Origin of the sequence: Glutamicibacter nicotianae (assembly GCF_002797775.1) — a bacterium.
Taxonomy (GTDB): domain Bacteria; phylum Actinomycetota; class Actinomycetes; order Actinomycetales; family Micrococcaceae; genus Glutamicibacter; species Glutamicibacter nicotianae.
The window spans coordinates 1-57,671 of record NZ_PGEY01000001.1 but is presented as its reverse complement, the minus strand read 5'-3'; the positions used below and the strand labels follow the sequence as shown (position 1 = coordinate 57,671).

Here is a 57,671-nt window from a genome sequence, read left to right as displayed (position 1 = left end):
GATGGTGCGGGCTTCACGGCAGATCGCGATGGCTTCGCGGCAGTTGTTCAGCTTGCCGACCGAGATCATGTGCAAATCCAGGTTCCCGGCGTCCTTCAACCGGCCGATGTGCAGGGCGAGCAGGAAGCCCTTGTTGATTTCCAAGGCCATGTCCACCAGCTTCTGCTGGGTCATCTGGTATCCGGCCAGCGGCTTGTCGAACTGCAGGCGCTCCTGCGAGTAGGCCAAGGCCGCCTCGAAAGCGTCGCGGGCGGCGCCCATGGAACCCCACAGGATGCCGTAGCGGGCTTCGTTCAGGCAGGAGAAAGGCCCCTTCAGTCCCTTGACCTCGGGCAATACCGCAGTTCCTGGCAGGCGCACATCCACCATTTCGATGTCGCACTGGATCGAGGCGCGCATGGACAGCTTCTGCTCGATTGGCGTGGCGGTGAAGCCAGGGGTGCTGGTGGGCACGACGAATCCGCGGATGCCCTCATCGGTCTGCGCCCAGATCACTGCCACCTGCGCGACGTTGGCCAGGCCGATCCAGCGCTTGGAGCCGTTGATCACCCAGTCATCGCCGTCGCGGCGGGCGAAGGTCTTCATGCTCGATGGGTCCGAGCCTGCGGTGGGTTCGGTCAGCCCGAAGCAGCCAATCGCTTCGCCGGCGGCCATCTTCGGCAGCCATTCTTGCTTCTGCTCCTCGGAGCCGTGCTTGTAGATGGCGCTCATGGCCAGCGAGCCCTGGACCGAAACGAAGGTGCGCAGCCCCGAGTCGCCGGCTTCCAGCTCGGCCCCGGCGATGCCGTATTCCACGGCCGAGCGGCCCGCGCAGCCGTAGCCTTGAAGGTGCATGCCCAGCAGGCCCAGCTTGGCCATCTCCGGAACGATTTCCAGCGGGAAGACCGCGTCGTTGTACCACTTGGCGATATTCGGCTTGATGTTCTCGTTGACGAAACCGCGCACGGTGTCTCGCAGCGCCAATTCCTCGGACGAGAGCAGGGAGTCGAAGTTGATCAGGTCCGCTGGGTCCAGCAGGCGTTCGATGGTGGTCATGGTGTATCTCCTTGAAAGTTCTTGCGATTAGCTGTTGGCGAAGGTGCCAAGAAGTTCCTGGTGCTCCCCGTGGGCCGGCGGGATGCTGCGGTATCGGGCTCCGGTGCGCGAGAGCCCGATGGGGCTGGCGATCTGCTCGGTCACCTCTCCGGTGGCCGGATCGGTGATCAGCGCGACCGGATCCAGGCCGAGTTCCTTGGCGAAGTCGATGGCCTCGGCGATGGAGTTGACCTTGCCGGCGGGGACTCCCACGGACATCAGCGCTTTGGCCCAGTGCGCGGCCGTGGCCGACACGGTGGCCGCTTCGATGATGTCCTTCAGTTCGGTCCGGTGGGCCACGCGTGCGCTGTTGCTGCCAAAGCGCGGATCGTGGATCAGTTCCGGCTGGCCCAGGTGCTGGGCCAGGGCGGCGAACTGGCGGTCGTTGCCTACCGCGATCGCCACGACGCCATCGCTGGCTGCGAAGGTTTCATAGGGGGCGATGCTCGGGTGCGCGTTGCCCATGCGTGCCGGGGATTTTCCGGTGGCCAGCGTGCTGCTGGACTGGTTGGTCAGCCCGGCCAGCAGCGAGCCGAGCAGGTTGATGCTCACCCGCTGGCCGATGCCGCTGGAATCGCGTTCGCGCAAGGCCAGCAGGATCCCGGCCACCGCATTCTGCGCGGCCAGAACATCCACCAGGGCCACGCCCACCTTGCTCGGCGGCCCCGACGGTTCGCCGGTGATGCTCATCAGCCCGCCCACTGCCTGCACCAGCAGGTCGAAGCCGGGCAGTGCCGCACCCTGCTTTTCGCCGAATCCCGAGATGGAGCAATAGACCAGTGCCGGATTCAGTTCGCGCAAGCTCTCGTAGTCCAAGCCGAATTTTGCCAAGACACCGGGACGGAAATTCTCCACCAGCACGTCTGCCTCGCGGATCAATTCGCGCAGGGCGTGCAGCTGTGCCGTGTCCGCAAAGTCGGCGACTACTGCCTGCTTATTGCGGTTCACCGACCAGTAGTAGGTGCTGATGCCCTGGGCGTTGACCGGCGGCTTCCAGCTGCGGGTCTCATCCCCGGCAGCGCTTTCCACCTTGAGGACATCGGCTCCGAAGTCCGCCAGGGTCATGGAGCACAGCGGTCCGGCCAGGATGCGCGAGAGGTCGATGACCTTGATCCCTTCGAGCGGTTGGCTCATTCGCTTCCACACCTTCAATCCACAAAAATTATAAGTTACATGTTGCATGCAACTCTATGTCGCGCAGATCACCTTGGCAAGGTGTTCGGATAATTCATTGCCCTCTAGCGGCCCATTGGGCTCAGGCTTGATGCTAGGAAATCAAAGCGTCCAACCGCTCCAAGAACGGTTGCGCGTCCAGTCCCTCGGTCCGCGAGCAGACGGACTTAATCAGCATCTGCGCGGTGCGCTTGACGTGATCGCGAACCGCCGTTGCGGCGGCATCCGGATCCTTGGCAAGAATCGCTGCCATGATTTCCTCGCGGTCCCCGGCCAGATCCTGGCTGGACCGGGCGAAAGGCACCGTGGTCTGCCCGTGGGCCAGGACCAGGTTGCGCAACTCCCCCACCACGTTGTCGAGCTTCGCGTTGCCGGCCAGCCCCAGCAGGTAGAGGTGGAATTCCTTGTCCGCTTCCAGCGTTGCCCGGCCATCACCGGTTTCACCGATCTCGAGCATGCGTTGGTGCAGCGACTTCAGCTGCTTGATGTCATCCTCCGTCGCATTCCGCACGCCACGTGAGGCAGCAGCAGGCTCAATGGCCAGCCGCAGCTGGAAGACTTCGACAATCTCGTCCAGGGAAATCTGGTTGACGCGCACCCCGCGGTTTTTCGCCACGGTCACGATGCCCTCTTTTTCCAGCAGCTGCAGGGCCTCGCGCACCGGAGTCCGCGAGACGCCCAGCTTTTCCGAGATGCCGATGGCTGAGTAGTGCTCCCCCGGAGCCATCTCGCCGGCAACGATGGCAGCGCGGATCATCGTGGACACCTGCTCGGTCAGGGACGCCTTCTGCTGGATCGGTTGCATGCTACTCATGGTTTGAAGCTTATCCTGATTCGCCTCCGCGACAACGCCACGCCCGCTAGACCGTCTTGCGCAGCGGCACTTCCTTGATGAGCACGATGCATACGAAGGCGATAACTGCCACGGCTGCCGAAACGGTGAAGACGATTCCTGTCGCCTCGCCATAGGCGGCTTCGACCACCAGCCGCAACGCATCGGGCATCCCCGAAAGATTCAGCGAATCCTCGGTGGCCGGTGCCGCGGAAAGCTGCCCCTTGGCCGCCAAGGATTCGGTGATGAGGTCAGCCACATTGCGGGACAGCAGCGCGCCGAGCACCGCGACGCCTGCCGAGCCGCCAACTGAACGGAAGAACGCCACCGAAGAGCTCGCCGCACCGATGTCGGTGACTTTCACCGTGTTCTGCACCGAGAGCACCAGGTTCTGCAGCATGAACCCCATGCCCACGCCGTTCAGGAACATGCCGCAGGCCAAGATCCAGTATTCGGTATCGTGGTGCATCGTTCCCAGCAGGCCAAGGCCGGCGATATTGAGGATTGAACCGATCAGCAGGTAGATTTTCCACCGGCCGAAGCGGGTGATCATCTGTCCCGAGAAGACCGATCCGAAGTAGTTGCCGGCGATCATCGGCAGGGTCATCAGCCCGGCCATGGTGGGCGTGGCTTCGCGGGCGATCTGGAAGTACTGGCCGATGAAGGCGCCGGTGCCGAACATTCCCACGCCGATCGAGATCGAGGCGAGGATCGCCAGCGACGTAGTCCGGGTGCAAATGATCTTCAATGGAATGATCGGTTCGGGAACCCGCGATTCCACGAGCAGCAGTGCGAGGGCCAGCAAGATGACCGTCGAGACCATGGTGTAGGTCTGCCACGAATTCCAGCCGAAGTAATCATCCTTGCCCACATAGGACACCCAGATCAGCAGGATGGAGACGGAGGTGGTCAGCAGGATGGCACCCACCCAGTCGATGTGCACCGGGCGCTTCACGTGCTTCAGGTGCAGGGTCCGGTGGATCAGGATCATCGAGAGCAAACTGATCGGAATGCCGAAGAAGAAGCACCAGCGCCAGCCAAGTGGCGAGTCCACGATGAATCCACCCAGCAGCGGGCCTGCCGCGGTGGAGACAGCCATGACCGCGCCGAAATATCCCGAATAGCGTCCGCGCTCGCGTGGCGGAATGACCGTGCCGATGACCGCCATGCCCATGGCCGTCAGCCCGCCCATGCCGATGCCCTGGATGACCCTGGCGAACAGCAGCACTGGGATCGACCAGGCAAGCCCGGCCAGCAGCGAGCCGAGCACGAACACCAGGATGCCCGCTTGCAGCAGCTTCTTCTTGTCGAAGAGATCTGCCATCTTGCCCCAAATGGGAGTGGTGGCGGCATTGGCCAGCAGCGTGGTGCTCAAGACCCAGTTGAAGTCGGTTTGCGAACCGCCCAGGACATCCATGATGGTCGGCAGGGCAATGGACACGATGGTCGCCGCGAGCATCGCGGCGAAGAAGGATGCCAAGACTCCAGCGATGGACTTGAGCACCTCGCGCTGGTCCATCTGCGGCTGGTCCGCGGCCACCTCGGTGAGGTCGGTAGGACGGTCTTTTTCCGGCATGCTCTTATCCAAGGTCGGTATTTTCTGCGTTGTTTCCGGTGGTGCTTTGCTCGGTGCCGAACTGATCGGTGCGCTGGGATTGGATACCGCGGATCATCGTATCGTTCAACTCGCCCAAAGAGTGGGCAACACTGGCCATGCGGGAGCTGTCCCAGTCGGGAAGGACCTGGCGCATGCGCTCCAGGCGCAATCGGTCGCGGAATTCAAGCCGCTCGCACCCCGCCTCGGTCACCCAAAGCACATGGCGGCGGACATCGATTTGGCTGGGCCGCCTGTCAACCAGGCCCGACTGCTCCAGTTCCGCCAGGTGCCGGCTCATTGCCGCAGTGCCGATGCCGAGGACCTGGGCAAGGTCGGCAGCATGCGTGGGTTCACGGGATTTCAGCGTCTTGAGCACATGATGGGAGGCGTTGGAAACCTCGGGATCCGTCTGGTCCATATGCGAGAACACGCGTAGGATCCTGGAACTGCGCGCCAGCTCGTCGAGCAGGCTCTTGAGCTCTGAATCCGAATGGCTGTCTGGAGACTTGACCACGATCTATTGGCTGCCTATCTATTGTCTTTCCACCACAGTAAGTTTGAATAGTTGCTTTAGTCAACGTTTTGGCGTTCCGTGCCAGCGGTAAGCTGGACTTCGTGAATGATCAGCGAGTCCAAGCCCGCACCAACAACGCTGAAGAACTGCGCCTTGCAGCGCTTGAAGCAGCTCGCCAGTCCGCCGAACTGCTGCGCGCTTCTTTCCGCGGCACCGTGCACGCCGAACACAAAACCAGCACGCATGATCTGGTCACCGACATCGACCGGCGCAGCCAGCGGATCATCACCGACGCGCTGCTCTCGGCCTGCCCCGGTTCCTGGGTGCTCGGCGAAGAGCGGATCTCCGGCGAGCACGGCCAGCAGGCTCCCGGCAAGGTCCAGTGGATCGTTGATCCGATTGACGGCACCAGCAATTTCGTCCACGGCGTGGCATTCTTCTGCATCTCGATCGCCGCCGCCATCGATGGCCAACTGGTTGCTGCCGCAATCCTCGATCCGATCTCCGGCGATGAATTCAGTGCCAATTCGGATACCGCATTCCTCAATGGACAAGTCCTTGAGCCCGGTGCCCGTCCCGAGCAGTCCCGCGCCAACCTGATGACCGATTACCCGGGAGCGGAATCCATGCTCACCGACGGAGATCTGTCGCTGAAGCTTCTGGGCCAGTGGATCCAGGACTTCGCCACGGTGCGGCGCAAGGTCTGCGCCGCGTTGTCCCTGGCCCATGTGGCCGCAGGCTGGTGCGATGCCGTGATCGGTTTCGATACCAAGGTGTGGGATGTGGCCGCCGGCGCGCATCTGGTTCGCATGGCCAAGGGCACGTTCCGCGGCCTGTCCTACGGGCAACCGGGGCTGGCCGACCACCACTGCCCCGGATTCATCGCCCAGGGGCCAGGTGCCGACTATCCCTCACTGGCCTCCGCTGCCGAGCAAATCCACCAGCTGCGCACCGGCCGCTGAGCCGACAAAGCAGACAATATCGAAGTTATTGGCCCCACCCCTCGGCTTTGGCCGGTTTCGGACGTACCATGGCGGCATGGCACCACTAATTAACCGGACCGCACACTCCGCCGTGCGGCACCATGGTGGCGGAGGGGTGATCCTGGGAGGCATCGGAGCAATTCTGCTATTCGCTACCTTCGCAGTGATGTTGGCAGCCCAGTCCCTGGACTGGGAGCCACTGCTCATCGGCATTTGCCTGGGCGTCTCGACAGTGCTTTTCGGCGTGGTATTCCACTTCACCCACTGACCTGCACCGTTTCACCATCCAGTAATCACCACGGCCCCGGACCCACCGCTCTTGCGAGCAGCGGATCCGAGGCCGTCGACGTGTCCGGATGCCTTTACAGGTGCGTGGGCGCGAACATCTTCAGCAGGGTGCGGACCACAATGACGTTCGGCCCGTCCGCCTCCAGCGCCTCGGCGAGCGCGGCACCGATGCCTTCCGGTTCCACCGCCCGGGCGGGGATGCCAAAGGACTGGGCCAGCGCGACGAAGTCGGGCCGCGCCAGCTCGGTGGCTGTGGCCTTGCCGAAGGCTCCCTCCATGTACTCGCGCAGGATGCCATAGCCGCCATCATCGACGATCAGCCAGGTGACTGGTGCATGGTGCTGCTTGGCGGTGGCCAGCTCGGCGATAGAGTACATCGATGAGCCGTCTCCGCTGACCGCCAGCACGCGCTGCTTCGAGCCGATGGCTCCGCCGATCGCGGCGGGGAAACCGAAGCCGAGGCCGCCGGCGCCCTGCGCGGAATGGAATTCGCCGTCCTTGGCGTCCCAGCAGCTCCACCCCCAGTAGGCGGCAATGGTCATGTCCCAGAAGGTCTGCATCCCTGCCGGGACGGCGGCCCGGATATCGGCCATGAACTTCCGCTCCTTGCCCAGGTCCTGGGCATCCAGGCGGGCCTGCACCTTCTCCAGGGTCTCGGCCACCACCTGCTGCGGGGTGTTCCCATGCCACGAGGCCTGGGCGGTGAAGCCGGTCTTGCGCATTTCCCCATCGAGGAATTTCAGGGCCTCGCGGGCATCGGCGCGGATGCCCAGGGCGGGGGTGTTGGATTCGAGCACGCGCGGCTCGGCGTCGATCTGGATCATCTTGCCGCGCGGTTCCAGGGTGAAGTAGTTGCTGGTGACCTCACCCAGGGATGACCCGATGACCACCAGCACGTCGGCATCTTCCATGACTTCCGAGACGTAGCGGTCCTCGACCCACGACTGCAAGGAGAGCTCGTGCTCCCAGGGGAAGGCGCCGTTGCCGCCGGGGCTGCACAGCACCGGGGCCTGCAGCTTCTCCGCCACGGCCAGCAGCTCGGCCTTAGCCCCGGCCCGGCGCACGCCGCCGCCGGCGATGATGGCCGGGCGCTTCGCCTCGGCCAGCCAGCGCATGGCTTCGCCAATCAGCTCTTCGCGCGGCGGATGCTCGTAGGCTTCGGCCAGGGCGTCCTGCACCGGCGGCACCATCACCGGCGCGAGCAGCACGTCCTGCGGCACTTCGACCCAGACCGGCCCCATGGGCACGGTGATGGCCCGGGCCCAGGCGTCCTGGATGGCCGAGGGGATGCCGGAGGCATGGTGCACGGTCTGCTGGAACTTGGTGACATTGGCGGCCGAGGCCTTCTGGTCATCGAGCTGGTGCAGCATGCCCTTGCGGCGGGCGCCCAAGCCGTCCAGCGGGATCTGGCTGGCGACCACGACCATCGGCACACCGGTGGCGTAGGCTTCCTGCAGCCCGGCCAAGGAAGTCAGCGCCCCGGGGCCGGTGGAGAGGAACAGCACGCCCACTTCCCCGGTGGCACGGGAGTAGCCGTCGGCGGCGAAGGCGGAGTTGTTCTCGACGCGCGAGGAGATGAATTCCAGGCTGGAGCGCGAGAGCGCGTCGAACAGTCCCAGGGCGTGCTGCCCGGGGATCCCGAACACGGTCTTGGCGCCGAGTGCGGTGAGGGTCTCGATGACCAGGTCGCCGCCGTTGCGTTGCGGTTGCTCGCTCATGAGGCATTCATTCCCTTGCTGGCGCGGAAGTCGCTGATCAGGCTGATCAGGTCGTAGGTGACGTGGCTGGCGGCCACGCCGGTCAGTTCCGCATGGTCGTAGGCGGGGGCCACTTCCACGATGTCGGCGCCGACGATGTTCAGCCCGCGCAGCCCGCGCAGGATTTCAAGCAGCTCGCGGCTGGTGATGCCGCCGGCTTCCGGGGTGCCGGTGCCCGGGGCGTGCGCCGGGTCCAGCACGTCGATGTCCACCGAGATGTACAGCGGGCGGTTGCCGATGCGGTCCCGCAACTTGTCCACGATTTCGCGCACGCCCTGGTAGTAGACATCCGAGCTGGTCACGATGCCGAAGCCGAAGCGCTTGTCGTCTTCCAGGTCCTTCTTGCCGTACAGCGGGCCGCGGGTGCCCACGTGGCAGATCGCCTCGGTATCCAGGATGCCTTCCTCGACGGCACGGCGGAACGGGGTGCCGTGGGTGTATTCGGCGCCGAAATAGGTGTCCCAGGTATCCAGGTGCGCGTCGAAGTGCAGCATCGCCACCGGTGCTCCGGCGCGCTGGGAGGCGGCGCGCAGCAGCGGCAGCGCGATGGTATGGTCGCCGCCCACGGTGACCAGGGTAGAGCCGTCGCTGGTCAGCTCCAGCGCGTTGTGCTCGATGGTCTCGATGGCCTCGTTGATGTTGAACGGGTTGACCGCCATGTCCCCGGCGTCTGCCACCTGGCTCTGCGCAAAGGGCGAGGTGTCGGTGGCCGGGTTGTAGGGGCGGATCAGGCGCGAGGATTCGCGCACGTGGTTGGCGCCGAAGCGGGCGCCGGGACGGTAGGACACACCGGTATCGAAAGGCACGCCAACGATCTTGATGTCGGCCTGCTCCACCTGGTCCAGGCGCGGCAGCCGGGCGTAGGTGCCGCCCCCTGCATAGCGGGGAATCTCCGCGGCATTGATCGGTCCCAGCCGGCCATTTTCCTCGATGCGGATTTCCTTCATCGCAACTTCCTCCCCAGACGCACGAGGACCACAGCCCAAGTTGTCTAATATGAAACTTCAGTTTTCCATTATGCTATTTTGTCTGCTGGGTCACGTCAAGATCCAACGACAGGGCCAGGCAGAATGCGGGCATAAAAGGGCGCAAGCCGCAGTCCGGGAAAGGACTGCGGCTTGCGCTGGGATTCCAGGGAGGAAAAGTGAGGAGATCAGCTGGCAGCGCTGCGGATCTGCTGGGCAAGCACCCCCAATCCATCGCGCAGCAGTTCTTCGCCGATCACCAGCGGCGGCAGCAGGCGCAGCACGTTGCCGTGCGTGCCGCAGGTCAAGGTCAGCACCCCGGCGCCATGGCAGGCCTTGGAGACCGCGGCGGCCACATCAGGGCGCGGCGCCAAGCTGCCAGCGTCGGCGAACTCGATAGCCAGCATGGCTCCGCGGCCGCGCACTTCGGCCACCACCGAGGTCTGCCGCACCAGCGGTTCAAGGATTTCGCGTGCTACCCGCTCAATGAGCTGGGCATTTTCCAGCAGCGCCCCGTCCTCGAACTGCTCGAAGACTGCCAGCGCCGCTTCGCAGGCCAGCGGGTTTCCGGCATAGGTGCCGCCCAGGCCTCCGGCGTGCGGGGCATTCATCAGCTCCTTGCGGCCGGTCACCGCAGACAGCGGCACTCCGTTGGCCAGCGCCTTGGCCGTGAGGATCAGATCGCCTGCCACGCCCTCGTGCTCCGAAGCAAAGAGCTTTCCGGTGCGCCCCATGCCGGTCTGGATCTCGTCGATGACCAGCACGATGCCGTGCTTGTCAGCCAGCTTGCGCAGGCCCGGGATGAATCCGGCCATCGGAACCACGAAGCCTCCTTCGCCCTGGATCGGCTCGATCACCATCGCTGCGAAGGACTGCGGGCCGTGCTCCACCAGGGTCTGCTCGACCGAGGCCAAGACCGCCTCGACGGTAGCCGCGCCGGCGGCGGGACGCAACGGGTTCGCCGAAGCTGCGCGCACAATATGCTCGGGCATCGGGCCGAAGTTCAGCTTGTACGGATTGACCTTGGCGGTCATGCCCATGGTCAGCAGCGAACGGCCATGGTAGGCCTCGTCGAAGACCAGCACGTTGGCCCGCCCGGTGGCGGCGCGAGCAATCTTGACCGCGTTCTCCACGGCCTCGGCCCCGGTGGAGAACAGCGCCGTGCGCTTCTCGAAGTCGCCGGGGGTGTGCTGGTTCAACCAGCCGCACACCTGGGTCAAGGATTCGTATTCGGTGACCATGAAGCAGGTATGGGTGAAGTCTTCAAGCTGCTTGGCCACGCGTTCGGCCACGCGGCGGTTGGCAGCACCCAGTGACGTCACGGCAATCCCCGAAGCGAAGTCGATCAGGCGATTGCCATCGACGTCTTCGATGATCCCGCCATCGGCCCGGTTGACGAAGACCGGCAGGGTCATGCCAAACCCGCTGCTGACCTGCTGCACCCGCTGCTCGTGGAGCGCAGCTGAGCGGGGGCCGGGAATGCTGGTGGCAAGATGGCGGGTCTGGGGCAGGGTTGGCGCGTCGATGGCGGCAAGGGTTTCAGTCATGGCTCAAGCCTAGAAATCCGCGTGACACGCGTCATTGGCCATTGCATCCAAACTCGGCATCCTTCTTGGATAATTTACCCAATGATTACTCTTTTGCAGCTCGGCACGGAATTGGGTGCCGAATTCCTCCCCGCTACTGCCGGAACCTTCCGGGCCCTGCCGGTCAGCGGGGTGCATGTCTCCGAGCTGGAGGATCCCACCGCCTACTTGGATGGCGGCGAGCTGCTGCTGACCACCGGCATGCCCTTCGCCGCCAGCGCTGAAGCTTCCCGCGCCTACATGCGCCGGCTGCAGGCCAAGAAGGTATTCGCTTTGGGACTGGGGCTCGGTCCGTGGCTGCGCGCCGTGCCCGAGCATGTCGTCGAGGCCTGCGACCAGGCCGGCATTGAGCTGGGCATCGTCCCCGACCAAATCCCATTCCAGAATATTTCACGGGCTTACTGGCGCCTGGCCTCACGCGACCAGGAGTCGAACCTGATGGGCTCGTTGGGCACCCAGACTGCGCTGGCGCGGGCCGCGGTCCGTCCGGATGCCATCAATGCCGTAGTGCGCGGCTTGGCCGAAGCCCTGAAAGGCTGGGCCGCCTACCTCTCGGTCGATGCCCGCCCGGCGACCTGCTACCCGGCGTCAGCCGAAGCATTCCTGGACGAGCTCCGCCGTGAATCCATGCGTTTCCGGCGCAACGGCATGCCCGCGGCGTCCACGTTCGAGGTCCAGGGCCACGAAGTGGTGCTCTACCCTATCCTTTCCGGGACCAGGATCCAGGGATATCTCGGCGTATCCGCAGGCCGCAAGCCGACCAAGGCCGACCGGCAGATCATCATGACCGCGTGCACGCTGCTGTCCCTGCGCGCCAGGCAGCGGGAATTGGCCGCCAGCACGCATCAGGCGCTCAGCGCGGCCACCGCCAAATTGCTGCTGCATGGCCAACCCGAGGCGGCGCGCCTGGTCGGGGAAGACGCCGGGTTGGACAGTTTGCCTTCCCGCGTGCGGATCCTGGTGTACCGGGCAGGAGCCAATACCGATGCCGCGACCGCGCTGCATGCGTTGCCTTCGCTCCAGCGTCCAGCGGCGTTGCCCGATATCTCCGCCGCGGTCGAAGAATGCCAGCTCCACTACCAGGGTGGCTCCGAAAATTATCTGGTCCTCCCCGAACCAGCGGAACATCCCGGCACAGACGCGCCGCTGGCGCCGCCGGCCGGCAGCACCACGGAACCGATGGCGCGCGAACCATTCGATTCCCCGGCACCCGAGGTCCGGGCGGTGCTCTCCCACCCGCTGAACCTGGCCGAGATCCCCGCCAATCTCCCTGCCCTGCGCCACGCGCTGGATGCTGTCCCGGTGGGGACCATGGCCCCCAGCTCCCCGGGCTTCGATGCCAGCGCGGAAACCTGGGTCACAGCTCTCGCCGAATACCCGCGCGCCGATCTGCTTTCGGCGGCCACCTCCTATCTGCGCCATCGCGGGCATTGGGAGGAAGCCTCCCGCGAACTGGGCATCCACCGCAATTCCCTGCGCCACCGCATCAGCGTGGCGCAGGATGTGCTTGGCATCGACCTTGATGACCCGGATGCCGCCGCCTCGCTATGGCTGGCACTTCGCCGGACGCAGAAATAAGCATGCCGCGGGATCTGGCAGTACCAGATCCCGCGGCGTGCTTCGGGTGCAGCGGACCTCAGCCCTTGAGCCGCGTTGAGCTTGGGTTCGGCGCAACGGTGCGGCGCCCCGCCACTGCATCCGGCCCGGTGGCACCGAGCTTGGCCTGCTGGCGGATGCTCAGCTTCTGCAGCAGCTCCTCTTCGGCGAATTCGCCCGGGGCGACCCCGCGGGGAACCCGTAGCAGGAAGCCCGTGCCCAGCACCCACCATGCAGCGAAGAGCAGCCACGGCTGCCAGGCGATGGCCGCCGGCATTCCCGGAAGGTACAGCGAGATCAGCCCGGCGCAGAACACCACCGACAGCACGCCGATTACCTTGCCGCCGTTGCCCGCGCCGCCCACGCGCAGCGGGCGCGGCATCTGCGGTTCGCGCTGGCGCAGGATCAGGAAGGCCACGCCCACCAGCAGGTAGGCAATCACGATCGATGGCGAGCCGGAATCCACCAGCCAGCCGAGCATGGCGGAGCCGAAGAATGGAGCCAGCACCGACAGCCCGCCAATGAAGAGCAGCGCGTGGCTCGGGGTGCGGTGCTTCGGATGCAGGTAGGCGAACCAGCGCGGCAGCATTCCCGAACTGGCCATCGCGTACATCAGCCGCGACGCACCCATCAGCAGGGAATTCCACGACGTGAGGATCCCGGCGATGCCGCCGGCGATCAGCACCTTGGCCATGATCCCGGAATTGAACAGCGCCCCCATCGCGTCAGCCGTGGCCAGCTCGGATCCGGCGAGTGCGGAAGCGCCCATTCCCGAGGAGGTGGCCAGGATGATCCCCACGTACCAGGCGGTGGCGATGAGCACCGAAACCACCACGTACTTGCCGATTTTCCGCGGGGCGATGTCGCATTCCTCGGCGGATTGCGGGATCACGTCGAAGCCGACGAACATGAACGGCACCACGATCATCACGCCGAAGAACCCGGCAACCCCGTTCTTGAAGAACGGTTCCATGTTCGTGCTCTGGCCGCCGCTGAATGCACCGGCAAGCAGCATGGCGCCGATGACAAAGAGGAAGATCACCACGAAGGTCTGCACCACACCGGCGGTCTTGATGCCGCGGATGTTGATCCAGGTGATCGCCACCGCCCCGGCTACACCGACCAGAGCCCAGGTCAGGTAGACCTCGGAACCGGCGATTTCCCATAATTTGATGTGCGAAAGATCCGGGAAGAGGTAGAGCACGGATTTGGGCAGGGCCACTGCTTCGAAAGCCACGATCGTGATATAGCCACCGACGATCGCCCACGAACCGGCAAAGGACCAGCGGGCGCCCATGGCGCGCAGCAGATAGTTGTGCTCGCCTCCAGCTTTCGGCATGGCGGCAACCAATTCGGCGTAGGTCAGGCCCACGACCGCCATGATCGCGCCGCCGACCAGCATGGCCAGCGCGGCTCCTATCGGACCGGCGGTGGTGATCCAGTCGCCGGTAAGCACGACCCAGCCAAAGCCGATCATCGCGCCAACACCTATGGCCAAGGCGTCCCAGCGGCCCAGGACCTTCTTGAGTCCTGGTTCTGCGGAGTGGTTCTTTGCGGTGTTTCCTGCCATGGCATTCCCTCCTGGAAAGATGATCAGGATCACACTATGCGCAAACACGCCACAACGTATTGGGTGTTTTGACTATATTTCAGGCCATTTCATCCAAACCGGGAGCTCAGGCCGCCGCGGAGCCCTTCTTGCTGGCATTCACCAGCGCCCGATCGACCTCATGGATGCCCAGGGCGAAGCCCGCGGACATCACCAATGACTTGATGGTCAACTCGGAAAGGTCATCGGCCACGTATACCAGCTGGATCGGGCCGGCCAGGATGAGCAGGATGGCGGTCCACAACGCATAGATCCAGGAGGTGCGCGCCTGCGCCATCTGCGGGAAACGGGCACGCCGGCGAATTGTCCGCACGCCGATGGTCACGATGACAACAGCGAGAATCACGGCGCCGAGGAAGAAGAAATTGCGCTGGGTGCGGATCCAGGTCAAGGTGGTGCCGACAAGAACGCCGAAAAGCACCGAAGCCCACCAGCTGATGCTGCGCAGCTGGTCCTGCGTCGCGGTTGGTTCGCCTGTCTTCACGCCTCTCCCATCGCCAATTGTTCCGAGCGCCCGGAACAACGCATCGTTCCTAGAATACGCGGTTGCCCACCCCGCCAGCGAACGCGCAGCCGCATCGCGCCGAGCGTGCCGTGGCAGCGGGCGCAGGGGCTGGGCTCAGGAGAGGATCAGCGTCCAGGTCACCACGGCCGGCTCATCGGAAGGGTTCTCCCAGCTATGCGGCTCGCGCCCCGGGAAGGTTACGGTGTCGCCCGCTTGAAGCTCCAGCCGCTGGTAGGGCAGGATCAGGATGAATTCTCCGGCGATCACGTGCAGCACTTCCAGCTCGCAATCCATCGAATACAGTTCCGCTTCGCCAGTGCCCCTCGGCGAAATCTCGGCGCGGATCATCTGCAGCCGCTTTTCGCTGCGTGGCGTCACCAGCTGCTCGGTGATCCCATCGCCGCCCAGTGAAACCCGGGGTGCCTGGTCCAGGCGCACCAGCTTCGTTTCCGGAACCTCGAAAAGCGTGCCGACCTCGATGCCCAGCACCTCGCACAAGCGCAGCAGCGTCGCCACCGATGGGCTGGTCAGGTCGCGCTCCACACGCGAGAGGAAGCCCTTGGTCAACCCGGAGAGCTCGGCGACCTGGTCAATGGTCATGCGCTGGGTCTGCCGCACCCCGCGCAGCCGCGCACCGATGTTGATCGCAGCACCGGTTGGTTCAACGGGAAGGGTTTTCATCGTTTGGCTCCATCGACGTCGTGGGCGGCAGCTGCAGCCGCAAGCACTGGGTTTTCACGGCCTGCGGGCAAGTTTACCAATGGTAAACACGCGATGCCCTAGCACGGGCTCACCACGGCCACTAGACTCTGTCCATGGACAGCACCAAGGACAGGCTCTGCGGGTACCTGGGCGAGGCACGCGAGAATGCGATCTTCAAGGCCGAGGGCCTGGCCGAGCAGCTGGCCCGCACCCCGCTCACCCCTACCGGCACCCATATCCTGGGCGTGCTGCACCATCTGGTGATCAACGAATACGAGTATTTCGGCACCTGCCTGCAGCGCGAGGCCAACGACGCCTATGTCCGCGAGTTCATCTCGCCTCATGATCCCGACGCTGATTTCCTTCCGCCTGCGGACATGGACGGGCAGCAGCTGATCGGCCTGTACCGCAAGGCCATCGCCTTCGCGGACGAAGGCATCGCCGCTTTGGCCCTGGATTCTGCAGTGCACGTCCCGTGGTGGGGGCCGGCCAGACATACCACCTTGGATCATCTGCTCATCCATGCCTTGGCCGAGACCTCCCGGCATGCAGGGCAGCTGGATATCATCCGCGAGCAGCTCGACGGCCGTGCCGGCTGGACCGCGACGCTGGATTTGCTGCCCGGCTACACCACGGCGCAGTGGGCTGAACACCGCCAGAAGCTGCAGCAGCTGGCCGATTCCCTGGCCCCGGAGAACTGACTGGAAGTCATATTACGCAGTACGGCTTCATCTGGCGCCGCATGCGGCGGTACGCTCGGAATTGTTGCTTCACGAGACGCGGCGCCAAGCTCCGACTGGCCGCGCACCAACCCCAAGTTCATGGGTGGTTCGGATGAAGAAGCGGTCCGCGCATCAACTGGTGCACGGGCAAGAGCTCGCCAGAGAGTTGATATCCATGGCTATCCCGATTCTTCCCATCATCGACCGCCAGACCGGCCAGGTGCAGTTCACCGCCGAGGGGCGCTGGTGCACCCGCTACGTTGCGCACCCGCTCCAGCTCGAACGCCTCATCGCGCGCTGCTCCCGCCGTCCGGCCTTCGACCCGGACACCTCAGAATTGCTGCTGGTGGTGCCGGCGGCCGGGAATCCGGCCGGCAGGCGCTATGCATTTAGCCTTGCCAAATTCCCAAGTCCAGGGGCGCTGGCTAAAGTGGAAAGCTGAGCCGATCCACGGGTTTCCATGGGAAACCCCACGTTCCAGGAGAGCCTTTTCGAGATGCCACAGCACCCAGTCGCCGAACCGACCAAAGCGCAGATCCAGCGATGGCGCAAGTATCTCGCCGATGAAGTCGCCGAGGGCGCCATCTACCGCGCCCTGGCGGAAAAGAAGACCGGGCAGGAACGGCAAATCCTGCTGGGCCTGGCCGAAGCCGAAGCGCGCCACGAATCCCACTGGCGCACGATGCTCGGCGAGCATGCCAAGGAAGTCCGACCGTCGCTGCGCCGCACCATGCTGCGCTTCCTCGCCCTGCACTTCGGGTCGGTGTTCGTGCTGGCCATGGCCCAGCGCTCCGAAAGCAGCTCCCCCTACCGCCATGACAAGGATGCCACCGCGCAGATGGCTGCCGACGAACAGGTCCACGAGGAAGTCGTCCGGGCCCTGGCCACGGCAGGCCGCGCGCGGCTGTCGGGCAACTTCCGCGCCGCGGTCTTCGGCGCCAACGACGGGCTGGTATCCAATCTGGCATTGATCATGGGCATCGGCGCCACGGGCGTTTCCTCGACCTTCGTGCTGTTCTCCGGCATTGCCGGCTTGCTGGCCGGCGCGCTGTCCATGGCGGCCGGCGAATACGTATCGGTGCGTTCCCAGCGCGAGCTGCTGACCGCCTCGCGGCCCACCCAGGTCACGCTGGCCGCAGCCCCGAACCTGGATCTGGACGCCAACGAGCTGGTGCTGATCTACAAGGCTCGCGGCATGAGCGACGAGGACGCCGAGCACCGGGCCGCCGAACGCATGGGCCTGTTCACCTGCGACTGCAACCCTGATTTCTCGCTGAACCCGGAAGGCCGCGGCGACGAACTCGAAAAGGAGCACCAGGAGCTGGGCTCGGCCACCGGGGCGGCCGCCACCTCATTCCTGCTCTTCGCTTCCGGCGCGGTGGTGCCGATCCTGCCTTACATCTTCGGCCTCTCCGGCCTGGCCGCGATCATCGTGTCGGTGGTGCTGGTGGGCATCGCCCTGATGATCACCGGCGGCATCGTGGGCCTGCTCTCCGGAGCCTCCCCATTCAAGCGCGGGTTGCGCCAGCTGGCCATCGGCTGGGGCGCGGCGGCCGGCACCTACTGCCTGGGCCTGATCTTCGACGTCAACGTCAGCTAATACGCCACTTGGCATCAAGAATGCCCCGGACTAGTCTTCCTTTGCCGGCCGGGTGCGCCGGCGCAGGGTTTCCATGGACTGGATGAACGCCAGTGCTTCCTCGGCGGTGTCCACCAGGGCGATCTTCTGCTCCATCACGCGCTCCTTGGCCAGGGCCTGGAGCAGCGGCCACGCGGGCAGATCCCGGCTCCAGTAGTCCTTGCCGATCAGCACCATCGGCACCACGCGGGCACCGGTGGCGTAGTAGTTCTCGCAGGCATCCTGGAAGATTTCCTGGACCGTGCCGGCCGCCCCGGGCAGCACGACCAGCCCGCCGTTGGACTGCTCCAGCAGGATCGCCTCGCGAATGGAATTGGTGAAGAACTTGGCGATCTGGGTGGCAAACAGATTCGGCGGCTCATGGCCGTAGAACCAGGTCGGCACGCCGAGCGACTGCCGATGGCTGGGGAAACGCTCCTTCACCATCAGGGCGGTTCTCGCCCAGCCAGTGCGCTGATGGATCGCATCAGGCGCTTCGGCAAGCATCTGCAAGGCCGTCGCAATATCATCTGCCCCGTAGTCGGCCAGCCACGCACCGGCATTGGCCGCTTCCATGGCTCCCGGTCCTCCCCCGGTGGCCACCGCGTAGCCAGCACGGGTAATCATGCGCCCGAGCTCCAAGGCCTGCGCGTACTGCGTGGTGCCCCGGTTCATCGCATGCCCGCCCATCACCCCGATGATCGGAGTGTCCTTGAACGTTCCCTCATACACCTGAGAGACCAGCGCCTGGCCAATGTGGTGATCGTGCAGGGTCCGGGCCAGCGCACTGTGATCGCTGTCGGCATTCGCCGCCGCATGCTGCTGGGAGTACGCGTATATTTTGGCATCGGGCACCTGCTGGTAGGTCTGCGTCCAGATGCCCGAGTACAGCTCTTCTGCCGTGTACAAGCCGCGGGCTCCGGTTTCGAACGGCAGCTGCGCCCCCGAGCTCATGCACAGCCCGCCCGTCGCCTGAACGATCTGCTGGCCTTGGCCGGAAAACTGGCAATCGATGAACAGCGCTTCGGAAAGATCCAGCGATTTCAGCACGGTATCCCGTTCGCGCAGATCCACGCGGTGCACGCGCCAGCCTTTTCCGTGGGCATGGTGGGAAACCAACGCTTCAGCGGCGAGACGGTCGAATTCGACGAGCGAGGTGATGTTCACTGCTCGGGCAGGAAGGTAGGGCCACACGTGGGACATGCGTCAACGCTACGTCATGGATAGTGATTATTCACAGAAGGGCCCTTCAACTTTCGCGACGGCCCGGAACGTGAAACGATGAGAGGATGACTGAATCTGTTCCACCAACCATTGATGCCCGCCATTTACTGGCTTTTCTGGGCAACGTTCCTTTCTTCTATGGAAAGAACCTGGCCGCAGAAGCAAATTCCGTGGTTGACGTGGAATTCGATGAAAGCACCGGGCAGATCGAGGGCACAGTCACCGATTCCGGCGAAGAATACTCTCCGATGATCCAGGTCCACTTGGAGGGTGGCGAGTGGAAGATCGAATCCTGCGAGTGCACCTGCGACGCACCAGGCATCTGCTCTCATATCGCGGCTTTGGCCATTACCTCCAATAAGATCGCGTCCCAGCCTCGCCCGCTGCCGGTCCATGAAGAGAAGCCGGACACCGTGTGGTCAAAGCAAATCGATTCATGGTTCGAGGAGTCCGAGCCGGGCCCGGCCGACGGGCTGCTCGGTTCACAGCACGATCCGGTGGTGCCGATGGCGTTGCAGTTCCTGCTCTTCGATTCGAAGGACGCTACCCAGCAGCAGCAGTGGATGCCGACCGGGACCATCCCGCACCCGACCCGCAACAAGCGCTTCCGCTTGGGCGTGCGCCCCATGGTCCGCAATGCCGAAGGCCGCTGGGTGCGCGGCCAGCTGCGCTGGACCACCCTGGGCTTCAAGACCTACGGCTGGAACCTGCTGCGTGCACAGCACCACTGGTTCACCCGCTTCGCCTCCATGGCCCGCAGCGACAGCCAGTTGCAGTTCAAGGTGGACGAGGACTGGCTGTTCCTGGACGAGTACGCTTCCGAGCTGCTCTGGCCGCTGCTCGAACAGGCTGGCGAGCTGGGCATTGCGCTGATCACCACCCGTTCCGAGCAGCGCGTGCGGATCGTTGATCCGGCCAGCTTCAGCATGCAGGCCTCCCTGGATGAGCAGCAGCTGCAGCTGGACGGCGTCCTGCACATCGCCGGGCAGGATCTCGTGCTTGATCCGGAGGCGCCCAGCGGTGTCATCGCCGAGCATGGTTTCTATGCGCAAATGGCCCAGCCCGATGAAATCTGGCTGGCTCCAAGCACCGAGCCGGTTCCCGGCGCGCACCGCCGCTGGTATATCGACCGCCGCCCGGTCACCGTGCCCGTACCGGAGATCAACGACTTCTTCGAATCCTCCTACCCTCGCCTGGCTCGCCGTTTCGAGCTGCGCAGCGTCAGCGACGAGCTGGTCCTGCCGGATCTGAAACCTCCCTATGTGCACGCCACCGTGGTCTACAAGCGCGAATTCAACGAGAACAAGGAACCGAACGACACCGCCGCGCTGGACTTCCAGATCCGCTACCCGGGGATCCCCAGCGACCAGGAAGTGTACGACGTGGAGGCCGAGGAACTGCTCCAGGCCGCCGTGCATGAGGTGTTCCTGGCGCATGAGGAAGCCGGCAACCCCAACCTGTCGCCGAAGTTCTACGCACGCGATGACACCATTGATTTCGTTACCGAGATCCTGCCCGCGCTGGAACGCCTTCCGGAGGTCCAGCTCGTCGAGCAGGGCACCCGGCCGACCTTCCGCCAGCTGCGTGAACTCCCCCAGCTGAAGATCAATGCCGTGAATCATGAACGGACCGACTGGCTCGATCTCGGCTTGCTGATCACCGTAGGCGACCATGAGGTTCCCTTCTCGCAGATTGTCGAGGCCATGAGCAATGGCCAGATGAAGCTCCGCCTGCCGGACAACACCTGGTTCTCGCTGAACCACCCGATGTTCGCCAAGCTCAAGGCGCTGGTTGACGAAGCCCAGGCAATGAACGACAAGCCGAAGGAGGGAGACCTGAAGCTGACGGTCTTCCAGATCTCGATGTTCGAAGAACTGGACGAGATGGCTGAAGGCATCGACGGCGCTGACCTGTTCATCGCACGCATGCGTTCGCTGCTCAAGGTCGCCGAGGCACACCATGCCCAGGTTCCGAACACGCTGGACGCCCAATTGCGTCCCTACCAGGTGGAGGGGTTCCACTGGCTCTCCCGCCTGTACGAGGGCGGCTTCGGCGGCATCCTCGCCGATGACATGGGCTTGGGCAAGACCCTGCAGACGATTGCCCTGATGCTCCACGCCCACAAGCTCTGGGCGGATCCCGAGGCCTGCGCCCAATTGCCGGCAGCCCAGCGTACCCGCCTGCCGTTCCTGGTGGTTGCCCCGAGCTCGGTGGTGTCCAACTGGGAAATGGAAATCAACAAGTTCGCCCCTTCCCTGCGGGTCGTCAGCGTCGAGGGCACGTTGCCGTCACCGCGGCAGCTTCAGGAACTCGCTCAGGACTACGATGTCATTCTCACGACCTACACCCTGCTGCGCCTGAACGACGAGATCTACGAAGCGCAGCGCTTTGCCGGCCTGATCCTCGACGAGGCGCAGTTCGTGAAGAACAAATCCACCAAGGCCCACCGGACCGCGGTGAACCTGCAGACCAATTTCAAGTTGGCAGTCACCGGTACCCCGATGGAAAACAACCTGTCCGAGCTCGGTGCCTTGCTGTCGCTGGTTGCTCCGGCGTTGTTCCTGAACACCACGCGCTTCAATCGCCAGTTCGCCCGGCCCATCGAGGTCTTGGGCGACAAGGAAACCCTCGCCTTGCTGCAGCGCCGGATCAAGCCGTTCATGCTGCGCCGCACGAAGGAATCGGTGGTGCTGGATCTTCCGGCCAAGCAGGAGCAGCAGATTCTGGTGCGCCTGTCCGAAGAGCACCAGCATGTCTACGACACGCATTTGAATCGCGAACGCCAGAAGATCCTGCACCTGGTGGAGGACCTGGATCGCAACCGCTTCACCATTTTCCAGTCGCTGACGCACCTGCGCATGCTGGCTCTTGAGCCGTCCCTGGTGGATCCGGAACTGTCGGATATCCCCGGCTCGAAGCTGGAAGCTCTCTTCGACCAGCTCGATGACGTGGTGGGCGAAGGACACCGCGCGCTGATCTTCAGCCAGTTCACCTCATACCTGAAGGTGCTGGCCGACAAGCTGGCCGAGCGCGGCGTGAGGTTCGTGTACCTCGATGGCAATACCCGCAACCGTTCCAAGGTCATCGAGCAGTTCAAGGAAGGCGAAGCACCGCTCTTCCTGATCTCCTTGAAGGCCGGCGGCTTCGGCCTGAACCTCACCGAAGCCGACTATTGCTTCTTGCTGGATCCGTGGTGGACCCCGGCCGTTGAAGCCCAGGCGATCGACCGCACGCACCGCATTGGCCAGACTCGGCAGGTGATGGTGTACCGGATGATTTCCCAGGGCACCATCGAGGAGAAGGTTGTGGCACTGCAGGAAAGCAAGCGCAAGCTGATTTCGACGGTGATGGATGAGGCCGATGGATTCTCCAAGGCCTTGACCGCCCAAGACATCCGAGGACTGCTTGAGTAACAGGTTGATTAAATCCGCCGTCTTAGCAGGCGGCTGTCAGCAAAACCCTGTATATTCAAAATGTCCGACGTTGTGCGCTGCGCCACACACTGTGCGCTCGTCGGGCTAGAACCCGGGCGGCTCCTCGTCCGGGTGATACGAACGACTAAGGCGGTAATATCCGTGTCCCTGATTAAATCGGAGACTCTCAGTACCCCCGATGACGACTGGATGAGCGCATCGGTGAGTATCGACAAAGATCGTGTGGTGATTGAAACCAAGCAGGAACGCCTGTCCTTGGAGAATGACCGGCTCCTGGAAAAGATCCGCAGGGTCCTGGCTTCCCCTCTCGAAGAGATTTTCTACAATCCGAAGCACCGGATGCTCCTGATCCCGGGGGCTTTCGCTGCCATCGGCTCTTCATTCCTCAGGATCGACACCGAAGCTGCAGCTGGCCTACGCGGCTAGCCTGCTTCGACTTCATGCCCCAAGCTGCCTACCGGCGGCCTTGGGGCATTTTTGCGTCCGGCAGAGACGGTGCCGGGCGCGAATGAACAGCTCACGGGATTCTTGCCGTCTGAAACCCCTGCTTGCCCCCTGAATCCACGGCTTCAGAAACGGAGTTTTCGCTCAGATTCTCCGTTTTCCACCCCGTGGCTGACCGAGTCCTTCGCCACAGTTTGAGTTTTTCGGGCAGTTCGATCCGAGCCTTCGCCGATCGCCCGTTTGCCCTATGCTTCCGTGGCTAATCGGCGGTCGGCACGTCCGCGATCTGGCTATCTGCCCGGGCCCGCATTGGCTCAAGAGAGCCTCTCGATCAGGGAATTAATCTAATTTTTGGTAAACTTAACGATTGTCCGCTTAAGCGTTTCATCGCTCAAAGCCGGTTTTTGACCGGATTTTTGAGTAGAAATCTATCGATTTCGGCGAGTCACACGGCGGCCGCAACCAGCTTCAAGGAGCAGAAAATTTCGCTCCTCAACATTGTGGACGAGGATGGTCGCCGGCACCGGGACAAGATCAGGAAAGATATGAGGAGTGAAACTATGGAAGCACGAAACTCACGGAAGCCACGGTTCCGCAGAAAACGTCGGCTGAAGGTAGAAGACGTCAACGTTGTCGACGATTCGATGCTCAAGAAAGCCATCGGCGGCACCGTCGTTGGCAACTTGATGGAATGGTACGACGTAGGTGTCTACGGCTACCTCGCAGTGATCATCGGCAAGCTTTTCATGCCTGACACGGTAGACCCTGCCATCCAAACCCTGTTCAGCCTAGGCGTATTCGCCGTGACCTTCGTTGCCCGCCCGCTTGGCGGCGTGATTCTGGGCCAGCTAGGCGACCGCGTAGGACGCCAGAAGGTCCTGGTCTTCACCCTGCTCATGATGGCTTTGGCCACGTTCGGCATCGGTATCCTTCCGGACTACTCGGTATGGGGTGTAGCAGCGCCAATTCTCCTCGTCGTGCTGAAGCTGATCCAGGGCTTCTCCACCGGCGGCGAGTACGCCGGTGCTACTACATTCATTACCGAATACGCTCCGGATAAGCGCCGCGGCTTCTTCGCCTCGCTGCTGGACCTCGGCTCCTACATGGGCTTTGCCTTGGGCGCCGCATTTGTCTCCATTCTCCAGCTGACCCTGAGCGAAGATGTCATGGAAGGCTTCGCCTGGCGCATTCCATTCCTGGTCGCTCTTCCGCTCGGCGTCATCGCACTGTGGTTCCGTTCCAAGATTGAAGACACTCCTGCCTTCAAGGAAGCCCAGGAAGCCGCTAACCGCGCCAGCGACGACGCGCGGAACTCCGCCGATGCTCCGAAGGGCGTCATCGACCTGGTCAAGGCCTACTGGCGCGAATTGCTGACCGGTTTCGTGCTGGTCTCGGCCGCCAACACTGCAGGTTATGCACTGACCAGCTACATGCCTACCTACCTGACCGAGACCCTGAAATACGATCCGGTGCACGGCAACCTGCTGACCCTGCCGATTCTGGTTGGCATGTCCCTGTGCATCCCGCTGGCCGGCATGCTCTCCGATAGCATAGGCCGCCGCAAGGTCCTGTTCATTGGCTCCGGCTCGGCAGTTGTCCTGGCCATTCCAGCCTTCTTGTTCATGATGCATGGACAAATCTGGTCCACGCTGACGGGCCTTGCCCTGTTGGCCATCCCCGTGGTCTTCTACGTTTCCAACCTGGCTTCGTCGTTGCCAGCCCTGTTCCCCACCGCCTCGCGTTACGGTGGCATGGGCATCTCGTACAACTTCGCGGTAGCCATCTTTGGCGGCTTCGCACCGTTCATCATGCAGGCTCTGGTCACCATGACCAATTCTTCCCTGGCACCTGCCTTCTGGGTCATGGGAACGTCGGTTGCCGGCATCATCGCCGTGTGCTTCTTGAAGGAATCCGCACGCAGGCCGCTTCCGGGTTCGCTGCCTTCGGTGGCCACCGAGGAAGAAGCAGTAGAGCTGATTGCAACCCAGGAAGAAAACCCTGACCTTGACGTGGAAGAAATCTTCGAGCAGGTTCCTGCTCTGGAGGAAACCTACCAGCAGGAGATTGAAGCAGAGAAGGCCAAGTCCTAGGCCAATTACCGCTCAAAGGGCGATCTGACGACGGTGGGGCTGGTTCTGCAAAGGACCAGCCCCACCGTTGTCCTACCCGGCAGAACCGCCAGCAGCCCGCATAGCAGGGCTTGCCTGCTGCAGGCGCAGGTCGATGGGTTCTGCGCCGGTTAACGCCCAAGCGACCGGTAGACCGGGCAACGCACTTGGCCATTGCTTGGGGCCGTTCGATGGCATGGCAGCCGGCGGCGTTTCATCGGCATTCGGATTCTTCTTGAAGTCCGGGGTCTTGGGGCCCAGGGGTTCACTCCGGCTGGTTATCCGGCCCGCCCGTGCCCAGAACAGGCCACGGCTTCTCGGGTTAATGCGAAACGGCCGCCGCGGCTCCTGAAAAATTCAGGAGAAGCGGCGGCCGTTTGTTCCCGGATGAAACCCGGGAATCAGCCTTGCGCCAGCGTCAGCTTAGAGAGCTGCGAAGACTTCGCGCAGCAGGCGGGCGGTCTCCGAAGGAGTCTTGCCAACCTTGACGCCTGCAGCTTCCAGGGCTTCCTTCTTCGCCTGGGCGGTGCCAGCCGAACCGGAAACGATGGCGCCTGCGTGGCCCATGGTCTTGCCCTCAGGAGCGGTGAAGCCAGCCACGTAGCCAACAACTGGCTTGGTGACGTTGGCCTTGATGAATTCGGCAGCGCGTTCCTCGGCGTCGCCACCGATTTCACCGATCATGACGATGGCCTTGGTCTCTGGATCAGCTTCGAAAGCAGCCAGGGCGTCGATGTGGGTGGTGCCGATGACTGGGTCGCCACCGATGCCGATTGCGGTCGAGAAGCCCAGATCGCGCAGTTCGTACATCATCTGGTAGGTCAGGGTACCGGACTTGGAAACCAAGCCGATTGGGCCCTTGCCGGTGATATTGTTCGGGGTGATGCCAACCAGCGCCTCGCCCGGGGTGATGATGCCTGGGCAGTTAGGGCCGATGATGCGGGTGATCTGGTTGCCGTCGGCGTCAACCTTCGACTGTGCCAGAGCCCAGAACTCAGCGGAGTCCTGCACTGGAACACCTTCGGTGATGACTACGACAAGGCCGACCTCGGCCTCGATAGCCTCAACGACTGCGTCCTTGGTGAACTTAGGTGGCACGAAGACGATCGATACGTCTGCGCCGGTCTCGGCCTTGGCTTCAGCCACGGTGCCGTAAACCTTGATGTCCTGGTCACCGTGGGTCACGGTGGTGCCGGCCTTTCGGGCGTTCACGCCGCCAACAATGTTGGTGCCAGCCTTGAGCATCAGGGCGGTGTGCTTGGTGCCTTCGCCGCCGGTGATGCCCTGGACGATGACCTTGGAGTCCTTGTTCAGGTAAATGCTCATTGTTCGCTAATCCCTCTTACTTCGCTGAGTTGGCGAGCTCGGCAGCCTTGTCGGCGCCCTCATCCATGGTTGCTGCCAGGGTGACCAACGGGTGGTTGGCCTCGGCCAAGATGGCGCGACCCTCTTCAACGTTGTTGCCGTCCAGGCGGACAACCAGTGGCTTGTTCGCTGCGTCACCCAGGGTGTTCAGCGCGCCGACGATGCCGTTTGCGACAGCGTCGCATGCGGTGATGCCGCCGAAGACGTTGACGAAGACCGACTTGACCTGTGGGTCGTTCAGGATGACGTCAAGGCCGTTGGCCATGACCTCGGCCGATGCGCCACCGCCAATGTCCAGGAAGTTCGCTGGCTTCACGTCGCCGTGGTTCTCGCCTGCGTAGGCGACAACGTCCAGGGTGGACATGACCAGGCCTGCACCGTTGCCGATGATGCCGATTTCGCCGTCCAGCTTGACGTAGTTCAGGCCCAGGGCCTTTGCCTTGGATTCCAGAGGATCGGCTGCGCCCTTGTCCTCGAGCTCTTCGTGAGCTGGGTGGCGAACCTCGGATGCATTGTCATCCAGGGAGACCTTGCCGTCCAGCGCAACGATGTCGCCGGCACCGGTCTTCACCAGTGGGTTGACCTCAACGAGGGTGGCATCCTCTTCCTTGAAGACGGTCCACAGGGTCTGCAGGGTTTCTGCAACCTTGCCGCGCAGTTCTTCTGGGAAGCCTGCCTCGGCGACGATCTCTGCTGCCTTGTCGGCGTCGATGCCAACCAGCGGATCAACAGCAACGCGGGCCAGAGCTTCTGGGCGCTCCTCAGCCAGCTGCTCGATCTCCATGCCGCCCTCTACCGAGCACATTGCCAGGTAGTTGCGGTTTGCACGGTCCAGCAGTACCGAGAAGTAGAATTCCTCGGCAATGTCGGCGCCCTGAGCGATCATGACCTTGTTTACGGTGTGGCCCTTGATGTCCATACCGAGGATGTTGGAAGCGTGCTCGAAAGCTTCGTCGGCGGTCTTAGCCACCTTGACGCCGCCAGCCTTGCCACGGCCGCCAACCTTGACCTGTGCCTTAACTACTACAACGCCGCCGATCTTCTCAGCTGCGGCTTTGGCTTCTTCCGGGGTGTAAGCGACGATACCGGCAAGCACGGGAACGCCGTGTGCCTCGAATAGATCGCGCGCCTGGTACTCATACAGGTCCACGGGTTTGTGTCCTTCGTTCGAAGTTCATGCTGACTCGCGGCACAGCCACAGACCGAAATCCATGCCATGCCATAGAGAGCGCACCGCAACTACCGGGACGTCGTAAGGCGCCGTAGCCCGTGCGCACCTCTCAGACTATCCCGACTTTCGCAAACTTCCCACTTTTACAGCATGTAGAGAAACCTGAAAACCCGGTCGGGAAGCATCAAGATGTGACGTGTAAAACAGTCAACGCCTGCAGGCTAGTCCACGATTTCCAGCGGTGCATAGCGCAGCAAAAGTCGCTTCTCAGAGTCCGGGAACTGCACCTTGGCCACGGTCTTGTCTCCTGCACCTTCCAAAGCAATAACAGTTCCCAAGCCAAACGAAGAATGCTTGACGCTTTGTCCGACTTCAGGGATGGTGATGTCCTTGTTCTGCACGACGCGTTTCTTGGACACCGGAGCGGCGTTGTGCCCGCGCACCGGTTGCGGCGACGCCGAACCTGCACCCCAATGGCTGCCGCGGTCATATCTGCTGGTGGCGAAATTCACCGCTGCGTTACCGTAACCGAAGCCCATTCCACCGCCAGAGCCCTCGCGTTTCCAGTCGATGAGCTCGTTCGGCACCTCTTCCAGGAACTGGCTCGCCGGGTTGTATTGGGCCTGTCCCCAGAGGCTGCGCTGCTCGGCGCGCGTCAGGTACAGGCGTTCGCGGGCACGGGTCAGCCCGACATAGGCCAAGCGGCGCTCTTCGGCGAGTTCCTTTTCGTCGGTCATGGAACGCTGGTGCGGGAAGACGCCGTGCTCCATGCCGGTCAGGAAGACCACCGGGAATTCCAGGCCCTTGGCGGTGTGCAGGGTCATCAAGGTGACCATGCCTTCCTGCGCGGCCATGGCCGCTCCCTCGTCATCGCTGGGCGCCTCCGGGATCTGGTCGGCATCTGCGACGAGAGCCACGCGCTCCAGGAAGCCTTCGAGGCCGCCTTCAGGTTCTTCGTTCACGTAGTCGCGGACCACGGCAACCAGTTCGGCGAGGTTCTCCACACGCGACTCATCCTGCGGATCCGAGGAGAGCCGGAGAGTTTCCAGGTATCCGGTCTGCTCAAGCACCGCTTCAAGGGCTTCTGCCGGGCCCGAGCCCTCCGCCACGGTCTTCAGGTCATCCATCATGGAGACAAAGGCTGCGGTCATCTTGATTCCGCGGGTCCCCAGCCCCGGCGCCTCGTCGGAACGGCGTAAGGCTTCCATGAAGGAAATCCGGTCCCGTTCAGCCAGCGCCGCCACGGCGCCTTCAGCACGGTCGCCGATGCCGCGCTTGGGCTCATTGAGAATGCGGCGGACGTTGATGTCATCGTCCGGGTTCACCAGGGCGCGCAGGTAGGCCAGCGCGTCCTTGATTTCCTTGCGGTCGTAGAATCGGGTGCCGCCAACGACGCGGTACTTCAGATCCACGCGCATCAGCTGCTCTTCCAAGGCACGCGACTGGGCGTTCGTGCGGTAGAAGATTGCCACATCGCCCGGGCGGACATCCTCGTCATCATTCAGACGCAGAATTTCTTCAGCAATCCAGCGTGCTTCGTCGGATTCGGATTCGCCGACATATCCGGTGATCTTCTCGCCGTCGCCGCTGGCAGTCCACAGCTTCTTGTCGTTGCGGTCGGGGTTTCGCTTGATGACCTCGTTGGCGGCCGACAGAATGGTCTGGGTGGAACGGTAGTTCTGTTCCAGCTTGATGGTTGCCGCGTTCGGATAGTCCTTTTCGAAGTCGACGATGTTGCGGATGTCGGCACCGCGGAAGGCATAAATCGACTGGTCCGAGTCGCCGACCACGGTCAGTTCGCCAGGCACGGTGTCGCCTTCGGCGCCGGTGAGCTCACGCACCAGCGAATACTGTGCGTGGTTGGTGTCCTGGTATTCGTCAATGAGCACATGGCGGAACCGGCGGCGGTAGCTGTCGGCCACTCGCGGGAACGCACGGAACATGTAGACGACCTGTCCAATCAGGTCGTCGAAGTCCATGGCGTTGGCGGCGCGCAGGCGGCGGGTGTATCCGCGGTAGACCTCGGACACGGCACGCGAGAACGGATCATTGGTATTGATCGTTGCCGCGTAGTCCTCCTCGTCAATCAACTCGTTCTTCAGCGAGGAAATCTTGTGCGCAATTGCCTTTGGAGTGAAGCGCTTCGGGTCGATCTCCAAGGACTTGGCGACCAAGGTGATCAGGCGCAGCGAATCAGTGGAGTCGTAGATCGAGAAGTTGGATTTCAGCCCAATGGTGGCCGCTTCGCGACGCAGAATACGCACGCATGAAGAGTGGAACGTCGAGATCCACATCTTCTTCGCCTGCTCGTCGCCGATCAGCTCAGCGGCTCGTTCGCGCATCTCGGCAGCGGCCTTGTTGGTGAAGGTGATCGCCAGGATTTCGTGCGGCCGAGCGCGTCCGGTCGCCAAGAGATAGGCAATGCGGTGCGTCAGCACACGGGTCTTTCCGGAACCAGCGCCAGCCACGATCAGCAATGGTCCGCCGGCATAGCGAACTGCTTCTTCCTGCTGCGGGTTCATGCCGACCAATAGCTCCTCGGCAGTGGGCATGGCCTGCTGTGCGGAATCCGGGGCGAAATCATCAAAAAGGAAATCCATGATGTAGCCAGTCTACGTGGAGCGCCGGACACTTTTCAGTGAGCGCGGGAAAGCCCGCATCGCTGGCCGGGCATAATAGAAGATATGGCAAAAAAGGTCAGGAAAAGCAAAGAGTATCGTAAGCCTGCGCAGTTCAGTGAGCGGCCGAACCAGTCGCAGGGTCCTAGCATGGGGCCAGGCAAGGTGCAGAGCACCTCCCACGAGAACAAGTCAAACCCGATGCTGCTCATCTCGGTGGGCTTGATCGTATGCGTTGCCTTGTTCGCGTACTACCATCTGCTCACGATGGTGCAGATGAAGGACCTCAGTGATTCGCTGTCGATGCCCGATCAGCGGATTTTCGGCTACACGACCAGCGATATAGAAGCATTGCGCGGCGCCATGGATGATGACGCTGTCGGCCAGCTCAACTACCTGCATAAGACCGCGGGTTTCCTCTTCCCGATGTTTACCGCAGTGTTCTCCATGCTGTTGTTCATCCGCTGGATTCCCAACCGCCAGATGCGTTGGCTGGCTTGGATTGCCCCCTTGGGCTTCGCGGCCATTGATATCTGGGAGAACTTCGCCATTGATGACCTGTTCACTGGAGACTTGAGCAGTGGAGCCGTCGTATTGGCATCGATCCTCACGACGATCCGCTGGGCACTGCTGGTCATCACCGCCGGTCTTGTCATAGGTCTGGGTGCTCTTCGTGCCAATCGTGCGCTCAAGGCAAAAATGCTTGCGATTCGCGAAGGCACGGCCTGAGCCGTGGCGTGAGAATTACGCCCAGCACGCCCTAGTAAGATAGTGTTGTTGGTGTTTTCACGCCCATGCCTCTGTAGCTCAGTAGGATAGAGCGACCCTCTCCTAAAGGGTAGGCCGTCGGTTCGATTCCGGCCAGGGGCACCACTGAAGCCTTGTTTCCAGTCTTGCGATTGGGAACAAGGCTTCTGCCGTTGCTACGGCAGCAAGCACTGAGGGTACGTTCCATGCGGAACGTACCCTCAGTGCTTGAAGTTGGCTGTTGCTTAGCGCAGCAGCAGTGCGGTCGCCTTCGGCGACAGCGAGGCATCCATGACTACGCAAGCGCCACCGATGGCACCGACGTTGGAGCCGAGCTCGGACGTGCGGGTCTCGATTTCATGCACTCCGCGCAAGGCGAAGCGGCGGCCAATGGCATCCTGGACTTGATCATCGACCAGTTCGCGCACCTTTTCCCACTGCGGTCCGCCGAAGACAACTTCGCGCACGTCCAGCGAGTTGGCCAGCTGGCCGGCAACTTCGCCAACCTTGATCATGATCTCGGTGACCAGTTCCTTGGCGACCTTGTTTCCTCCATGGGCCAGCTCGTAGAGGCGGTTCATGCCGGCAGCGCGCTGTTCCGGACCAACGATTTCGAAGCTCGGCAGTTCCAGACCGCGCTCCTTGGCCTGGGCGGCGATGAATTCGTAGGAGGTGCCTGCGGCGAGGCAATCATCTGCACCGCATTCCTCGCAGGCCACAGATTTGTGACCGGTCGAGTAGTGGCCGATTTCGCCTGCGTTGTTGCTCGCACCATGGTGGACGTCGCCGTTGAACACGAGACCAGCGCCGAAGCCGTGTCCGCAGTAGATGAAGACGAAGTCGTTGTTCTTCTCTTCCTTGGACTGCCACAGTTCGCCAACTGCCGAGGCAATGGTGTCCTTTTCGATGATGACCTGCAGGCGCAACAGCTTGCGCAGCGGGTTCACCAGTTCAACATCTGCCCAGCCATCGAGCAGCGGCGGGTTCAGCACCACACCTTCTTCGACGTTTACTGGACCAGGAACTGCAATGCCGACGCCGACAATGTGTTTCTTTGGCACGCGGATCTCAGCAATGAGCTCCTTGACGGTGGTTGCCATGAGCTGGACAGTTTCGGTAGCAACTTCGAGATTGGGAACTTCGATGCTGCGTTCGCGCAGGACTTCGCCGCGCAGGTTCATCGCAACAAAGGTCAACACGCTAGGATCTAGGTGGATGCCAATGGAAACGAGACGGTTGCCTTCGAGCTCCAGTACGGTGCGAGGCTTGCCTGGGCCGGAAACGATAGTGCGGTCTTCTCGAACGATTCCGTCATCCAGCAAGCGGCGGACAACGTTGGAAATGGTCTGCGGCGACAGGCCAGTCGAACCGGCCAGTTCAACGCGGCTGATTCCTTCCGGTGCCCGTCGAATCGACTCGAGAATTACGGCTTGGTTGAAGTCTCCCAAGCGCCCTAGATTTGTACCCCGTCGCATTTATTGCTCCATAGATCTGTAAATTTGATGGATCGATCTTTCATTTCCAATGTTTTCGGTAGTCATCAATACCGCGGTTAGATACTGCGAGTAAATTAACCTTGATCAACTAGAACTAAAACCGTTGGAGATCCAATTAAGCACGTTACCATCTCTAACTCATATAAACACGCGATATTGTGTTTTGGTGAAGAAAAATTTGACGATCTCAGCGGCCTGTTTAATCAACAACCATGGAGAAATCCTGCTCGTACGCAAGCGCGGGACGACCATGTTCATGCAACCTGGCGGCAAGCCGGAGCCTGGGGAATCCGCGTTACAAACTATCATTCGAGAAATTCGCGAAGAACTGGGGCTGAGCTTCACCGCTGACGAACTGCGGTTCGACGGCGAATGGACCGGGCCAGCAGCCAACGAAGACGACACTTCGATCCGCGCAACTTTGTACAGTGCGGCTTTTCATGGCGAGCTCGCCCCGCTGGCAGAACTGGAAGAGCTGCTCTGGATCGACCCGCAGGCCGCGTTGGAACGCGAGGATATAGCTCCCCTGCTGCGCGACCACGTCCTGCCGCTAGCAATTGAGCGAAGCAAGAAGTAGGTCCCACACGGCCTAGCTGAAGGCCGCTGGGCCAGCGGCTAGCGGCTAGCAGCTAGCTAGCATGCAGGTATTCGTCCCACGCCGCGTCAACATGCTGCAGTCCCGAAACCAGATGCCCGGCAACCCGTGGACGATGCGGCGTAATGCGCAATTGCCATCCCAACTGCGAGAGCATCTTGTCCGCTTTGCGGCTGTTGCAATGCAGGCAGGCGGCCACGAGGTTCTCCCAAGTGTTCTGCCCGCCCCTGCTGCGCGGGATCACGTGGTCAATCGTATTGGCTGCTTTGCCGCAATAGGCGCAGGTGAAGGAGTCCCTACGCAAAACGCCCCTACGGGTGACATGTTGCATGTCCCGGTAGGGGCGTCGTACATAGCGTTTCAGCACGATGACAGTTGGCCGCGGTAAATCTCCTTGAGAACTGCGAACGGGTGCGAGATCGTCTTGGAGGACGATGCTCGCTTTCTCGGTCATGACCAGCACTAGCGCTCGACGGAACGTCACTACTGCCAGTGGCTCGTATCCTGCGTTTAATACCAATGTTCGCATTGCTCGTACTACCTTCATGAACCGATGGCTACCATCTGGCATTGATGGAGCTCGCGTTCTGCTCGGAGTGTCTCTAAGCGCTAGCCTATGCGATGCTTTCGGTTATTGGTGGGTATCTCGCCAAGAAATTGTCTTCTTTTCATCACCTTGACGCCCATAGTTCATCTGATTAGACGAACATAGGCCATCGGATGTCTTTCTCATCCGATGGCCTATGAAAAGTTTTCGTGCTTAGCCAGCCAAGGTGTAGTAGCCGTACAGCGGGTTGCGCGAAACCGAGTGGATCATGGTGTCCACGGTTGGGTTCTGCGCACCGATCATCTGGCCGCCACCGAGGTAGATGCCAACGTGGCCGCCACCGTTCTGGAATACCAGGTCGCCTGGCTTAGGGTTGCTGGTGCGAACGAACTGGCCGGATCCGAGGATGGCCGAGGTGCCGCGAGCAATGTTGATGCCGTGCTGTGCGTAGACGTACTTGACGAAGCCGGAGCAATCCCAGCCGCTTGGGCCGTTGCCGCCCCATACGTATGGAACTCCAACGTACTTGGCAGCGGTTGCTGCGATGCCCGAAAGGTTGGAAGTCTGAACCTTGGTTTCAGCCTTTGGCTGGGCCTGCTGCTGCGGAGCCGATTCCTGTCCGCCCGAACGGCTCTGACGAGTCATTGGTGCCATCGAATCCGAGCTGCCCGAGTTGCTGTTGCGGGTAGTCGGGGTGATGTCATTCGAAACTGCGATGACAACTGGCTCTGGCTTCTCTTCAGCAGTGAAGCTAGCGCGCTCGATCTCGACGTCAGCCTTCTTGTCGGCAGCAACCTTCACTGCCTTGACTGCGACACGCTCTGGGTTGATGGTGTCGACAGGCGCTGCGGAAACGTCACGTGGTGCGGTTGCCTGACCTGGCACACCGAGAGTAACGATCAAGCCGGATGCTGCTGCGACAACGGCTGCCTGGCGTCCCACCGAGCCAGCGTTGGATGCTACGGCCTGTGAAATCGCCTGTAGCGAATTAGTGCGTGGTACGTCGGCGCGGCGACGTCCGCGTGCATGACTCTTGGTCAAAGTATTGCCTCTCCTTGATACCTACGAGGTAAGCTGTCGGGTTCGAAGTGGAGTTACCTCGGTGGATTCGAAGTTGCCTTCTCTATCCACTTCACCCCTAGGGTTGTCAGCCAAAACTAACCACCCGATATTGGTTCCCCCGCCACTGCCGTACGAGTTGTGTATAACTACTCATTGCGTGTTGGCAGTGCTCGGTTCTCACGCAATGATGCCCAGGGATCCCCATGGCACGAATACAAGACTATAGGAAGTTTTTTGAAATGTCACGTTTTGATCACGGAATGGTGACGAACGTCGTTATAACCAACCTGCTGGGTCTTTGAACTGGCCGTTAACGATCACTTCAAAGTGCACGTGAGGTCCGGTCGAGTTTCCGGTGCTGCCAGCCAATGCAACGACGTCACCGCGCTTAACCTTTTGACCGACCTTCACAACCAGCTTGCTGTTGTGGCTGTAACCGGTCTCCAGGCCGTTGCCGTGGTCAAGCGTGATCCGGTTGCCGGAGTGCCCGGCCCAGCCGGATACGGTCACTACGCCGTCAGCTGCCGCGTAAACCTTGGTACCGCTCGGCACACCGTAATCGGTACCGCTGTGGATCATGAATCCAGGACCGGTTGGGTTCTTGCGGTGCCCGAACGAAGAGGTGATGCGCTGCGTAGTAACTGGCGCAGCAAGCAGACCCGAAGTGTCCTTGATAGCCGTGATGCTACCGCCCGAGGCGGTCATGACCTCGGCGAATTTCTCTTCCTTGGCAACCTCGGGGTTCAGCTCCGAGGTCAAGGCTGCGCGCTCGACGGGCAGTTCCGCATTTGCAGTTGGCGCCTTGACATCCACAACTGCGGAAGTGGCGGTGCGCTGAGCGGCAATCTCGCCGGCCGTGTTCTCGCCCGCACCACCCGAAAGCTGCGGGGTTACGGCAGCCAGCGCCAAGCCCGAAACTGCGGCGACAGCTGCCACCTTGTGGGCGAAGCCGCGGTGGGTGGACTTCTGTGCCTTCGACTTCAGGCTCGAAATGAATGCGACATTGCCTGCAGCCTCAACCGCTGCAGGGGTGCTCGCAGTCGCTTGAACAGCTCCTGGCAAGGCAACGACATTGCTCGCGGTGTCCTTGCCTGCAAGCAGGGCCTGGTTAGGCGCAACGCCGTAGCGCTGCATGGAGTCGAAGCGTCGACCAACAAAATCTGCATGGACCGGCTTGACCGGTGCAATCATCGGGACGGTGGCAGCAGCTCGTGCTGCCCGGCGCCCGCCGGTGCGCTCGATCGTCGAAGCGGTGACTTCTGCAATCACATCTACTTCAACGTCGGCAGCGCGGCGACGTCCCGCAGTCTTGGTTTCTACCAAAACATTCCTCTCACTGTTGCGCCTACGAAGTTAGCTGTCGGGTTCGGCTACAGAGAATCAGCCGGCCTGCTTCACGCAGAACTTCACCCCAAGACGCTTGCACGCCGGAAAGTGGGTCCCCCGTTATTGCCCTCAAGATTTGGTGACCGTTTCTGGCGCAGGGCAACACTAGGCGGTCGCACCAGAAATGGGTAGAGCTAGCTAGTTCGCTAGCTCCGATGATTAACGCTACCTGTCAACGCCGAAAGTTACAATTTCGTTATCTTTTCAGGGACTTTACAAATACGTGGGCACTGACCTCAACCGGCAGCTCCAGCGCGCCTTCGATGCCATCCACACGCACTACAACGTAGTCGTCGGCGCGCTCCAAGGTGACAATCGCACCCGGGCGGATTCCACCTTCGTTCAGTTGTCCGAGCAGGATTGGGTCGGTTTGGATCGGTTCGGCCAGACGCTCAATCGCCACCGGGCCGACGTTTCCGGACAACAGCGCGTCATCCAAATTCTCGACCTCATGTGAGATTTCGCCCACATTAGGGCCACCGAGGACTTCCAGACCCGGAATCGGGTTGCCATATGGCGACACGGTTGGCTTGCCGAGTAGGTCGAAGAGCCGGCGCTCAACACGCTCACTCATGACGTGCTCCCAGCGGCACGCTTCATCGTGCACGTATTCCCAGTCCAAGCCGATGATGTCCGAGAGCAGGCGCTCCGCTAAACGATGCTTGCGCATGACGCCCGTGGCCAATTCGTGACCTTTCTCGGTCAACGCAAGGTGGCGATCGGTCGATACGATAACCAGGCCGTCGCGCTCCATGCGCGCAACCGTCTGCGACACAGTCGGGCCCGAGTGGCCAAGACGCTCTGCGATTCGGGCACGCAGTGCCACGATCTCCTCTTCTTGAAGCTCAAGAATGGTACGCAGATACATCTCGGTTGTATCGATAAGATCAGACACAGCAGCCGCTCCTGGAAGTCACAACAAATAAGTTCGCTCGAAAAATACGTGGCGTCAATACCCCACTCTACTTGGTTGGAGCGACAGAAAGCTCTGTAACCCGCCAAGCCTTCGGCGTAACCGACCGACGCGCTTTTCTCACGACCCCCCGCTATTTGCGAAGATATCTATTGAAACGCCAAGGCTATCTATCAATATTCCGAACCACGGGTAATAGTGGCCGACATGGCACTTCAATCTATCGCTACAAGAGGAGCGCGATGAGCACGGACATCAACATTCCAGAAAATCTTCTGCCCGCCGATGGACGATTCGGCGCAGGACCGTCCAAGGTCCGCGCAGAACAGATCCAGGCCATCGTCGATGCCGGCCCCGAATTGCTCGGCACGTCCCACCGCCAAGCTCCGGTCAAGAACCTCGTCGCTTCGGTTCAGGACGGCTTGAAGGAAATGTTCAACGCTCCCGAAGGGTACGAAGTTCTCCTCGGCGTAGGTGGCTCCACCGCATTCTGGGACGCCGCAGCATTCAGCCTGGTCCGTTCCAAGGCGCAGCACCTGTCCTTCGGCGAATTCGGCTCGAAGTTCGCCAAGGCCACCGACAAGGCGCCATTCCTGGAGCCTTCCTCGATCATTGTCGGCGAGCCGGGCACCGTTCCCGAGCCAGTCGCCGAAGCCGACGTAGACCTCTACGCATGGCCGCACAACGAGACCTCCACCGGCGCCGCGGCCCCAATCAAGCGCGTTCCTGGCGCCAATGATGATGCACTGGTAGTCATTGACGCAACCAGCGCCGCCGGCGGCCTGGATGTCGATCTGGCCGAAACCGACGTGTACTACTTTGCTCCGCAGAAGAACTTCGCCTCGGACGGCGGCCTGTGGCTCGCCTTCGTCTCCCCTGCTGCCATTGCCCGCATCGAGGAAATCGCGGCAACCGACCGCTGGATCCCGGACTTCTTGAACCTGGCGACCGCGCTGGATAACTCCTTGAAGAACCAGACCTACAACACCCCCTCGCTGACCACCCTGGTTGGACTGGATGCACAGATCAAGTGGATCAATGCCAACGGCGGCCTGAAGTGGGCAGCGCAGCGCACCGCGGAATCGGCCGGCAAGATCCGTGATTGGGCCGAGGCTTCCGACGTCGCTTCGCCCTATGTTGCCAACCCGGCGCACCGCTCGAATGTCATCTCCACCATCGACTTCGACGACTCGGTCGATGCCTCGGCAATTGCCAAGGCGCTGCGCGCCAATGGCGTTGTCGACGTGGAGCCATACCGCAAGCTCGGTCGCAACCAGCTGCGTATCGCCACGTTCGTTGCAATTGAGCCAAGCGATGTCGAGGCACTGCTCAAGTGCATCGACTACGTGATCGAACAGCTCTAAGCAGCCGATTAAGGCCAAAGACCTTCGCGCAACGATTCATCATCGTTGCGCGAAGGTCTTTTTCGCTGCTGCTTAGCTTTCCTTGCGCGTGCGGTTGCGCTGCGCTGCCCTGCGGCGGGCTGCCGTGCGCTGCGCGGTGCGGCGGCGACGCACCTGGCGACGAGCTGGCGACTTGTGCGGCTGCGAAGCCTCATCATCGTTTTCGGCATTCACCGCTTCGGTTTCGGCGTCCTGGTCCTTCGCCTCAGCTGCTGGCTCCGATGCTTCCGGATTCTCCGCCGGCTTCGCGGATTCGGCTGCTTCAGCTTCGTTGCCGGATCCAGCCCCGTCTCCTGCGGCTTCTGCGGCTTCCGCCGCCTTGGCTGCTTCAATCTCTTCCTTGGCCAGGCGGTCTGCCCATGGCACCCATGCCGGGGCCAGCAGTGACTGCTCCCCTGCGATGATGCCCACTTCGCACACCGTCAGATCCTTGGACTTGGCCCGTGGCACCCGCGCAAGCGTGGCAAACCAGGTCCATCCTTGATATCCCGTTTTCTGGGAGACAAAACGATGGGTGACAAGTCGCTCACCTTCCGCCGTGACGCCTAGGTGTTCGCCGACTTCCGACGCACCGGCAATTTCTGCGAGCGCGCCGCGAGCAGCATCCACTGCTTCGGCGAGGATGGTGTCCAACTTGGGTTTACGGGCCATTATTTATGCGTCCAGATCGTCGGCTACCGCGCGAAGCACGGTAGCAACCTTCTTGCCATATGCCTGTTCAGGATAACGCCCATTGCGCAAGCTATTGGAAACGTTGTCGAGCAGCTTAATTAGATCCTCGATCAGCACGGCTTCGTCTTCGGGCTTCTTGCGCTTGGCACGAGCTACCGATGGGGCCGCTTCCAGCAGGCGCAGGCTCAGCGCCTGCGGTCCGCGACGGCCTTCGGCAACGCCGAATTCCAATCGGGTTCCGGGGCGCAGGTCATGCACGCCTTCGGGCAATGCCGCGGCATTGACGTAGATTTCCTTGCCGTCTTCTGCGGTGATGAAACCGAAGCCCTTGGCCTTTTCGTACCACTTAACCTTGCCGCTAGGCATGATCATTTACCTCGTTCGTTCTTTAACTAAGCTGCATGGCCGAGGCCGGCTCAGCGCCATGCATATTCATATGTTCGATCCAACGGAGCCACTGCCGGAATTCTTCTGTGCTTCTTTGCCGGGTGCTCAATCTGCTGGATCGGTTGAAGTCCTTTATCTAAGATTATGTCATCACTGGCACGCGGAATTCATCTTTGCCCGCCGTTCTCGGCATTCGGCACCGCCAGCCCGGGCTCCACGGCTAAACTTGGTACCGTGAGCGATTCATCCAAAACCATGACTGCACTGTCCCGCTTGGCGATCATCATCGCCATCCTTTCCACCCTGGCGCTAATTGGAACTCTCGTCTTCTATTTCCAGGAGATCGCCATCCCGCCCGTGCTCATGCTCTTCGCGCGCGTAGGCTTGCCCATTGCATTCATCCTGGCCGCCATCGTGGTCTTCGGAAGCATCGCCAAGCGCCGGAAAAGCTAAGCAGCTACCCCAGGATTCGCTCAGGAGACTCCCAGACTAATTCGGCACACTGGGATTCATGAGTCCAAAAACTGCTGAGGCAAAACTTCTCGTTGTTGACGACGAGCCGAACATCCGCGAACTGCTCTCCACTTCCCTGCGCTTTGCAGGCTTCGAAGTTGTCGCTGCCGCCAACGGGCGCGAAGCCCTCGCGGCCGTCGAGGCCGAGGAACCCGACCTGGCTGTCCTGGACGTCATGCTTCCGGACATGGACGGCTTCACCATCACCCGCAAGCTGCGCGCCGCCGGACGCCACTTCCCGGTGCTGTTCCTGACCGCCCGCGATGACACCAATGACAAGGTCACCGGCCTGACCGTCGGCGGCGACGACTATGTCACCAAGCCATTCAGCTTGGACGAGGTCGTAGCCCGCATCCGTGCCGTGCTGCGCCGCACCGCCAGCGGCGAGGACGAGAACGCGACGATTGTCGTTGCCGACCTTGAACTGGATGACGACGCGCACGAGGTCCGCCGCGCCGGCGAGATCATCGATCTCTCCCCCACCGAATTCAAGCTGCTGCGCTACCTGATGATGAATCCGAACCGCGTGCTGTCCAAGTCGCAGATCCTGGACCACGTGTGGGAATACGACTTCAACGGCGATGCCTCGATCGTCGAGTCATACATCTCCTACCTGCGCCGCAAGGTGGACCGCCCGGAATGGCCAGCATTGATCCAGACCAAGCGCGGTGTCGGCTACCTGATGCGCACCCCGGACCGCCGCTAACGGCACATGTAACGGTCCGCGCCAATAGTTGAAGGCCTTGTAAAGTCACCATATGAAGTCATTTCGAGCCCAGTGGCGCCGCACCTCGCTGCGGACGAAGCTGGTCGCGGTCATGCTTGGCCTGATGATCGTCGCGATCTTCGCTACCGCCATCGGCTCAGCGCACACGCTGAGGATCGCGATGACCAGCCAGATCGACAAGCAGCTGAACGTGTCCAAGTCGACGATGGCCTACGGGCTCAACAAGGCCTACCTCTACTCCCTGAACGAGGACAACGGCAGCCATGACGCGCTGGACGTCGATGCCACGCTGCTGGGGCTGAGCAGCGCCTACGCCGACATCCGCGACCAGGATGGCGAGATCGTCTACGTGATGCCGCGTTCGCGGGTGGGCCCATCCAACGGCACGGATTTGCCGTTGCTGAACATGGAGCAGATCCAGCAGCTGGCGGCCCACCCGAATTCCCCAGCCACGGTTCCCGGTGCTTTCCCCACCTCCGCTGGCTGGCGCACGGTCATGATCCCGCTGAAGAGCAGCGAGCTGAACCTGTTCTTGTCCCTGCCGCTGGACAATGTGAACCGCACCGTGAACCAGACCGCGGTGCTGGTGCTCTCCACCGGCACGCTCGCCGCGCTGCTGATGTCGATGATCGCCTATGGCCTCACCGGGCGTTCGCTCAAGCCGCTGATCAATGTGGAGCGCACCGCGTCGATGATCGCCGACGGCGACCTGTCCCAACGCGTGAAGGACTACCCGGCAGAGACCGAAGTGGGCAGGCTTTCCCGCTCGCTGAACGCCATGCTGGCCCAGATCGAAAAGGCGTTCAACGACCGCGAGGCCTCCGAGCAGAAGATGCGCCGCTTCATCCAGGATGCCTCGCATGAGCTGCGCACCCCGTTGGTGACCATCCAGGGCTACTCCGAGTTCTATCGCTACGGCGGGCTGGCAGATCCGGAAGCCATGGATTCGGCGATGAGCCGCATCGAAGGCGAATCCAAGCGCATGGCGCGTCTCGTCGAGGACCTGTTGATGCTCGCCCGCCTGGACGAGCAACGCCCCATGGAACGGCAGCCGGTGGACCTGCTGGTCCTTGGCCAGGACGCGGTGGAAGACACCAAGGTCCGCGCACCTGACCGCACCGTCAAGCTCGTCGGGCTGACTTCCGACCGGCCAAGCCCGGCCAGCACCGTCGGTGATGACGCCAGGATCCGGCAGATCATTGCCAACCTGCTCACCAATGCGCTGCGCTACACCCCGGAAGGTTCCCCGCTGGAAATTGCCGTGGGCGTGCGTTCACTGGTGGCCGGAACGATGGACGCAGTCGTTGAAGTCCGCGACCATGGCCCGGGCATCCCGGCCGAAGACTCCAAGCGGATCTTCGAACGCTTCTACCGCTCCGACAGCTCGCGCCATCGCGAGACCGGCGGTTCCGGACTGGGCTTGGCAATCGTCGCGGCCATCGTCCAGCAGCACGGTGGTTCGGTGGCGTTGGCCGATACCCCCGGCGGAGGCGCAACGATGTCCATCTCGATGCCCTACGTGCCGCTTCCTGAACCGAAGGCCCCGGAAGTCGACGATACCGAGGATTAGCGCCGTTGGACTTCTCCACACCCCGTGCCGGCTTGCGCCGCCACGGGGTGCGGTGTTTCTAAGGTAAGTGCATCAGTGACCGATTCACGTATTTTAGAAAGGGTGATTTCAGTGAGCACGTTCTCCACCAACACCGGTGAGATGCAGGTGAAATCCCAGGCCGTCATGAATACCATCGACCGGCTGCGCAATGAAGTCTCTACCATGCAGATGAACCTGGACCAGTTGCAAAGCACGTGGCAGGGCTCCGCCGCGGCTTCCTTCCAGTCGATCGTGGCCGAATGGCGCTCAACGCATGTCCAGATCGAAGAGGCGCTGAGCAGCATTGCCACCGCGCTGAACCACGCCTCCATGCAGTACGAGGAGGTCGAGCAGGTCAATACCTCGCTGTTCCGATACTGACCAGCGCACGCGCAGCGGCAGGTTGATCAGTAGGCTTAGCCTTATGAGCATTCTGATTGACCCGCCGCGCTGGCCTGCCCACGGCACGCTCTTCGCCCATCTGGTGTCGGATACGTCATTGGCTGAACTGCATCAGTTCGCCGAGCAGCAGGACATCTCGCGCCGGGCCTTCGACCGGGACCATTACGATGTCCCGCGCGAACGCTACGACCAGCTCGTTTCCGCCGGCGCTCTCGAGGTCTCCGGCAGCGAACTGGTGAGGGCACTGGTCAAATCCGGGATTCGGATCCCGGCCAAATACCGTCCAGAGAAATTAGGGGCGGTGCTCGCCCGCCGGTGGTCCCGCACCTTGCCTACCGAACCGCAGCTCGGATCCGAGCTGCTGGGCTGTTGGTCCCAGAGCCACCGGCACTACCATGACCGGGTGCATCTGCTCTCCGTGCTGGAAGCCATCGACTGGCTGGCCAAGAACCAGGCCGATCATGAAGAGCTCATGCTCCTTCAGCTCGCCGCCTGGTTCCACGATGCCGTCTACGAGGGAACCAGCGAAGACGAATTCAAATCGGCAATCATGGCCCGCGAGCGGCTGTGGGGAGTGCTCTCCCGCGGTGCCGTGTCGAAGGTCAGCGACCTGGTCATGCTCACCGCAACGCATGCGCCCGCAGAAACCGATCGCCTGGGACATATCCTCTGCGATGCCGACCTGGAGGTCCTGGCCCGTCCCGCCTCGGCCTACCAGCGCTATGCCGAGGCGGTCTACAAGGAGTACGAGCATCTTCCGCGCCATGTGCTTGCCGCCGGGCGCAGCAAGATACTGGCCAGCTTGCTGGAGAAGGAACGGATCTACGGCACCCCCGCCGGATACCAGCGCTGGGATCGCAGCGCCCGGCATAATCTGCAGACCGAACTGGAACTGCTGCGCGGCTGGCTTTAGCCCGGTGCCCGTTGCACGCACAACGGCCGATGGCCCGGATCCCTTCTTGGAAGGATCCGGGCCATCGGCGCGTTGACTGCGTGCTTAGTGCATGCGGGAAGCTTAGAAGCCGCCCATTCCGCCCATGCCGCCCATGTCATCGCCACCGGCTGGAGCAGCGCCAGCAGGAGCTGGCTTATCTGCGACAACAGCTTCGGTGGTCAGGAACAGGCCAGCGATCGATGCAGCGTTCTGCAGTGCCGAACGGGTCACCTTCACTGGGTCGTTGACGCCTGCCTCGAGCAGGTTCACGTACTCGCCGGTTGCGGCGTTCAGGCCGTGGCCCGCAGCCAAGCCCTTGACCTTGTCAGCGACAACGCCTGGCTCCAGGCCGGCATTCAATGCGATTTGCTTCAACGGGGCTTCGATGCCAACGCGAACGATATTCGCACCGGTTGCCTCGTCGCCTTCCAGGGCCAGCTTCTCGAAAGCAGCGGCGCCAGCCTGGATCAGAGCCACGCCGCCACCGGCGACGATGCCTTCTTCAACAGCAGCCTTGGCGTTGCGCACGGCATCCTCGATGCGGTGCTTGCGCTCCTTGAGCTCCACCTCGGTAGCAGCGCCGGCCTTCAGCACAGCGACACCGCCGGAGAGCTTTGCGTGGCGCTCCTGCAGCTTCTCGCGGTCGTAGTCCGAGTCGGTGTTCTTGATCTCGGCTGCGATCTGCGCCTTGCGGCCCTCGATGGCGTCGGCTTCGCCGCCGCCTTCAACGATGGTGGTCTCGTCCTTGGTGATGACGACCTTGCGAGCGGTACCCAGGACCTCCAGGCCGACGTTGTCCAGCGACAGGCCGATTTCCTCGGAAACAACCTGGCCGCCGGTGAGGATGGCGATGTCGGTCAGCATGGCCTTGCGGCGGTCGCCGAAGCCCGGAGCCTTGACGGCAACGGACTTGAACAGGCCACGGATCTTGTTCAGGATCAGGGTGGCCAGGGCTTCGCCCTCGACGTCTTCGGCGATGATCAGCAGCGACTTGTTCGACTGCATGACCTTCTCCAGCAAGGTCACCATGTCCTTGACCGAGGAGATCTTCGAGTTCACGATGAGGATGTATGGGTCCTCGAGAACGGTTTCCTGGCGCTCTGCGTCGGTGACGAAGTAAGCGGAGATGTAGCCCTTGTCGAAGCGCATGCCCTCTGCCAGCTCCAGCTCCAGGCCGAAGGTGTTGGACTCTTCAACGGTGATGACGCCCTGCTCGCCAACCTTGTCCAGAGCCTCGGCGATCAGGCCGCCGATCTCGGTGTCGCCTGCGGAGATCGAAGCGGTAGCAGCGATCTGCTCCTTGGACTCGATCTTCTTCGCAGCGGCGAACAGTTCAGCGGTGACGGCTTCTACAGCCTTGTCGATGCCGCGGCGCAGCGCGATCGGGTCGGCACCTGCGGCAACGTTGCGCAGGCCTTCCTTGACCAGTGCCTGTGCGAGCACGGTTGCGGTGGTGGTACCGTCGCCAGCGACGTCGTCAGTCTTCTTGGCAACTTCCTTGACCAGCTCTGCGCCGATCTTCTCGTAAGGCTCTTCGAGGTCGATTTCCTTAGCGATGGACACGCCGTCGTTGGTGATAGTAGGAGCGCCCCACTTCTTCTCCAGAACAACGTTGCGGCCGCGTGGGCCCAGGGTGACCTTCACGGCGTCAGCAAGGGTGTTCAGGCCGCGCTCTAGTCCGCGGCGTGCTTCCTCGTCAAATGCAATCATCTTAGCCATTGTGGCGTACGGTCCTTTCGGGACGATTTTGCGAAAATGCAACCGACAGACAGCGCCCGCGACGGACGAGTGGACCGGTGCGGCATCGGGCCAGCAACCGTTTCAGCTCTCGCTATCTGAGGTATTTTCCACGCTCCACGCGCCGCATCCGCCATCCAGCGCTTTGGACGTCCTGGTGAACGCAAAAGCCGACCGGCGTTAGCAGTCGCAACGCATGAGTGCTAATACAAATATTGGCACTCTCGCATGGCGAGTGCAAGCCGATCGGCTCTGAGCGTATGGAATTATGAACGAATTATTCGTTGAGCCCCAGGGTGTCGTCTGATCCCAAAACGACGGTGACCCGGTTCGGAATGTTGCTGGTCTGCAGGACTTCGTCGATATTTAGGACTTCTGCGGCTTTTTCAGCGGTGGTCCGGTAAGCCTCGGACATGTAGTAGACCGCGGACACTTCGGCCGGCTTGGTCCAGTTGTCGGCGACGACGCTGGTGAACCCGGCTTCGGTCATGGCTTCCTCGCCCGCGTTGGCCAGGCCGGCGACGCTGGCCGCGTTGTAGACGCCAATCAGCTGGCCATAGAGGACGTCCTCGTCATCGATGGTGCTTGATGGCGATTCGGATTCGCTCGGTGCTGCTTCCTCGGAGGACTCGGCCGTCTTTTCATGGGATTGCGAGGTTTCGCTTTCAGCCGAAGTCGCAAGGGTCTCCTTGAGCTGCGGACCGAAGATGAAGGACAAGGCACCGATCACTAGCACGAGCACTGCGGTCAGCACTACCCAGCGCAATTTCCCACCGGTTGACTTTGACGCGGCGGACTGCGCCCATCCGTGGGCGTGGTGCGAACCCACACGGGTGCTGAATTCCGGAACGCGATCAAATTCGTCACGCGGGTAGTTGGTCATTCTCGTCCTTGCTCGAGGTCTGATTGGTCGCGGCAGGCAGGGTTATCGTCCCGTGCCGACCTTACCGCCCACGCGACGTTTTGTAGAACGTGCTCTGCGCAGGCGCTTGACCAACATCGGGTCGTAGGCCAGTGCCGCGTCGGTTTCAATCAGCTGGTTCAGCAGCTGGTAGTAATTCGTCGGCGACATCGAAAACTGCTTGGTAATGGCTTGTTCCTTGGCCCCGGCATACTTCCACCACAACTTTTCCAGGTTGAGGATCTGTTGCGAACGCTCGTCCAATTCCGAATCCGGGTTCATCACGAAATCCGCCAGCAATCCATTCTCAGCCATACGTTCTCACCTCGGTTCTTGGATCGGTTTTCTCGGGTTTCGGCTATGCATGCAATCCACCACCGGTAGATATACCACCGATATTCTAACCAATCTGCTTGCCTAACACCGTGTGGCCGAGCACAGGCACGCCAGAAAAACGGCACAATTGCCTCTATGGACGATATGCAGCCAGCACTTTTCGATGCTCCCGAGCCAGCCGCGACGCCCGTGTATGACGCGGCGGATTTCCCGTTCTACCACGGCGCAAAATCCATGGCCGACCACGGGTTTATTGCCGTAGACTGGGTTCCTGCGCTCAGCCGCCAGGACTCGCTGCTGCGTCGCTTGGCCACCGATTTGGCGGCCCGCTCGGCAGCCGGCGAGCAGATCCTTCCAGCGCCGGAGGTGATGTTCCGCGCACTGAGCTTGCCATTATCCGAGGTCAAGGTCCTAATTATTGGCCAGGACCCCTATCCGACGCCCGGCCACCCCAACGGCTTGGCCTTCGCGGCGAATAAGCAGGTCCGCCCGCTGCCGCGTTCCCTGGCCAATATCTACAAGGAGCTGCAGGCCGATCTCGGTCTGGATCCGGTCCCGCATCCGGATCTGGGTCCCTGGCTGTCCCAGGGAGTCTTGCTGCTGAACCAGGTGCTCTCGGTGACCGCGGGCAATGCCGGCTCGCACCAGAAGCTGGGATGGGCGCCAATCCTGCAGGCAATCCTCCAGGCGCTGGATGAGCGGCCGCTGCCTTTGGTGGCGCTGCTGTGGGGCAATCAAGCGCAGAAGCTTTCCGGATCCCTGCCCAACGCCGTGCAGCTGCAAAGCGCCCACCCCTCGCCGCTGTCCGCCTCGCGCGGCTTCTTCGGCTCCAAGCCCTTCTCGAATATCAATCGGCTCCTGTCCGATAGCGGACAGGAGCCGATTGACTGGTCATTGCCGAGAACTTAGCGTCGGCGGATGCGCCGGCGCTCGCGCCGGGCGGTAGAGGTCAACGGACGGCACAGCGTATCGCCGAAGACGACCCCGCCAGCGATGGAAAGCATGATCGCCATCGCGTTGAACATTTCCACCAGGCCGGTGGCCATGTCTTCCACGTTGATGACGATTCCGTACATTGCGCGGAAGATCATCAAGCCGGGAAGCAGGAACATGACCGCGGGGGCCGCCAGCACCAGCTGCGGGGACCTGAGCTTGTCCGCGGCCAGCCGGGCGGCGAAACCGATCACCGTGGCAACCAGCGCCGGGGTGGCCCGGTCACCGAGTCCAATGCTTACGGCCAGCAGCTGCACCAGGTAGCCGCCAACAGCAATGCCGGCAGTAGGCAGCAGCAGGCGCAGCGCGCTTTGCTCGGTGACCGCACCGGCAACGATGGCCACACCCACCAGGATGACCAGCAGCCAAGCCGGATACTCTGTTGTCGCGATCTGGTGGACATCGACCTTTTCCCCGCCGAGCAGATCCGAGATCACCAACGCCGTGGCAATGCCGCAGAGGATCGCCCCGTAGATCAGGCTGGCAGAGAACAGGCGGCCTACCGCGGTCACCGGGAAGCCGTTGATGGCATCTTGCAATGCCGAGACGAACCTGCCCGACGGGAGCAGCAGCAGGATGCCGCCGGAAACCACCAGCGCCGGATCCAGCGGTGCATGGAATTGGTGCCCCAGCAAGGCGATGCCCGTGACCGCCAAGGTCGAGGCGGCGATGGTGAAGAACTCGGGCACCCGCCAGCGCGAACCGTACCGCCCGATCTGCGTCACGAGGCTCGAAGAGATCATCGCCACCAGCGCGCCAGCCCAGGAACCGCCAATGAACAGCACGAACGCGGCGGCGAACACTGCCCGCCCGCAGGCGACGATCCAACGCGGGAACGGCTTGGGTTGCCGGGTGATCTCCTTCAGCCGCTTGGCCGAGGCGGTGCGCGATACGCCGCCGGCGATGATGTCCGAGACGAGCTCGTGCACCAGCACCATGCCGGCGTAGTTCGCGGTGTAGGAGCGGACCACGCGCAGCACCGAATAGCTTTCGGCATCCGGCGGGCTGTAGTTCAAATGCAGGGACTGGTTGGTGATGTCCACGTCCAAGTGGCTCAGGCCCAGTGCCGCGGTCACCGCGATGATGCTGGTTTCCACTTCCAGGGCGCCTGCGCCGTAGCGGATCAGGGTCTCGCCCAAGTCCAGCGCGAATTCCATGGTGCGCCGGTTGGATGCGTCCTGGTCCACATTGATCTTGGGGTTGGCATAGGGCGTGCCCTGGAGGCGCTCGACGATGTTCAGCGCCTGGGTGGGAGGGGTGTCCGAGATCCACATTTTCGCCAGCAGGCGGCGGGCCACCGGGTTGGCGCGGGTAGGCATGAGGGTGATGCCCTCATCGGTGGTGTGGACCTGGCCGGTGCGCCACTCGATATCAGAGGCATCGGCAGCCGCCACATTGGCGCTGACCGCGGTGTTGAGCGGCAGTTCCGAGGCCATGGCAGGCTCTTCGGCGGGTTCCGCCGGATGGAAGCCCATATTGATCTCACTAGTGGCAATGCGGGGCAAGGCGCCAGCGGCAGGAGCCGGATCCTCGCCTGCGGCAGTCGACTCGGCGGACTGCTCCTCGCTAGATCGATGCGCCACGAATCACTCCCCCTCAACCAAAGTTTTTCCCATGGGATTCACCATACAACCCGTGCATGGAAAGTTGGCCTGAACGTGGTGAATTCGCGAGGTATCCCCGGACACATTCAGGGGTATTTTCGGCCACTGGAATACTGCCGGTCCGCAGTTGGTTGCACCAAGCGGAAGTTAGATGTGTTTGCATATATTCGGAGGTTCCAGTGACTACGCAGTTCCCCTTGCCCGAGATCGGCGCCGAGACCTTCGGCGACATCACCGAGGACGCCGACGGCAACCCGCTGAGCCATGCCCAGGTGATCCGCAATGTCATCACCGAAGGGCAGCAGGCCGAAGCCTCGAATCTTGATTTCTTCGGCGTGGGCGAGCACCACCGCGACGACTACGCCATCTCCTCCCCCGAAATCGTGCTGGCCGCACTGGCCAGCACCACGCAGCGCATCAAGCTGGGCACCGCGGTAACCGTGCTCTCCAGCGATGACCCGGTGCGCGTCTACGAACGCTTCGCGACCTTGGACGCCATTTCCAACGGGCGGACCGAGATCATCGCCGGCCGCGGCTCCTTCATCGAATCCTTCCCGCTGTTCGGCCTGGACCTCGAGGACTACGAGGACCTGTTCGAGGAGAAGCTGCATCTGCTGGCCAAGCTGCGCCACGGCGCACCGGTGTCATGGCAGGGAAAGCACCGCTCTGCCCTGCGCAACCAGCAGATCTACCCGCTGCTGGAGGGCAAGCCGCTGACCACGTGGGTGGGGGTCGGCGGCAGCCCGCAGTCGGTGATCCGCGCTGCCCGGCACGGCCTGCCGCTGTGCCTGGCCATCATCGGCGGCCAGCCTTCGGCGTTCGAAGGCCTGGCCACCCTCTACCGCCGCGCGCTGGAGGAATTCGGCCAGGAGCAGCTGCCGGTCTCGGCGCACTTCCATGGCCTGGTGGCTGGCAGCGACGAGGAAGCCCTGGAAACGCTCTGGCCCCATTACCAGCGCACCATGAACCGGCTGGGGGCCGAACGGGGCTGGCCACCTGCCAGCAAAATGCGCTTGCAGGCCTCCATGGGACCGGAGGGAGCCATGATGGCCGGCAGCCCGGACACCGTGGCGCGGAAGATGGCCAAGGTGGCCCAGCAGCTGGGCCTGTCCCGCGTCGACATCAAGTACTCTGCGGGCTCCTTGCCGCACGAGGCGATGCTGGAGAGCATCAAGCTGCTTGGCGAAGAGGTCAAGCCTCGGGTGCACCAGCTGCTCGGAGCCTAGCTTCCGGACTGTGCCGGAGACGACGAAAGCCACCGCATTGCGGTGGCTTTCGATTTTGGTGGATCTTACTGGACTCGAACCAGCGACCTTTCGCGTGTGAGGCGAACGCTCTAACCAACTGAGCTAAAGATCCATCTGCGCCCTGACTTGCTAGCCAAGTGCATAAGCAATCCTACCGGGGAAACGAGCCCCGCTCCAAATCGGCCCCGGCTCAAGCCGCCGGATCCCTGCCCCGAACACGCCGATGTGCCGCATCGAACGCCGCGTCGAATCCCAGCGGCTTGGCCAGTGAGTAGAGCAGAAAAACAATGCCGAATGGTTTATTTGGGATTCACCTGAAAGTACCCTTTTCCACTTGTCAAAAAGGGACTTCAGGCTCCATAATTTTTCTAGCTCATCGAGCTCAAACTGGACCCTACAAGGAAGTTGCCGGAAGCCGCCGGCATCGGTCCCCTCAAGGCCAACGAAACCGCGCAGTGGATTTTGATCCACCGCGCAAAGCCTCATCTTTCGTTCGTTCTTAGCTTTTAGGACCGTACCCCAGTGTTTGAAAACCTGAACTTTTCCTTGTCATCCCTATGCGTTCAGCCAGCCCAGCGCGATGAATTGGCGACCCTCTACACCGTGGTCGACCAGCGCTGGCATCAGAAGTTCGATCGCCTCAGCCTCCTGGTGACCGTGCGCGACCAGGGCACCCTGGTTGCCGCCGGCCTGGTGCACGACTCCATCGTGGCGCCGACGTCCTCGATGAACGCGGTGGAACTGGGCTGCATGGCCGTGCGCGCCGACTACCGTCGCCTGGGCATCCGCCAGCATGTGACCTCATTGCGCCTGGCCCATGCCCTGCGTTCGGGCAAGACCCCGATCAGCGTCATCGATTCGCAGAACCCTGCCTCCTGGGCCTTCTACGAGCGCTCCGAGCTGTGGCAGCGCGAGCGCAGCTTCGAGCACGAGGGCCGGCTCAAGTTCATCTACCGGGCCACCGAAGCCGCCTGGCAGTGGGCCGCGGACCTGCCGCAAGCTTCCGCCGACCAGGTAGCCATCCAGCTGCCCGGCGCCGCGCAGCCGGTCCCGAGTTTGGCTCTGCCCGCCAGCCCGATGGACCGCTTCGCCGCGCAGTTCGGCTCCGAGGATCCGGCCTCCGCCGTGCCGGTGATGTGACGGCTTGGGACGGCTTTCTGGATCAGGCTAGAACAGGGCGTCCTGCTGCTCGTCCACCACGGCGTGGCCCGGCAGCGGGGCGACTTCGCCGGCCCGGCGAGCGCGAGCTGCCTCGTGCAAGTCGATCGGGGTGACCTTCAGGACCTCATCGACCATGGCGTTGAGGAACTGCGGGGCGGCAATGTCGGCAGGCACCGGGGCATGGACGCACTTGACCTCCGGCTGCTCGGCCGCATCATCCCAGTCCACCAGCAGCAGACCGGTTGCGGTGTAGCCGAAGCCGTCGCCGAAGTCGCGCAGCTTGCGGATCATGTCCACGGTGCGGCGGAAGGCGGCCGGCTCGGATTCCAGGATCGTGGCGCGCTGCACGAAGAAGAACCCGACGGCGGCCAGCGGGTAGCGGGCGCGCAGGTTCGCCGCGTCGCCGTAGGCCTCTTCATAGCGGTTGGCCAGGTTCTTGCCGAAGGACGAGGTCATCGCCTTGGTGCTCAGCAGCAGTTCGGGGCCGGTGGACCAGTGGGTCATCACCACGTCGGTCTGCTTCATGTAGGCGCGGCCCAGGATGCGCGCGTCGGTGCTGCCCGCCTTGCCCGCCATGATCGACTCGTGCACCTCGTCGGCCAGCCGTTCGGGCAGCTTGCGCAGCAGCTGGAGGATGTCGCTGGACAGCACCCGCGGCGCTTCGGGGCGCGGCCAGACCAGGTCGGCATCGAATCCGGCACGCCGCAGCTCGTGCGCCAGCCAGGCATCCACGCCCTGGGCGAAGCGGCCCGAACGGGTGACGGCCTTGGAACGCACCGGGATGCTCAGCAGCCGCTCGAGCACCGCGTAGGACGGGTTGAATTCCCCGGTGACCGCGCCATTATCCAGCCAGGGCGAATCCTTCGGCGCTGACATCAAGGTGGTGTCGAATTCGGCGAAGGCCAGGGTCTTCTCGATCGCAGGATTGGCCACGCTTATCCCTTCACTGCTTTGCTTCGGGCTTTGCGGCGTTCGAGCATGTTCATCCGCGCCGCGCGCAGCGCCTCGATCGCTTCCGCATCCAGGCCGAGCAGCGCCTGCAGCACCACGGAATCCACCAGGTTCGCCGCTTCCTGCTTGCGCCCATGGGCCAGCAGCTCGCGCACCTCGGGCTTGATGGCGCGCAATTGCGGGGCATGGCGCTGCACCATGCCGATGGCCGGGACCGGCAGCTGGTCGGCTTCGCGCGGCTCCAGCTTCAGGATGCCGCCGCCGTAGGAACGTCCCACCATTTCGGCGCCGAGCATGGTCAGCGTGTTCAGCGATGCCACCGGAAGCAGCTCACGGCCCAGCTCGCGGGCATCGGCACCCAGGTACACCCCGTGGATCGAGTTGATATGGTGCACCCCGGCCTCGTTGGCGGTCAGCCGCGGGGTATCGGCGTTCATGTAGGTCATGAACAAATCCGGCACCGACAGCACCGGCACCCGCCACCACGGCGAGCGCACCCGGCACTTGTAGGCCGCGTCCACGTTCTGCAGTTCGCCGCTGGCCACGAAGCGCGCGCCGGCGCCGCTGGGTTCCGCGGCGGGACGGAACATCCAGGCCGCCGCCCCGTGCGCTGCCAGCTTTTCCCAGCCCTCCTCGCTCAGCTCCAGCCCGCGCAGGTGGCGCGAGCCCGGCGGCGAGATGCGGATCAAATCCTCGTCGGCCAGCCCCAGCTCCTGGACCTGCGCGGCGGAAAGCGTGAACCACTTGTTGTTGCCGGTGACAGCTCCCAGCGAGGTTTCGCCCCAGGACTGCAGCGGAGCCATCCGGCCGGCGGCCAGAGCCGCGGACAGGATCCCCTGCGCTTCGAGGCCCACCAGCGATCCTGTCCAGCGGTCGTTGCCGCGTGCCGGGGTGTGCCGGGTGCCAGCGCCCAGGGTGTGCCGGGTGTCAGCGCCCAGGGTGTGCAGGTCATGGGCATTGCGGAATTGGTGCAGGCTGAAGGAATCGCTGGAGCCCTGGCGGTACCCCTCGGCCAGCAGCAGCACCACTTCTTCCTGCGCGTCGGCAAACAGGCGTTCCTCGAAGACTGCCAGGTGCACGCTGGCGAAGCGCTCGAGCAGCATCTGGCGCACCGGCCCTGCGTAGTTCACGAACATCAGCTCTGCCGGAAGCACCAGCGCCAGGCGCCCGCCGTCGGCCAGGAAGCTGGTGGAGTGCACGACGAAGGCCGCCCAGATGCTGGCCAGCTGGTTCAGCTCCACGCCCGAGGCCTTGGCCGTGGCGCGCGAGAGTTGCCGGTCGGCACCGCGGTGCAACTGGTAGCGCACATAGGGCGGGTTGCCGATGACCGCATCGAAGTCTGCGTGCCCGGGAACCTCGAAGAAGTTGGCCTGTTCGATCCGCGCGTCGATCCCGGCGGCCTGCATCCGCGCGCGGGCCGCCTGCACCGATGGCTCGTGCAGCTCCAGGCCCACCAGTTCCACCGGGCCCCTGCCATCGTCCAGCACCGCGTTCGCGGCGGCCAGGAATTGCGCATCGCCGCAGGAGGGTTCCAGAACCCTGCTGCCGTGCTGCCCCAGCGCCCACTGCGCCATGAAGCTGGCCACGGGTTCCGGGGTGAAGTAGGCTCCGCGCGCATGGCGGGCGGTGGCCGGATCAGTCAATTCTCTACTCAACACTCATCGATCTTTCCACGCAGGCCAGACAGTTTGGCTGGCCCAGAAGACCGGGTCCGGGCTGCAACTTCTCTCTTCTACGTGCGCGGGACTCCCGCTGGTTTCCATTCCTAGTGGGCGGCTTCGGCTTCGCCCTTGCGGCGCAGCTTCTGGATGCCCAGAACGATGGCGGTAATCACCGAGCCGATGATGAAACCGGCCAGGCAGGAGAAGGCGGTATTCACCAGCCAGCCGAGCATGGCGCCGGCCTGGCCGGTTGCGTCGTGGACCAGCAGCTCCACATGGTGCACGAAGCCGTATGGCGCATGCCAGCCGAGCTCGTCCATGCCGACCAGCAGCAGGTGCCCGCCGACCCAGAGCATCGCGATCACGCCGACCTTGCTCAGGATCGACATCACGATGGGCATCGCCTTGACCAGGCCGCGGCCGATCTTCTGCGAGAGCTGGCGCGGCTTGGCGGCCATGTGCAGGCCGATGTCGTCCATTTTCACGATCAAGCCCACGGCGCCATAGACCACGACGGTCATCAGGATCGCGATCACGACCAGGATCAGCGCCCGGTTCAGGAAGGATTCGTGCGCCACCTCATTCAGCGAGATGACCATGATCTCCGCAGAGAGCACGAGGTCGGTGCGCACAGCCGAACCGATGATCGCTTTTTCGTCGCGCACGCCCTCCTTGCCGCCCGGAGTGTGGTGCTTGATCGCGCCCATCGCTTCGAGCAGCTTCTCAGCCCCTTCGAAGACCAGATAGGCGCCTCCGACCATCAGGATCGGGGTCAGCGCCCAGGGGGCGAACTGCGAAAGGATCAGAGCGACCGGAAGGATGATCAGCATCTTGTTCCGGATGGAGCCAACGGCGATCTTCCAGATGATCGGAAGCTCGCGCTTCGGCGAGAGCCCTGCCACGTATTGCGGGGTGACTGCCGCATCGTCGATCACGACACCCAGGGATTTGGTGCTGGCCTTGCCAGCGCCCAGCGCGATGTCGTCCAGCGATGCCGCGGTGACTTTCACCAGGGCGGCCACGTCGTCCAATAGTGCTGCAAGGCCTCCGGCCATGGTCGGCTCCTCAAATCTAGGTTCTGCGCAGAATTCTACCGGCGGGATCCTAGAGCCTGCCACAGGCGCGAGGTTGCATCGGGCACAATCCGTGGTGAAAACGAAAACCGTGCCATGAAAACTCATCGGCACGGTTCCAGCTGCTGGTCCAAGACCAGATCAGAGCCCCCTACCGGATTCGAACCGGTGACCTTCAGTTTACAAGACAGACGCTCTGGCCAGCTGAGCTAAGGGGGCGTACCGGATAAGAATATCCGAAAACCCTGCGGCACTGCGAATTGGCGCAGCCGCGCAGCGCATGCCCGATTAAATGCCAATGGGAAGGAAGCCAGCATTGGCTTCCTTCCCATCGACCGGGTGCGAGATCACTAAGGATACTACCGGATCCCGGACAATTGTCCAGCGGTGGCTGGATGGGCTTACTTGTTGGCAGCGATGGCTTTCTCGACCTCGGTCGGGAAGTCTTGGGTTCCCAGTGCGAACTCCTTGCCCTGGATGAAGATCGAAGGGGTGCCGGCTACGCCGTCGTACTGGCCAGCGGTCGTGGCGTACTGGACGAATGGACGGAACTTGTCATCCTCGATGCAGCTGGTCACGGATTCCGCTGCACCGTTCTGGATGGCCAGGTCCGCAAGTTCGGCGTTCTTCATCTCGCCTTCTGGGTAGTGGCCCCACAGCGCCTTGACGAAGCTCATGTAGGCAGCTGGGCTCTCGTCGGCAACGCAAGCCAGTGCGTTGGCGCCGCGCGAGGAGAAGTTGGTTGGCGAACCACGGTCCAGGTAGCCGACGTTGCGGTATTCAACGGTGACATCGCCATTGGCCAGCCATTCTTCGATCTGGTCTCCGTAGGTGGCCTCGAAGTCTGCGCAGTGGACGCAGTTGGCGTCGACGTACATGGTGATATTGATCGGCTCGCCCTTGTCAGCCACCGTCAGGTCGCGCGGGGTGGCAGGATTCGGCGCTTCGGCAGGCGCTTCAAGGGTCTTGATGTCCACTTTCTCGATGGTCTTCTGTGCAACGGTGTCTGGCGAGGTGACCATGATGCCGCCCGCTGCGGTACCGCCCTGCGGCACGGCGCCGGAGTCGGCAATCTTGGCGTTGTTGTTCTGCACGATCAAAGTAACTACCAGTGCGATGACCACAATCACTGCAGCCAAGACGCCCAGCTTCACGAAAAGCGACTTGCGCTTCTGGGCGGCTTCTTGCGCGGCACGCATCTGCGCCGCCTTCTCACGGGCACTCGCGGTGCGCTCCGCTTTCGATGGGCGCGGGTTATTCGTAGACATGTATTTGGCGTTTCCTTGGTCAGCGGACAAGTATCATCTGGAGTCAAGCTTAGCCAATTCCCGGGGCCCGTATCCGTGAAAACTCAAGATTGATCCACCTTCACAGGACTCACATATCTTCCGCATACAGCCCCCAAAGTGCCCGTCACGGCTTAACTTGAGCGTTAAACCAAGTGACCAGCGGAAATGGTTTGTCCACTGCCATTCCCATCCTGAGTACACAGCATCTGCGCAAAAGTGACGCGTATGACGGTGCAATCCGCCCAATCGTTCCCTTACCAGCCAGTTTTCACTAGGCTAAATAGCAAGAGCAAGGAAATTAGACGAGAAGTCATTCACTCAGAACCGACGAATCTGCACCACGCCGGTGACTCAGATTGAATAAACCAGGAGGTTTGCAGTGGGTAACCCAGCGCCGAGTACAAAGACCGAGAATTCCTACGATTTCGTGGTTGTGGCCAACCGCCTTCCGGTGGACCGCATCACTAATCCTGACGGGTCACAAGGATTCCAGCGTTCGCCCGGTGGCTTGGTGACAGCCCTGGAACCTGTTATGGCCGCCTCCGAAGGCGCTTGGGTGGGCTGGCATGGCGGTATTGGCGAGGAGCTGGAGAGCTTCGACAAGGATGACATCCATCTGGTTCCGGTCCCCCTGGATGAAGACGACATGACCCAGTACTACGAGGGCTTCTCCAACTCGACGCTGTGGCCGCTCTACCACGACGTGATCGTGCCACCGGAATACCATCGCGCCTGGTGGGACCGGTACAAGAGAATCAACCGGCGATTCGCCGATGCAGTACTGGATATTGCCGCTCCGGACGCGACCGTCTGGGTACACGACTACCAGCTGCAGCTGGTTCCGCAGATGCTGCGGCTGGCACGCCCTGATCTGAAGATCGGCTTCTTCCTGCACATACCGTTTCCGGCAGCCAGCCTGTTTTCGCAGCTGCCGTGGCGCACCCAGATTCTGGAGGGGCTGGCCGGGGCTGATCTGGTCGGATTCCAGCGTGAAACCGATGCCAGCAATTTCCTGCGTTGCCTGCGCCGGTTCACCGGCTACTCGACCAAGGGTGATGTGGCTTCGCCGCCAGCCGGAAACGAAATGCAGAATCTCTGCCGTGCCAAGGCCCATCCGATCTCCATCGATACGGAGCACATCGCCAAGCTCTCGCGCGATCCGCAAATCATCGCCCGCGCGGCGCAGATCCGCCATGAGCTGGGCAACCCGAAAACCATCATGCTCGGCGTGGACCGCTTGGACTACACCAAGGGCATCCGCCACCGCCTCAAGGCCTACGGCGAGCTGCTGTCCGACCAGACGTTGCGCGCCGGCGACGTCTGCCTGATCCAGGTTGCCAGCCCCAGCCGCGAAAATGTGGACAGCTACATTGAGTTGCGCGACCAGGTGGAACTGATGGTCGGCCAGATCACCGGCGAGCACGACACCCTGAGCCACACCACTCTGCGCTACCTGCA

The 57,671-nt window shown here is 62.3% G+C and carries 51 protein-coding genes, 3 tRNA genes and 3 riboswitches (1 of these 57 running past the window's edge); of the genes, 22 read left to right on the top strand and 32 right to left on the bottom strand.

Annotated elements, in window-relative coordinates; translation table 11 throughout:
* From ATK23_RS00265 to ATK23_RS00245, 5 genes are all read right to left on the bottom strand, one after another.
* Positions 1-1,035 carry the 5' portion of an acyl-CoA dehydrogenase family protein gene (locus ATK23_RS00265; protein ID WP_066140159.1) on the bottom strand. 144 nt of this gene lie to the left of the window's left edge, so only the first 1,035 of its 1,179 coding nucleotides appear in the window; the start codon lies at positions 1,033-1,035; its stop codon lies off the left edge, out of view.
* Positions 1,036-1,062: 27 nt separating this feature from the next.
* Positions 1,063-2,208: a CaiB/BaiF CoA transferase family protein gene (locus ATK23_RS00260; protein WP_066140161.1), complete on the bottom strand. Its 1,146-nt coding sequence runs from the start codon at positions 2,206-2,208 to the stop codon at positions 1,063-1,065.
* 133 nt (positions 2,209-2,341) lie between these two features.
* On the bottom strand, positions 2,342-3,061 hold the full coding sequence (locus tag ATK23_RS00255; RefSeq protein WP_167550496.1) for a GntR family transcriptional regulator: 720 nt from the start codon (positions 3,059-3,061) through the stop codon (positions 2,342-2,344).
* Positions 3,062-3,107: 46 nt separating this feature from the next.
* Positions 3,108-4,667 carry an MFS transporter gene (locus ATK23_RS00250; RefSeq protein ID WP_083515526.1) on the bottom strand — a complete coding sequence of 520 codons (1,560 nt, stop codon included), beginning with the start codon at positions 4,665-4,667 and terminating at the stop codon, positions 3,108-3,110.
* Positions 4,660-5,190, bottom strand: a complete 531-nt coding sequence (locus ATK23_RS00245; RefSeq protein WP_066140169.1) for a MarR family winged helix-turn-helix transcriptional regulator — start codon at positions 5,188-5,190, stop codon at positions 4,660-4,662. The genes ATK23_RS00250 and ATK23_RS00245 overlap by 8 nt, the downstream gene beginning before the upstream one ends.
* 101 nt (positions 5,191-5,291) lie before the next feature.
* Here ATK23_RS00245 and ATK23_RS00240 point away from each other — a divergent pair, with 101 nt between their 5' ends.
* Entirely contained in the window at positions 5,292-6,152 is an 861-nt protein-coding gene (locus ATK23_RS00240) for an inositol monophosphatase family protein (protein WP_066140393.1), read from the top strand.
* 76 nt (positions 6,153-6,228) lie between these two features.
* A complete protein-coding gene (locus ATK23_RS16140) occupies positions 6,229-6,441 on the top strand; it encodes a hypothetical protein (RefSeq protein ID WP_141358216.1) in 213 nt (70 codons plus the stop codon).
* 94 nt (positions 6,442-6,535) lie between these two features.
* Here the strand turns inward: ATK23_RS16140 and ATK23_RS00235 are convergent, their stop codons facing one another.
* From ATK23_RS00235 to ATK23_RS00225, 3 genes are all read right to left on the bottom strand, one after another.
* Positions 6,536-8,179, bottom strand: coding sequence for a thiamine pyrophosphate-binding protein (locus ATK23_RS00235; RefSeq protein WP_066140173.1), 1,644 nt, complete (start codon positions 8,177-8,179; stop codon positions 6,536-6,538).
* Positions 8,176-9,165, bottom strand: a complete 990-nt coding sequence (speB, locus tag ATK23_RS00230; protein WP_038990019.1) for an agmatinase — start codon at positions 9,163-9,165, stop codon at positions 8,176-8,178. The genes ATK23_RS00235 and speB overlap by 4 nt, the downstream gene beginning before the upstream one ends.
* A 206-nt stretch (positions 9,166-9,371) precedes the next feature.
* A complete protein-coding gene (locus tag ATK23_RS00225; RefSeq protein WP_066140179.1) occupies positions 9,372-10,730 on the bottom strand; it encodes an aminotransferase class III-fold pyridoxal phosphate-dependent enzyme in 1,359 nt (452 codons plus the stop codon).
* 81 nt (positions 10,731-10,811) lie between these two features.
* Between ATK23_RS00225 and ATK23_RS00220 the strand changes: the two genes are divergently transcribed.
* Positions 10,812-12,347 carry a PucR family transcriptional regulator gene (locus tag ATK23_RS00220; RefSeq protein WP_066140181.1) on the top strand — a complete coding sequence of 512 codons (1,536 nt, stop codon included), beginning with the start codon at positions 10,812-10,814 and terminating at the stop codon, positions 12,345-12,347.
* A gap of 58 nt (positions 12,348-12,405) precedes the next feature.
* Here ATK23_RS00220 and ATK23_RS00215 read toward each other — a convergent pair whose 3' ends face one another.
* The 3 genes from ATK23_RS00215 to ATK23_RS00205 all read right to left on the bottom strand — a co-directional run bounded on the left by ATK23_RS00215 (position 12,406) and on the right by ATK23_RS00205 (position 15,160).
* Positions 12,406-13,935 carry an APC family permease gene (locus ATK23_RS00215; RefSeq protein WP_083515527.1) on the bottom strand — a complete coding sequence of 510 codons (1,530 nt, stop codon included), beginning with the start codon at positions 13,933-13,935 and terminating at the stop codon, positions 12,406-12,408.
* A 106-nt stretch (positions 13,936-14,041) separates the two neighbouring features.
* Positions 14,042-14,458, bottom strand: a complete 417-nt coding sequence (locus ATK23_RS00210; RefSeq protein WP_066140182.1) for a hypothetical protein — start codon at positions 14,456-14,458, stop codon at positions 14,042-14,044.
* A 135-nt stretch (positions 14,459-14,593) separates the two neighbouring features.
* Positions 14,594-15,160, bottom strand: coding sequence for a cupin domain-containing protein (locus ATK23_RS00205; RefSeq protein WP_066140187.1), 567 nt, complete (start codon positions 15,158-15,160; stop codon positions 14,594-14,596).
* A 134-nt stretch (positions 15,161-15,294) separates the two neighbouring features.
* Between ATK23_RS00205 and ATK23_RS00200 the strand changes: the two genes are divergently transcribed.
* From ATK23_RS00200 to ATK23_RS00190, 3 genes are all read left to right on the top strand, one after another.
* Positions 15,295-15,882, top strand: coding sequence for a DinB family protein (locus ATK23_RS00200; RefSeq protein WP_066140190.1), 588 nt, complete (start codon positions 15,295-15,297; stop codon positions 15,880-15,882).
* 67 nt (positions 15,883-15,949) lie between these two features.
* Positions 15,950-16,063, top strand: a riboswitch (SAM riboswitch).
* A 15-nt stretch (positions 16,064-16,078) separates the two neighbouring features.
* The gene (locus tag ATK23_RS00195; RefSeq protein WP_066140192.1) at positions 16,079-16,345 is read left to right on the top strand and encodes a hypothetical protein; all 267 of its coding nucleotides are present in this window, start codon (positions 16,079-16,081) and stop codon (positions 16,343-16,345) included.
* A gap of 54 nt (positions 16,346-16,399) precedes the next feature.
* Complete coding sequence (locus ATK23_RS00190) at positions 16,400-17,503, top strand: VIT1/CCC1 transporter family protein (RefSeq protein ID WP_066140196.1); 1,104 nt, start codon at positions 16,400-16,402, stop codon at positions 17,501-17,503.
* 30 nt (positions 17,504-17,533) lie between these two features.
* On the opposite strand, the gene ATK23_RS00185 is transcribed toward ATK23_RS00190, so the two are convergent.
* Positions 17,534-18,724, bottom strand: a complete 1,191-nt coding sequence (locus ATK23_RS00185; protein WP_083515528.1) for an LOG family protein — start codon at positions 18,722-18,724, stop codon at positions 17,534-17,536.
* An 86-nt stretch (positions 18,725-18,810) separates the two neighbouring features.
* Between ATK23_RS00185 and ATK23_RS00180 the strand changes: the two genes are divergently transcribed.
* From ATK23_RS00180 to ATK23_RS00170, 3 genes are all read left to right on the top strand, one after another.
* Complete coding sequence (locus tag ATK23_RS00180; RefSeq protein ID WP_066140198.1) at positions 18,811-22,158, top strand: DEAD/DEAH box helicase; 3,348 nt, start codon at positions 18,811-18,813, stop codon at positions 22,156-22,158.
* Positions 22,159-22,320: 162 nt separating this feature from the next.
* Positions 22,321-22,605: a hypothetical protein gene (locus ATK23_RS00175; RefSeq protein WP_141358198.1), complete on the top strand. Its 285-nt coding sequence runs from the start codon at positions 22,321-22,323 to the stop codon at positions 22,603-22,605.
* 578 nt (positions 22,606-23,183) lie between these two features.
* Positions 23,184-24,713, top strand: a complete 1,530-nt coding sequence (locus ATK23_RS00170) for an MFS transporter (protein WP_066140204.1) — start codon at positions 23,184-23,186, stop codon at positions 24,711-24,713.
* 441 nt (positions 24,714-25,154) lie between these two features.
* On the opposite strand, the gene sucD is transcribed toward ATK23_RS00170, so the two are convergent.
* The 3 genes from sucD to pcrA all read right to left on the bottom strand — a co-directional run bounded on the left by sucD (position 25,155) and on the right by pcrA (position 29,867).
* Positions 25,155-26,057 carry a succinate--CoA ligase subunit alpha gene (gene sucD / locus ATK23_RS00165; protein WP_038990032.1) on the bottom strand — a complete coding sequence of 301 codons (903 nt, stop codon included), beginning with the start codon at positions 26,055-26,057 and terminating at the stop codon, positions 25,155-25,157.
* A gap of 16 nt (positions 26,058-26,073) precedes the next feature.
* The gene (sucC, locus tag ATK23_RS00160) at positions 26,074-27,246 is read right to left on the bottom strand and encodes an ADP-forming succinate--CoA ligase subunit beta (protein WP_038990033.1); all 1,173 of its coding nucleotides are present in this window, start codon (positions 27,244-27,246) and stop codon (positions 26,074-26,076) included.
* Positions 27,247-27,488: 242 nt separating this feature from the next.
* Positions 27,489-29,867: a DNA helicase PcrA gene (gene pcrA / locus ATK23_RS00155; protein ID WP_038990034.1), complete on the bottom strand. Its 2,379-nt coding sequence runs from the start codon at positions 29,865-29,867 to the stop codon at positions 27,489-27,491.
* Between the two features lie 168 nt (positions 29,868-30,035).
* Between pcrA and ATK23_RS00150 the strand changes: the two genes are divergently transcribed.
* Entirely contained in the window at positions 30,036-30,614 is a 579-nt protein-coding gene (locus ATK23_RS00150; protein WP_066140206.1) for a hypothetical protein, read from the top strand.
* Positions 30,615-30,681: 67 nt separating this feature from the next.
* Positions 30,682-30,758, top strand: a tRNA-Arg gene (locus ATK23_RS00145).
* Between the two features lie 119 nt (positions 30,759-30,877).
* On the opposite strand, the gene ATK23_RS00140 is transcribed toward ATK23_RS00145, so the two are convergent.
* Complete coding sequence (locus ATK23_RS00140; RefSeq protein ID WP_066140209.1) at positions 30,878-32,107, bottom strand: ROK family transcriptional regulator; 1,230 nt, start codon at positions 32,105-32,107, stop codon at positions 30,878-30,880.
* Positions 32,108-32,294: 187 nt separating this feature from the next.
* On the opposite strand from ATK23_RS00140, the gene ATK23_RS00135 reads away from it, so the two are divergent.
* Complete coding sequence (locus ATK23_RS00135) at positions 32,295-32,705, top strand: NUDIX hydrolase (RefSeq protein ID WP_066140399.1); 411 nt, start codon at positions 32,295-32,297, stop codon at positions 32,703-32,705.
* Positions 32,706-32,757: 52 nt separating this feature from the next.
* Here the strand turns inward: ATK23_RS00135 and ATK23_RS00130 are convergent, their stop codons facing one another.
* From ATK23_RS00130 to ATK23_RS00115, 4 genes are all read right to left on the bottom strand, one after another.
* Entirely contained in the window at positions 32,758-33,252 is a 495-nt protein-coding gene (locus ATK23_RS00130; protein WP_038990036.1) for an HNH endonuclease, read from the bottom strand.
* Positions 33,253-33,483: 231 nt separating this feature from the next.
* Positions 33,484-34,311 (bottom strand): C40 family peptidase, encoded by an 828-nt coding sequence (locus tag ATK23_RS00125; RefSeq protein ID WP_038990037.1) that lies wholly within the window; start codon positions 34,309-34,311, stop codon positions 33,484-33,486.
* A 3-nt stretch (positions 34,312-34,314) separates the two neighbouring features.
* A riboswitch (cyclic di-AMP (ydaO/yuaA leader) is annotated at positions 34,315-34,485 on the bottom strand.
* Between the two features lie 123 nt (positions 34,486-34,608).
* The gene (locus ATK23_RS00120; protein WP_066140216.1) at positions 34,609-35,655 is read right to left on the bottom strand and encodes a M23 family metallopeptidase; all 1,047 of its coding nucleotides are present in this window, start codon (positions 35,653-35,655) and stop codon (positions 34,609-34,611) included.
* A 4-nt stretch (positions 35,656-35,659) separates the two neighbouring features.
* Positions 35,660-35,810: riboswitch (cyclic di-AMP (ydaO/yuaA leader) on the bottom strand.
* Positions 35,811-35,914: 104 nt separating this feature from the next.
* A complete protein-coding gene (locus ATK23_RS00115; RefSeq protein WP_038990038.1) occupies positions 35,915-36,613 on the bottom strand; it encodes an iron-dependent transcriptional repressor DtxR in 699 nt (232 codons plus the stop codon).
* A gap of 260 nt (positions 36,614-36,873) precedes the next feature.
* On the opposite strand from ATK23_RS00115, the gene serC reads away from it, so the two are divergent.
* On the top strand, positions 36,874-37,995 hold the full coding sequence (gene serC, locus ATK23_RS00110) for a phosphoserine transaminase (protein ID WP_066140221.1): 1,122 nt from the start codon (positions 36,874-36,876) through the stop codon (positions 37,993-37,995).
* Positions 37,996-38,067: 72 nt separating this feature from the next.
* Here the strand turns inward: serC and ATK23_RS00105 are convergent, their stop codons facing one another.
* Together ATK23_RS00105 and ATK23_RS00100 are read right to left on the bottom strand one after the other, a co-directional pair.
* Positions 38,068-38,685 (bottom strand): DUF3027 domain-containing protein, encoded by a 618-nt coding sequence (locus ATK23_RS00105; RefSeq protein ID WP_066140224.1) that lies wholly within the window; start codon positions 38,683-38,685, stop codon positions 38,068-38,070.
* 3 nt (positions 38,686-38,688) lie between these two features.
* The gene (locus ATK23_RS00100; protein ID WP_038990235.1) at positions 38,689-39,072 is read right to left on the bottom strand and encodes a cold-shock protein; all 384 of its coding nucleotides are present in this window, start codon (positions 39,070-39,072) and stop codon (positions 38,689-38,691) included.
* A 255-nt stretch (positions 39,073-39,327) separates the two neighbouring features.
* On the opposite strand from ATK23_RS00100, the gene ATK23_RS00095 reads away from it, so the two are divergent.
* From ATK23_RS00095 to ATK23_RS00075, 5 genes are all read left to right on the top strand, one after another.
* Positions 39,328-39,546 carry a hypothetical protein gene (locus ATK23_RS00095; protein ID WP_157066361.1) on the top strand — a complete coding sequence of 73 codons (219 nt, stop codon included), beginning with the start codon at positions 39,328-39,330 and terminating at the stop codon, positions 39,544-39,546.
* Between the two features lie 58 nt (positions 39,547-39,604).
* Entirely contained in the window at positions 39,605-40,312 is a 708-nt protein-coding gene (locus ATK23_RS00090) for a response regulator transcription factor (protein WP_038990042.1), read from the top strand.
* 52 nt (positions 40,313-40,364) lie between these two features.
* The gene (locus tag ATK23_RS00085; RefSeq protein ID WP_038990043.1) at positions 40,365-41,903 is read left to right on the top strand and encodes a sensor histidine kinase; all 1,539 of its coding nucleotides are present in this window, start codon (positions 40,365-40,367) and stop codon (positions 41,901-41,903) included.
* A gap of 111 nt (positions 41,904-42,014) precedes the next feature.
* Entirely contained in the window at positions 42,015-42,305 is a 291-nt protein-coding gene (locus ATK23_RS00080) for a WXG100 family type VII secretion target (protein ID WP_038990044.1), read from the top strand.
* 43 nt (positions 42,306-42,348) lie between these two features.
* Positions 42,349-43,239, top strand: coding sequence for a DUF4031 domain-containing protein (locus ATK23_RS00075; protein WP_066140228.1), 891 nt, complete (start codon positions 42,349-42,351; stop codon positions 43,237-43,239).
* Between the two features lie 102 nt (positions 43,240-43,341).
* On the opposite strand, the gene groL is transcribed toward ATK23_RS00075, so the two are convergent.
* From groL to ATK23_RS00060, 3 genes are all read right to left on the bottom strand, one after another.
* Positions 43,342-44,979 (bottom strand): chaperonin GroEL, encoded by a 1,638-nt coding sequence (gene groL, locus ATK23_RS00070; protein ID WP_038990046.1) that lies wholly within the window; start codon positions 44,977-44,979, stop codon positions 43,342-43,344.
* Between the two features lie 295 nt (positions 44,980-45,274).
* Positions 45,275-45,880: a LytR C-terminal domain-containing protein gene (locus tag ATK23_RS00065; protein ID WP_066140230.1), complete on the bottom strand. Its 606-nt coding sequence runs from the start codon at positions 45,878-45,880 to the stop codon at positions 45,275-45,277.
* 42 nt (positions 45,881-45,922) lie between these two features.
* The gene (locus ATK23_RS00060; protein WP_038990048.1) at positions 45,923-46,213 is read right to left on the bottom strand and encodes a DUF3263 domain-containing protein; all 291 of its coding nucleotides are present in this window, start codon (positions 46,211-46,213) and stop codon (positions 45,923-45,925) included.
* A gap of 156 nt (positions 46,214-46,369) precedes the next feature.
* Between ATK23_RS00060 and ATK23_RS00055 the strand changes: the two genes are divergently transcribed.
* Positions 46,370-47,143, top strand: coding sequence for a uracil-DNA glycosylase (locus ATK23_RS00055; RefSeq protein WP_083515529.1), 774 nt, complete (start codon positions 46,370-46,372; stop codon positions 47,141-47,143).
* Here the strand turns inward: ATK23_RS00055 and ATK23_RS00050 are convergent.
* Positions 47,140-48,810: a threonine/serine exporter family protein gene (locus ATK23_RS00050; protein WP_038990049.1), complete on the bottom strand. Its 1,671-nt coding sequence runs from the start codon at positions 48,808-48,810 to the stop codon at positions 47,140-47,142. The genes ATK23_RS00055 and ATK23_RS00050 overlap by 4 nt on opposite strands.
* A gap of 200 nt (positions 48,811-49,010) precedes the next feature.
* On the opposite strand from ATK23_RS00050, the gene ATK23_RS00045 reads away from it, so the two are divergent.
* Positions 49,011-50,057 carry an LLM class flavin-dependent oxidoreductase gene (locus tag ATK23_RS00045; RefSeq protein ID WP_083515530.1) on the top strand — a complete coding sequence of 349 codons (1,047 nt, stop codon included), beginning with the start codon at positions 49,011-49,013 and terminating at the stop codon, positions 50,055-50,057.
* 56 nt (positions 50,058-50,113) lie between these two features.
* On the opposite strand, the gene ATK23_RS00040 is transcribed toward ATK23_RS00045, so the two are convergent.
* Positions 50,114-50,190 (bottom strand) — tRNA-Val (locus tag ATK23_RS00040).
* 410 nt (positions 50,191-50,600) lie between these two features.
* Between ATK23_RS00040 and ATK23_RS00035 the strand changes: the two genes are divergently transcribed.
* Positions 50,601-51,218 carry a GNAT family N-acetyltransferase gene (locus tag ATK23_RS00035; protein WP_100339216.1) on the top strand — a complete coding sequence of 206 codons (618 nt, stop codon included), beginning with the start codon at positions 50,601-50,603 and terminating at the stop codon, positions 51,216-51,218.
* Between the two features lie 27 nt (positions 51,219-51,245).
* On the opposite strand, the gene ATK23_RS00030 is transcribed toward ATK23_RS00035, so the two are convergent.
* The 5 genes from ATK23_RS00030 to ATK23_RS00010 all read right to left on the bottom strand — a co-directional run bounded on the left by ATK23_RS00030 (position 51,246) and on the right by ATK23_RS00010 (position 56,192).
* Positions 51,246-52,172, bottom strand: a complete 927-nt coding sequence (locus tag ATK23_RS00030; protein ID WP_245858237.1) for a hypothetical protein — start codon at positions 52,170-52,172, stop codon at positions 51,246-51,248.
* A 2-nt stretch (positions 52,173-52,174) separates the two neighbouring features.
* Entirely contained in the window at positions 52,175-53,833 is a 1,659-nt protein-coding gene (locus tag ATK23_RS00025) for an N-6 DNA methylase (RefSeq protein ID WP_245858234.1), read from the bottom strand.
* Between the two features lie 122 nt (positions 53,834-53,955).
* Entirely contained in the window at positions 53,956-54,906 is a 951-nt protein-coding gene (locus ATK23_RS00020) for a DUF808 domain-containing protein (protein ID WP_038990053.1), read from the bottom strand.
* Between the two features lie 163 nt (positions 54,907-55,069).
* Positions 55,070-55,143: transfer RNA gene (locus tag ATK23_RS00015), tRNA-Thr, on the bottom strand.
* Between the two features lie 182 nt (positions 55,144-55,325).
* A complete protein-coding gene (locus ATK23_RS00010) occupies positions 55,326-56,192 on the bottom strand; it encodes a DsbA family protein (RefSeq protein WP_066140239.1) in 867 nt (288 codons plus the stop codon).
* A 400-nt stretch (positions 56,193-56,592) separates the two neighbouring features.
* On the opposite strand from ATK23_RS00010, the gene ATK23_RS00005 reads away from it, so the two are divergent.
* On the top strand, positions 56,593-57,671 hold a 1,079-nt coding region (locus ATK23_RS00005), incomplete at its 3' end, for an alpha,alpha-trehalose-phosphate synthase (UDP-forming) (RefSeq protein ID WP_100339305.1).

Coding starts and splice junctions, on each gene's coding strand:
- ATK23_RS00100 (WP_038990235.1), bottom strand. CDS start 39,072: ATGCCTAGCGGCAAGGTTAAGTGGTACGAAAAGGCCAAGGGCTTCGGT.
- ATK23_RS00010 (WP_066140239.1), bottom strand. CDS start 56,192: ATGTCTACGAATAACCCGCGCCCATCGAAAGCGGAGCGCACCGCGAGT.
- ATK23_RS00130 (WP_038990036.1), bottom strand. CDS start 33,252: ATGCGAACATTGGTATTAAACGCAGGATACGAGCCACTGGCAGTAGTG.
- ATK23_RS00220 (WP_066140181.1), top strand. CDS start 10,812: ATGATTACTCTTTTGCAGCTCGGCACGGAATTGGGTGCCGAATTCCTC.
- ATK23_RS00055 (WP_083515529.1), top strand. CDS start 46,370: ATGGACGATATGCAGCCAGCACTTTTCGATGCTCCCGAGCCAGCCGCG.
- ATK23_RS00065 (WP_066140230.1), bottom strand. CDS start 45,880: ATGACCAACTACCCGCGTGACGAATTTGATCGCGTTCCGGAATTCAGC.
- ATK23_RS00225 (WP_066140179.1), bottom strand. CDS start 10,730: ATGACTGAAACCCTTGCCGCCATCGACGCGCCAACCCTGCCCCAGACC.
- ATK23_RS00060 (WP_038990048.1), bottom strand. CDS start 46,213: ATGGCTGAGAATGGATTGCTGGCGGATTTCGTGATGAACCCGGATTCG.
- groL (WP_038990046.1), bottom strand. CDS start 44,979: ATGGCTAAGATGATTGCATTTGACGAGGAAGCACGCCGCGGACTAGAG.
- ATK23_RS00185 (WP_083515528.1), bottom strand. CDS start 18,724: ATGTCCCACGTGTGGCCCTACCTTCCTGCCCGAGCAGTGAACATCACC.
- ATK23_RS00140 (WP_066140209.1), bottom strand. CDS start 32,107: ATGCGACGGGGTACAAATCTAGGGCGCTTGGGAGACTTCAACCAAGCC.
- ATK23_RS00150 (WP_066140206.1), top strand. CDS start 30,036: ATGGGGCCAGGCAAGGTGCAGAGCACCTCCCACGAGAACAAGTCAAAC.
- sucD (WP_038990032.1), bottom strand. CDS start 26,057: ATGAGCATTTACCTGAACAAGGACTCCAAGGTCATCGTCCAGGGCATC.
- ATK23_RS00020 (WP_038990053.1), bottom strand. CDS start 54,906: ATGGCCGGAGGCCTTGCAGCACTATTGGACGACGTGGCCGCCCTGGTG.
- ATK23_RS00195 (WP_066140192.1), top strand. CDS start 16,079: ATGGCTATCCCGATTCTTCCCATCATCGACCGCCAGACCGGCCAGGTG.
- ATK23_RS00190 (WP_066140196.1), top strand. CDS start 16,400: ATGCCACAGCACCCAGTCGCCGAACCGACCAAAGCGCAGATCCAGCGA.
- ATK23_RS00090 (WP_038990042.1), top strand. CDS start 39,605: ATGAGTCCAAAAACTGCTGAGGCAAAACTTCTCGTTGTTGACGACGAG.
- ATK23_RS00085 (WP_038990043.1), top strand. CDS start 40,365: ATGAAGTCATTTCGAGCCCAGTGGCGCCGCACCTCGCTGCGGACGAAG.
- ATK23_RS00200 (WP_066140190.1), top strand. CDS start 15,295: ATGGACAGCACCAAGGACAGGCTCTGCGGGTACCTGGGCGAGGCACGC.
- ATK23_RS00170 (WP_066140204.1), top strand. CDS start 23,184: ATGGAAGCACGAAACTCACGGAAGCCACGGTTCCGCAGAAAACGTCGG.
- ATK23_RS16140 (WP_141358216.1), top strand. CDS start 6,229: ATGGCACCACTAATTAACCGGACCGCACACTCCGCCGTGCGGCACCAT.
- ATK23_RS00180 (WP_066140198.1), top strand. CDS start 18,811: ATGACTGAATCTGTTCCACCAACCATTGATGCCCGCCATTTACTGGCT.
- pcrA (WP_038990034.1), bottom strand. CDS start 29,867: ATGGATTTCCTTTTTGATGATTTCGCCCCGGATTCCGCACAGCAGGCC.
- ATK23_RS00205 (WP_066140187.1), bottom strand. CDS start 15,160: ATGAAAACCCTTCCCGTTGAACCAACCGGTGCTGCGATCAACATCGGT.
- ATK23_RS00075 (WP_066140228.1), top strand. CDS start 42,349: ATGAGCATTCTGATTGACCCGCCGCGCTGGCCTGCCCACGGCACGCTC.
- serC (WP_066140221.1), top strand. CDS start 36,874: ATGAGCACGGACATCAACATTCCAGAAAATCTTCTGCCCGCCGATGGA.
- ATK23_RS00215 (WP_083515527.1), bottom strand. CDS start 13,935: ATGGCAGGAAACACCGCAAAGAACCACTCCGCAGAACCAGGACTCAAG.
- ATK23_RS00105 (WP_066140224.1), bottom strand. CDS start 38,685: ATGGCCCGTAAACCCAAGTTGGACACCATCCTCGCCGAAGCAGTGGAT.
- speB (WP_038990019.1), bottom strand. CDS start 9,165: ATGAAGGAAATCCGCATCGAGGAAAATGGCCGGCTGGGACCGATCAAT.
- ATK23_RS00255 (WP_167550496.1), bottom strand. CDS start 3,061: ATGAGTAGCATGCAACCGATCCAGCAGAAGGCGTCCCTGACCGAGCAG.
- ATK23_RS00235 (WP_066140173.1), bottom strand. CDS start 8,179: ATGAGCGAGCAACCGCAACGCAACGGCGGCGACCTGGTCATCGAGACC.
- ATK23_RS00260 (WP_066140161.1), bottom strand. CDS start 2,208: ATGAGCCAACCGCTCGAAGGGATCAAGGTCATCGACCTCTCGCGCATC.